The sequence below is a fragment of the Streptomyces cavernae genome (genome assembly GCF_004023625.1).
Classification (GTDB): domain Bacteria; phylum Actinomycetota; class Actinomycetes; order Streptomycetales; family Streptomycetaceae; genus Streptomyces; species Streptomyces cavernae.
In genome coordinates, this window is record NZ_RPDJ01000023.1 from 170,225 (window position 1) to 226,388 (window position 56,164).

Here is a 56,164-nt window from a genome sequence, read left to right on the forward strand (position 1 = left end):
GTACCCGGTGGTCCGCGCCCTGCTGCGCCCCGTCGCGCACATGCTCCCCCACCGGGCCCTCGCGGCGGGCAGCGTCCTGGGGCTGCTGCTCGCTGCCGTCCCGCGGCTGTACGAGCGGCCCGACGCCGAACTCGGTGTCGGTCTGCTGCGGGCCGCCGCGCTCGCCTTCGCGCTCGGCGCGGCGTTCCTCCTCGACGACCCGGCCAGGCACATCACGGCCGCCGTGCCGACCGGCCGGGCGGTGCGCGTCGGCCTGCGCATGGCCCTCGTCGCCCCGCTCGCAGTGCTGTGGTGGACGGCTGCGCTGCTCCTCGTACCGGAGGCGGCACGGCCCCCGGTGGGCGCCATGACCCTGGAGGCCGCCGCCACCCTCGCGCTCGCCCTCGCCGCGGCGACCGCGGCGGTGCGGTTCTCGGGCCAGAGCGAGCCGGGCCTCGGCGCGGCCGGGGGACTGCTGGCCGCCGCGGTCGCCGCGACGCTGCTGCCCGTACCGCTGGGGCTGCTCGTGCCGGTGGCGGACCCCGGCTGGGACAGTGCCCATCAGCGGTGGGCGGCCGTCCTCGCGGGGGCCGTGCTGGTCTGCGCCTACTGCATGCGGGAGGCGGTCCGTCCGAACGCCTCGCGTGCCGCGCTCACGTCTCCGTCCGGTACATCAGGTCCGCCTCGAAGGTGACGAACCCCAGCCGCTCGTAGACGGCCACGGCCGCCTTGTTGTCGGCGTCCACGTAGAGCATCGCCGTGGGCAGTCCCTGGGCGGCGAGATGGCGCAGCCCGATGGTGGTGAGTGATCTGCCCAGGCCGCCACCCTGCTCCCCGGGCCGTACGCCCAGCACGTACACCTCCCCGAGCTGCTCCTCGGCGTGCACCTTCGTCCAGTGGAAGCCGATGAGCCGGCCCTCGCGCTCGGCGAGGAAGAAGCCGGCCGGGTCGAACCACGGCTGTGCCTTGCGGTCGTCGAGGTCACGCTGGGTGAGGGAGCCCTGCTCGGGGTGGTGGGCGAACGCCTCGGCGTTCACCTCGAGCCACGCCGCGTCGTCCTCACCGGGGACGAAGGTACGTACGGTGACGCCCTCGGGCAGTGTGGGCTCGGGCAGCTCCAGGTCGGCCAACGACCGCCGCATCTGGCGCAGTTCACGGAACAGGGTCAGCCCGAGCACCTGGGCGAGGTGCCGGGCGGCCGAGTGCCCGCCGTGCGCCCAGACCCGCAGCCGCTTACCGGACTCGGCGAGCAACGCGGCGCCCAGCGCCCGTCCGTGGCCCTGGCCGCGGTGCTCCGGACGGACGACCAGCTCGGCCGCCGGGGCCTCGACCGGGTCGGTGTCCTCCAACTGGGCGTACCCCACCAGCTGCCCGTCCACATGGAGCAGCAGATGCCGTACGCCTGCCCGGGCCCCGCCCCGCAGTTGCAGCCGCCCCTGCTCGGACACGGCGGGCTGCCCGTCGTCACGCGCCGCCTCTTCGATCAGCCCCATGACGGCCGCGGCCTGCTCGGCACTGAGCACGTCGAGGGTCTCGATGGTCCGGGTCCGCGGGGTGGGGTCGCTGCTCATGGTTATGAGGGTACGGGGACCCACCGGTCTGTGACCGGCAATGCTCTCCCCTGGACGCCTTCTTCGCACAGGCTCATTCACGTTCCGAGCCCGACTCATAGCGCCAGAACGGTCGCACCAGGACCGCGGTTGCCATAACCAGGACCAAGCACACGAAGGCGCTGCCCGACCAGGCCATGCCCAAGCCCATGGTGGCCGCCATCGCTCCCGCGCGCAGATCACCCAGCCGGGGCCCGCCCGCCACGACGACAGTGAAGACGCCTTGCAGGCGTCCCCGCATGGAGTCGGGAGCGTAGGTCTGCAGAATGCTCTCCCTGTAGACCGCGCTGACAAGATCGGCGGCGCCTGCGCAGGCCAGCAGGGCGACAGTGCCCCACAGCGAGGACGTGGCTCCCGCGAGGCCGACCGCTGCGGCCCAGCCCGCCACCGCCACCGCCAGAGCGATGCCCTGACGGCGTACCTTTGCGATCCACCCGCTGAACAGCCCGGCCGCGAGAGAACCGATGGCGATCGAGGCGTAGAGCAGGCCCACACCGCCGTGGAAGCGGGAGTCGGCCACCTCCGGGAACAGCGCTGTCGGCATGGCCAGCACCATGGCCGCGATGTCGAGCACGAACGACATCCACAGCACAGGGTTGGCGCCGATAAAGCGCAGTCCATCCCACACCGAGCGCAATCCGCCCCGTGACGAGTGCGTGTCGATCGGCTGTACAGGGGGCAGGCGATACGCCGAGTACAGCAGCAAGGTGAACAGGACGGCGTCGACGCCATAGGCCCAAGCGAACCCGCCTGGCAGCGCGATCAGGATTCCTGCGAAGAGCGGGCCGACCACCTGGCCCAGGTTCCCGACGGTGAAGTACAGGGTGTTGGCCGCAGGGATCATGCCCGAGGGAACGATACGGGGAATGATCGCGCCGCGTGCGGCGGACGATATGGCGAATGCCGCCGCCTGGCCGGACACCAGCACGATGATGAACGGCACCGAGCGGAGATCTGCCAGCGCCTGTGCCAGCAGGGCGAGAGTGATCAACCACGTGGCGGCGGACGCGGACAGATAGAGCAGACGGCGGTCGACGCGGTCGGCGATGGCCCCGCCGTACAGGCCGAAAACCACGATCGGAAGCAGTCCGGCCAGCCCGGTGAGACCGACGTACAAAGAGGAGTGCGACAGCGCATAGACCTGTACCGGCACGGTGACACCGGTGACCATCGTCCCCACGTAGGCGGCTGCCTGTGCGAGCAGGAGGCGCCGAAAGGCCGCCACGGTCAGGGGACGAGGGTCCAGGGTCGCCGCGCGTAACCTCCGCGCCAGACGCACGGACAACCCACCCTCGTGTTGCCCGCGATGGCCCGGCGAAGACGATCGTGCAGTGCTCATGGCCTCACGCTCGCAGGCAGACATGATGCCGCGCTTCCGATAATCTGCCGATCAATGTCGGAGAACAGCCAGGCAGTTACGAGCCCGACGATCACGAGGCACGAACACATCGCTGGTCAGGTCATCGGCCGCCACCGCCATGCGTTCCACCAACTCATCTACGTCAGCACCGGTGTTCTCGCTGTCCAGACGGGAGAAGCGTCCTGGGTCGCCTCCAACGCCCAGGCGATGTGGATTCCGGCGGATACCTGGCACCAGCACCGGGTCTACGGCCCCAGCCGAGTGCACACCATCGGATTCGCTCCGGATGACGCCCCACTACCGCCCGCAGCGCCTAATGTTGTCTCCGTCGAGCCGCTGCTGCGCGAGCTCCTCATAGCCCGCAGCGATCCTGACCTGCCGACGCCGGAGGCGGATCGCCTGCAGGCGGTCATGCGCGACAGGCTGCAGCGCTCTCACGTCCAACCGCTCACCCTGCCCACACCCCGGGGCCCCAGGCTGGTGCGTGCCTGCGAGCTGGCCGCCGGAAATCTGGCACAGCTGCGCACCGTGACCTGGCTGGCCCGGCAGACCGGTGTGGGCGAACGCACCCTGTCACGGCTGTTCCGGGCGGAGTTCGGCATGACGTACCCGCAGTGGAGAACCATCACCCGGGTGTTCCACGCCATGATCCAGCTCGCTGAAGGTGCAACCGTCACCGAGACCGGCCGTCGCTGCGGATGGGCGACGACGAGCGCCTTCATCGATACCTTCACCCGCACCATCGGCCAGACGCCCGGGGGCTACCGAGCCGCGGCGTGCGGGATCGCGCGCCACTCCCGGACACCTGAGAAGAAACTCGCAACAGGATGATCTGCAAACGCTGACGGGCCGCCGACGACGTACGTCCCTCCCTCGCCGAGGCCGCCACGCGAGCGGCCGGTCAAAGACGTGTTGCTACGCGGATCAGGTCGGCGACTGCGCGAAGTCGGCTCTGCGACGGCCAAGCGATCACCGTTGTCACGGGCGGAGCATCCAGGACCGGCACGGCGGCGAGATCTCGGCGCAGGTCGGTGCCGGCGGACTCGGGGACGATCACGGTGGTACGGCCGAGCGCGATCAGCTGGAAGAGCTGTGTGAGGTTGCGTACCTCTGCTCCTGGTCCCTTCGGGTAGCTGCCGTCATCGTCGGGCCAGCGGGCCATCGGGAGTTCCGGCAATGCGGTGACCTCGGCCACCCGAATCCGTGAGCGGCCGGCCAGTGGGTGAGAGATGGGCAGGATCGCCACCTGTCCCTCGGTGTCCAGAATTTCGGTGTCGAGTCCGGCCGTCGAATCGAACGGCAAATGCAGCAGAGCCACATCGGCTTGCCCGTTCCGCAGCAATTTCTGTTGCTGATGCGCCTCACAGAGCAACAGATCGACGGTGGCCGCACCGGGCTCCGCGCGGTAGGCGTCGAGCAGTTTGGCCAGCAACTCGCCGACGGTGCCGGATTTGACGGCGAGGACGATGCGGGGGCGCCGTTGCGCAGCCTGCTGGGTACGCCGCTCGGCTGCGGCTACCGCCGCGAGGATCGCGCGCCCCTCGGACAGCAGCACGGCCCCCGCGTCGGTGAGGGTGACCTTGCGGCTGGTGCGCTCCAGCAGTGTGACCCCGAGCTGTCGTTCGAGCCGGGCAATGGCGCGGGACAGGGGCGGCTGGGCTATCTTCAGACGCTGGGCGGCCTTGCCGAAGTGCAGTTCCTCGGCGATGGCGACGAAGTACCGCAGCTCGCGTATCTCCATGGGTGCACGGTAACTTCGGCGGACGGTCAATTGATGTCGCTCGGGTATTGCTGCGTTGCCGAGATGGTGTTGGTGCCTGGTCGCAGCGCAGCCATGCTCGCTGTCATGAGTGAGAAGACGATTGCGCTGGTCACCGGTGCGAACAAGGGCATCGGATACGAGATCGCGGCCGGGCTGAGCGCATTGGGCTGGAGCGTCGGTGTCGGTGCTCGAGACCGGCAGCGCAGGTCGGACGCCGTGGCGAAACTGCGCGCGGCAGGTGCCGACGCCTTCGGCGTGCCCTTGGACGTGACCGACGACGAGAGCGTGAACGCCGCGGCGCAGCTGATCGAGGAGCGGGCGGGACGCCTTGACGTGCTGATCAACAACGCCGGCGTCGCGGGTGGCTGGCCGGAGGAGCCGACGACCATCGACCTGGAGACCGTGCGGCGGTTGGTGGAGACCAACGTCTTCGGCGTCATCCGGATCACCAACGCGATGCTGCCGCTGCTGCGCCGGTCGACGCACCCGAGGATTGTCAACCAGTCCAGTCATGTCGGCTCGCTGGCCCTGCAGACCAGGCCCGGTGTCGACCTCGGAGGGATCAGCGGGGCTTACTCGCCGACGAAGACCTACCTCAACGCCGTCACCATCCAGTACGCCAAGGAGCTGAGCGACACCAACATTTTGATCAACAACGCCTGCCCCGGCTACGTGGCCACCGACCTCAATGGGTTCAGCGGAACTCAGACCCCTGAGCAGGGCGCCGCGATCGCCATCCGGCTGGCGACCCTGCCCGACGATGGCCCCACCGGTCAGCTCTTCGACGACAACGGAGTCGTGCCCTGGTGATGTTCTGAGCCTGAGTCACCCGGGCCGGACGGCACGTCAGGACCGGCAAGAGCCCGTGAGGCACCCTGAATTGGGGATCGGTTCGCACACCAGATGCAAAAGAGTTAACAAGCACCCCCTGTTGCGCTACGCGCGTTGAATCTAGGCTGCGCGCCAGGCCCCAGCCGCCTCGTGACTCTCACGACATGACTCTCACGACTCCCCAGGGGGGATCCATGGCGTCAACGCCTCGGTCCAGACGGACCCATCGCCTGCTCGCCGGCGCCGCCGGAATCGCCACCGTGGGGGCGCTGGCCGCAGCGGTGCCCGCCAGCGCCGGCCATGACAGGGCGACGCCCAAGCACCACCAGGGCAGCCCGCGCTACCAGGACGTCCAGCTGCTGTCCTTCAACGACCTGCACGGCAACCTGGAGCCGCCGACCGGCTCTTCGGGCCGGGTGACGGAGCACCAGGAGGACGGCACCAGCAAGACGATCGACGCGGGTGGTGTCGAGTACCTCGCCACGCATCTGCGCCAGGCCCGCAAGACCAACAAGTACTCGATCACGGCCGCCGCCGGTGACATGGTCGGCGCCTCGCCGCTGATCTCCGGGCTCTTCCACGACGAGCCGACCATCGAGGCCCTGAACAAGCTCGACCTCGACGTGACGAGCGTCGGCAACCACGAGTTCGACGAGGGAGCCAAGGAGCTGGCCCGCCTGCAGAACGGCGGCTGCCACCCCAAGGAGGGCTGCTACGACGACAGCGAGAAGTTCGGCGGCGCGAACTTCCCCTACCTCGCGGCCAATGTGACGAAGGAGAAGACCGGCAAGCCGATCCTCAAGCCCTACTGGGTGTGGAAGAAGAACGGCGTCAAGGTCGGCTTCATCGGCGTGACCCTCGAGGGCACCCCGAACATCGTCTCCGCCGAGGGCGTCAAGGGCCTGAAGTTCCGCGACGAGGTCGAGACGATCAACAAGTACGCCAAGGTGCTGCAGCGGCAGGGCGTGAAGTCGATCGTCGCGCTGATCCACGAGGGTGGCGCGCCCGCCTCCACGGCGTACAACTACGACTGCGACAGCCCCGGCCCGGGCGACGGCATCTCCGGCCCGATCGTCGACATCGCCAAGAACATCACCCCGTCCGTCGACGCCCTGGTCACCGGCCACACCCACCAGGCGTACGCGTGCACCATCAACGACCCGGCGGGCAAGCCCCGCATGGTCACCTCGGCCGCCTCCTTCGGCCGGCTCTACACGGACACCACGCTGACGTACGACCGCTGGACCGGTGATATCGCCCGTACGGCGGTGAAGTCGGCGAACCACGTGGTCACCCGTACGGTGCCCAAGGCGTCCGACATGACCGCGCTGATCGCCAAGTGGAAGACGCTCTCCGCGCCCATCGCCTCGCGCCCCATCGGCTACATCGCGGGTGAGATCCCCAACACGGGCACGGAGTCCCCGCTCGGCGACATGATCGCCGACGCCCAGCTCGCCTACGCCAAGTCCCTCGACCCCGAGGCCGACCTGGCGCTGATGAACCCGGGCGGCATCCGCGCCGGACTCACCTACGCCTCCGGCAACGGTGAGGGCGACGGAGTGGTGACCTACGGTGAGGCGTTCACGGTCCAGCCGTTCGCCAATACCGTCAACCTGGTGAATCTCACCGGCGCCCAGCTGATCACCGCGCTGCAGCAGCAGGTGAGCGGCGCAAACGAGGCCGCGCCGAAGATCCTGCAGATCTCCAAGGGGCTGACGTACACCCTGGACCTCACCAAGACGGGGGCCGCGCGTGTGGTCGCCGACTCGGTCAAGCTCAACGGTGCGGCGATCGACCCGGCCGCCACCTACCGCGTCGCGATGAACTCCTTCCTCGCCGGCGGCGGCGACGGCTTCGCCGAGCTCGGCAAGGGCGCGGACGTCCTGGTCGGCGGTGACGACCTGGCGGCGTTCGAGGCGTACCTCACGGCCAACTCCTCGGCGGCGGCGCCCTATCCGGTGCCGGCGGCGGACCGCATCACGATCGTGAAGTAGGTCGCACAAGGCGGGTTGCGGTTGCGGACAGGGGTGGTACGCATGTTCGGATGGAGTGATGCGTACCCCCCACCGCATGACCGCTCAGGCCCCTGTACATCCCCCCGCACAGCCTTATGAGGAACTCGGCCGGCTCGACGAACTCGGCGCGAGCGGACCGCTGGAGGAATTCCTCCGAGGCGGCACGGCGAACGATGCGACCGCGAACGACGGCCGCGTGTACGACGGTTCCGGATACCTCGGCCCGGCGTACGACGGCTTCGCGTACGACGGCTCCGCGTACGACAGCTCCGCGTACGACGGCTCCGTACACGGCGCGACGGCGACCGACGATCCCGCCGACGGCGGCACGGCTACCGACGATCCCGCGAACGACGAGCCTGCGAACGGCAGGAGCGCGGGTCGGCGGCGCGGGCGCCGCAAGAAGCGCTTCGCAGGTCTCCCGTTCGCCCTGAAAGCCGTCGTGGCCCTCCTCGTCCTCGGCGCGTTCCTCACCCTCGGCGACCGCTGGGCCGTGCTCTACGCCGAGCACGAGGCGGCCGGCCGGCTGAAGGACTCCCTGAAACTGAGCGCGGCGCCCGAGGTGGAGATCGGCGGCTTCCCGTTCGTCACCCAGTTCCTCGACGGGCGGCTCGACACCGTGCAGGTCACCGTCCCGGACGTCGCCGCCGCCCGGGTCTCCCTGGCGAAGGTGTCGGCGACCGCGAAGAACATCCGTATCGACGGCGCTCCCACGGCCGTGCGCGGCGCCCGGATCCCCGAGGTGAACGGCGAGGTGCTGCTCTCCTTCGAGGACCTGAACCGCGAACTGGGCGCCTCCCAGGTCACGTTCAGCGGTGAAGGCCGGGACCGGGTGCTGGCCCGCGGCACCCTGCCGGTGGCCGGGCACGACCTCAAGATCCGGGCCGACGCCCGCATCCGGCGCGACGGCGAGCGCGGCATCTCCACCCAGATCGGCGGAATGCGCCTGGACATCGGAGACCTGGCGACCTACCGGCCGGGCAGCCGCCCCTCGGAGGGCCTGCACCTGTCGCGTGCGTCGGCCGAGCGCCTGGCGAAGGAGACCCGGAAGGCGAAGGCGCTGCTGGCGGTGCCGTCGGTGGTGCGACGGCTCGGCGTGCCGGACACGGTGGTCCGGCAGGCGCTGCGCGACGACACCGAACTCGCCCGGCTCACCGGCTCGCCCCGCTTCGTGCGCCAGGCCATGGACCTGAACCTCGTGGACGTCGCGGCCGACAACCCGAAGCTGCTCGAGCGCTTCGGCCTGGACCCGGCGCTCCTCGACAGTCTGACCCGCCTGACCCGCCCCGCCCTCGCCGACCAGCTCTCCCTCGGCTTCCGGCTGCCCGAGCCGGCCGAGGGGGACGTACGGCTGCGGGACGTGCGCGTCGAGGAGGAGGGGATCCGGGTGCAGGTCACGGGGTCGGGGCTGGCGTTCGGGCGGTAGACCGCGTGCTCACGCGGGCCGGTGCGGAGGGTTGTCCGGCGGTCCGGCGCTTGAGGCCGAGGCCGTTCCGACCGTACGTGGGTCTTGGGCGGGGCCCCGGGACGGGACGGTACGGGACGGGCAGGTTCGGAGGGGGCGAGGAACTCCCGGCCCGCCACCCGCAGCCAACACCCTCACCCACCACAATGTGATCGGGGTCACGGGAACTCGGCGGGGGTGAGCCGCCAGCTAGTGAGGGTGAGCACTCATATGCGTACCCGGGTACGGGCCGGGGATCCGAGCGCGTTCGCCGAGCTCTACGACAGCTACGCGCGCGCGGTCTACAACCATGCCTTCCGACTCACCGCGGACTGGTCCGCGGCCGAGGACGTGATGGCGGAGACCTTCATGGAGGCCTGGCGGCTCCGTGACCGGGTCGACGCCGAGGGAGGCTCCCTGCGGCCCTGGCTGCTGGGCGTCGCGACCAACGTCGCGCGCGGCCACTACCGCAGCATCCGTCGCTACCGGGCGGCGGCCATCGCCGCAGCGGAGGCCGAGACGACGCTCCCCGACCACGCCGACGAAGTGGCGGGGCGGCTCGACGACCGGCGGCGCATCGCCGCGGCACTGCGCGCCCTCGCCACACTGCGCAGGCCGGAGCGCGAGGTCCTGACGCTGTGTCTGTGGGAGGGCCTGGAGTACACGGCGGCGGCCGAGGCGCTGGGGATCGCCGTCGGCACGGTCCGCTCCCGGCTCTCCCGGGCCCGCACCAAGCTGCGCAAGCTCACCGAGGCCCAACTGCTCGCGACCCCGCCCGCGGAGCCCGTCCGCCCCGCTGGACCCGGCGGAAAACTCGTGAGGGAAAACCGGGAACCCGGCCGACCGGATCGCCAGATAAGAAGCGAACGTATCCACGCGATCCGGCCCGTATCGGAAGGAAACCGATGAAAGCGACCCAGTCCCGGCAGCGCCCGGCCGAGTGGGAAGAGAGCGCACCGCTCCTGCCCCAGACTGCGCGCGAACTCCCGGCGGGCCGTCACCAGTTCCACAAGGAGCGTCTGATGGCCCACATCCAGCAGGACATGCAGCAGGACACGCGGCAGGGCGTCCAGGGGGAGGCGCACACGGCGACGGCGGCCCCCGCCCGTCCGAAGACCGGCCGATTCCGGCTGCCGCGCCCGGCGATCACCCTGCCCGCGATGGCCCTGGCCCTGGCGGGCGCGGTCGTCGCGGGGACGGTGATGAACAGCGGGCAAGGCGTACGGGACACCGGTGTCGCCACCGGGCCGGCCCTGACCACCCAGGTCGGCGCCGCCACCAGCAAGGGCGTGCCGCAACTGCTCGACCGGATCTCGCTCGCGGCGGCCGACGCGTCCCACCCCACCGTCAAGCCGGGCCAGTTCGTCTACATCGAGTCCAAGACGGCCGACACGTTCGTGAAGACGGTCGAGGACAAGAGCAGCCTGGCCAGTCATGAACTGCACCGGCGTCAGATCTGGCAGTCCGCCGACGGCAAGGAGGGGTGGCTGATCGACCCGGCGGTGAACGAGAGTGCGGAGGGGGAGACGCTGAGCCTGCCCAACGAGCAGGGCGGGTACGAGGAGGGCAGCATCAACAACCCCACGTACGACTTCCTGGCCAAGGTGACCACCGACCCCGACAAGCTGCTGGAGATGATCTACAAGGAGACCGAGGGGCAGGGCAACACCCCTGACCAGCAGGCGTTCACCACGATCGGCGACCTGCTCACCGAGAGCTACCCGCCCGCGGAGCTCTACTCGGCCCTGTTCAAGGCCGCCGCGAAGATCCCCGGAGTCGTCGTGGTGAACGACGCGCAGGACGCGATCGGCCGGTCCGGTGTGGCGGTGGCCCGGCTGGACGAGACGGGCGGCTACCGCGAGGAGTGGATCTTCGACAAGAAGACCCATGCCTTCCTGGGCGAGCGCAACGTCCAGGTGAGGAAGGTCTCCCAGGACGGGGTCGTCATCAATCCCGGCACCGTCATGTTCACCAGCGCCATCACCGACCGCGCGATCGTGGACGGCATGAAGGAGGTCCCCGGGCGGACCGGCCCCGCGCGGAACGGCTGACGCCCGGGCTCGCGAACGGCTCACGCCCGGGCTCGCCGGTGGCCCGATCGCCCGGTGGCGCCGGCGTCCGACGGCCCCTGTACCCGCCTCGAAGGGGGTACAGGGGCCGCGGCGCGCAGAGCTTCCCCAAGCCCCCACACCGTGTGGATCAGCCGCGGCCCCCCGACGCCCCCGGGCCCTGGGCCGAGGGGATCCGCTGTGGATCCGTCAGAACAACAGGTTGTACTGGTTGTAGCCGGCGCCCAGGCTGATCCGTGTGCCGAAGAGGGACGAGGACGCCTTGCCCGTGCCGGGGTACAGCCACAGCTTGCCCCCGGAGTCGCGAGCCATGAGGTCGGCCTTGCCGTCGCCGGTCACGTCGCCGCTCGCCACGTACGCGGTGAACTTCCAGCCGGTGCGTGCCGTGATACGGGTGGCGAACGGCTTCGAGGTCACGCCGGTGCCGCGGTACAGGTAGACGGTGCCGGAGCTGTTGCGGACCAGCAGGTCGGCCTTGCCGTCGCCGGTGAGGTCGCCGTGGCCGATGAGCTTGACGCCCTTCCACGCCTTGTTGACGATCCGCACCTTGGCGTTGAACTGGCCGTTGCCCTTGCCCGGGTACAGGAACACCGAGCCGTAGGCGTCGAGCGCGACCAGGTCGGGGCGGGCGTCACCGGTGAGGTCGCCTGGTATGGCGTACGACTTGTAGCCGCCCCAGACCGTACTCACGATCTGGTCCTTCCACTCCTCCTGTGCCGCGTTCCAGTACATGCGGTGGATCTTGCCGTCGCTCTTGTCGCGGTGGATGAGGTCCTGGTCCCAGTTGCGGTCCAGATCCGCCTGCAGCATCCAGTTCGCGCTCTGCCAGCCGTTGCCCGCGTACTTCCGCTTGGCGAGCGACTTGCCCTTGCTGTTCTGCTGGTAGAGGTTTCCGGAGGGGGTTCGGGCCATCAGGTCGGCACGGCCGTCGAACGACAGGTTGGTGTCGTCGATGCGCGGCTGCGCGACCCCGGTGAAGGCGGACACCTTGGTGAAGACCGGGTAGGCGCCCTTCCCGGTGCAGCCCTCGACTCCCCAGGAGACGACGCCGACGACCTTGCCGGCGACGACGAGCGGACCGCCGGAGTCGCCGTTGCAGGGGCTCTTGGTGCCCTCGTCGGTGCCGGTGGCGGGGGTGCCCGCGCAGATCATCGAGCCCTCGGCGAAGATGTCCTTGCCGAGCACGGTCCGCATCGCGCTGTTGCAGGTCGAGTCGGCGACCAGAGGCAGGTTCACCTTGCGCAGCTTTGCGGAGAGTTCGGCGCCCGCGCCGCCGGACGTCAGGCCCCATCCGTAGACGGTGGCGGTGGTGCCGGGCTTGTAGAGCGCGCTGTCGTTCGACGCGGCCAGCCGCAGCCACTGCTGCTTCAGGGGCTGGTTCAGGGTGAGGACGGCGATGTCGTTGCGGACGGTGCTCGGGTTGTAGCCGGGGTGGACCCACTGCTGCCAGACGCCCACCGTGGTTCCGCCGGCACCGAGGTCGGCGCTGCCGGCCTGCACGGTACCGTTCTCGACCCAGTCCAGGCCCGCGACGCAGTGCGCCGCGGTGAGGACCTTGTTGGGGGCCACCAGGGTGCCGCCGCAGAAGTAGCCCTCGTCGGTGGCGCTGTCGTAGTAACCGAGTTGGACCATCCACGGCGAGGACGAGACGGCCGTCACGCTGCCGCCGACGATGAACGGAGACACCTTCTGGGACCCGGCGGTGGCGGACCCCTCGGTGGCCGCCTGCTGCTTCTGGTCCTTGTTCTCGGCCGCCTGCTTCTCGGCGGCGTTCAGCAGCCGCCCGCGTAACTCCTTGGCGGAGTCGGTCGGCCCGGGAGCGGCCGGAGCCGCGAGACCCGGGTCGCCCGACGCCCCGTCGACGCCGGTCGCGATCGCGGTGTTCGCCACGACGGCACCGGCGCCGCCCAGCGCGAGTGCGATGGCGGCCGCGGAAAGCGCCGTGCGGGGGCGTCGCCAACGGCTGGGCAGAGCGTGCTTCACTCAGGGCTCCTGGTGTGAGTCGAGTACGTCGACCTGGGCTCGTGGAACACGGGACCCAGGAGAGTGCAGATGGGTGCGCGGGCCCGAGGAAGGCGTTCGACGCACCGGCCCGACGTGTGTTCGAGCGAAACCGCGGAGCCCCCCTCCGGCGAAGAGAGATCGTACGTTGTCACCGGGCCCGAGTCCCACGCAATAACGGGAATCGCAAGAGTTTTTGCGGCGCCGGTGAGTGTCATGGCCGCCCGGGCCGTCCCCGGTTCACGGCCCGGGCGGCTTTGTCCAGGCGGCTTTATATCGGGCATACAGCCTTCTGTCGGGCTTCTCAGGGAGCCCTCAGGGAGCTCTCATAAGAGCGCGCCAAGCTCTGAGACATGACCGAGAGCTTCCGCAGCGGCGAGTATCCGCAGGGCGACCCCCAGCAGTCTGGTTACCCCCAGCAGTCCGCGTACCCTCAGCGGTCGGCGGACCCCCAGCAGCACTCCTCCACTCCCGTGCACCCCGACTGGCCCGCACCGCCGGCCTACCCCGCCCCGGCCCCCGGTCCGGCGGCCGCCCCGGCGACGGGCGCGCAGACCGCGGTCGGCGGCGGCGACGGCAGCGGCACCGGTCACACCGCGGTCCTGAACGCCGACGCCGCCGCGGCTCCCGCGAACGCGCTCACGCCCACCCCCACGCCCACCCCGAAGAAGCGCGCCCGGGGCCCTCTCGCCCTGCTGGCCGCCGTGGCGATCGCCGCCGCGGCCGTCGGCGGCGGCACCGCGTACGGCATCCAGCAGCTGACCGGCGGCGACAACACGGTGGCCAGCAGCAGCACCACCACCAGCGTGGTGGCCGCCAGCCAGAAGGGCACGATCGCCGGAGTGGCCGCCGCGGTCAGCCCGAGCACCGTGGAGATCAGCGCGGCCTCGAACTCCGGCGAGTCCACCGGCTCCGGCGTGATCATCACCAGCGACGGCGAGATCATCACCAACAACCACGTCATCTCCGGCGCCTCCTCGATCAAGGTGGCCACCAGCGACGGCAAGACGTACACGGCGCGGGTCGTCGGCACCGACAGCAAGAAGGACCTCGCGCTGATCAAGCTGGAGAACGCCTCCGGCCTGAAGGCGGCCACCCTGGGCGACTCCGACGGCGTCAAGGTCGGCGACCAGGTCGTGGCGATCGGTTCCCCCGAGGGCCTCACCGGCACCGTCACCAGCGGCATTGTCTCCGCGCTCGCCCGTGACGTCACCGTGTCCACCGACGAGAACCAGGGCCGGCAGCCCGGACAGGACGACGGATGGCCGTTCGAGTTCGGCGGACAGCAGTTCAACGGCGACACCGGCTCGTCCACGACCACCTACAAGGCGCTCCAGACGGACGCCTCGCTCAACCCCGGCAACTCCGGCGGCGCGCTGATCGACATGAACGGCAACATCATCGGCATCAACTCGGCCATGTACTCGGCCGCCGAAAGCTCCGCCGGCGCGGGCAGCGTCGGCCTCGGCTTCGCCATCCCCGTCAACACGGTCAAGGCCGACCTGGCGAGCCTGCGCAGCGGCTCGCGGAACTGACGAGTAACCCCATCGGAGGTCCCTCATGATCACCGTCGTCCAGCACACCACGCTCCCCGCGCCGGCCTCCGACGCGGCCGGCCTCACCCTGGCCCTGGCGGTCGCCCGCGAGCTGCACACCCCGGCGCCCCGCGCGCCGGAGGTGGCGGCCACCCCGGCCGCACGCACTCCGGCCACCCCGGCCGCACGCACTCCGGCCGCCCGCGGCACGAGCACGGCCCGCCGCACCCGCGCGGCCCGCCGCCGCCCGGTCCGAGGCTGAGTCCCCGCCGCCGCCCGCCACGGGGCTGAGCCCTCGCCGCCCGGTCCGAGCTGAGCCCCTCCGCGAGAGGCCGCGAGCCCTGCGACGCCGCGTACCCTGCGAGGCTGAAGGCCTCCCCGTCCACATCACCCGAGGAAGACCGATGAGCCCCGCCGAAGGCGACCGTGACATCCAGCGCATCCTGATCGTCGACGACGAGCCCGCCGTGCGGGAGGCGCTCCAGCGCAGCCTCGCCTTCGAGGGGTACGAAACCGAGGTGGCCGTGGACGGCGCGGACGCGCTGGACAAGGCCCTCGTCTACCAGCCGGACCTGGTCGTCCTCGACATCCAGATGCCGCGCATGGACGGACTGACCGCGGCCCGCAGGATGCGCGGCGCGGGCACCACCACGCCGATCCTCATGCTGACGGCCCGCGACACCGTCGGCGACCGCGTCACCGGCCTCGACGCGGGCGCCGACGACTACCTGGTCAAGCCCTTCGAACTCGACGAGCTCTTCGCCCGCATCCGCGCGCTGCTGCGCCGCAGCTCCTACGCCGCCCAGACGGTCGGCGCCCCCGAGGACGAGGCACTCACCTTCGCCGACCTGCGCATGGACCTCGCCACCCGCGAGGTCACGCGCGGCGGCCGGCCGGTGGAGCTGACCCGTACCGAGTTCACCCTGCTCGAGATGTTCATGGCCCACCCGCGCCAGGTGCTGACCCGCGAGCAGATCCTGAAGGCGGTGTGGGGCTTCGACTTCGAGCCCAGCTCCAACTCACTGGACGTCTACGTCATGTACCTGCGCCGCAAGACCGAGGCGGGCGGCGAGCCGCGCCTGGTGCACACGGTGCGGGGCGTGGGGTATGTGCTGCGGTCGGGCGGCGCGGAGTGATGAAGCGGTTCCGCTCCCTGCCCCTGCGCTCCCGACTGGCCTTGCTGGTCGCGGCGGCGGTGGCGTTCGCGGTGGCGGCGGTGTCGGTGACGTGCTGGTTCATCGTGCAGGGGAAGTTGTACGACGAGCTCGACAACGACCTGCGCGCGGCGAACAGGACTCTGCCGATCGAGAAGATCACCGAGATCATCAGCGACTGCTCCCCGACCCCGTCGAGCATCGGGGACGGCTTTCACGTGCGGTCCTCGGCGTATGTCCAACTGATCAAGTCGGACGGCTCCTACTGCGTCTTCGACTATTCCGCGGGTGTTTTGAAAGTCACCGACAGCGACAAGAAGGTGACCGAGAACGGAGACCCGACCAAGGGGATCCGGCGCAACGGTTCCGACTCCGACGGCAACGCGGTGCGCGTGCTGACCATGCCCCTGACCGCGGACTACGGACCCGGCGACAAGCGGCTGATCGACGGCGCGGGCATCATGATCGCCGTCTCGCTCAGGGGGACGCAGTCCACCCTGAACGAACTGTCCCTGATCCTGCTTCTCGTCTCCGGCATCGGAGTCATCGGCGCAGGCGCCGCCGGCCTCACAGTCGCCCGAGCCGGCCTCCGCCCCGTCGACAAGCTCACCGAGGCCGTCGAGCACGTCGCCCGCACCGAGGACCTGACCATCCGCATCCCGGTCGACGACGCCAGCGACGACGAGATCGCCCGGCTCTCCCGTTCCTTCAACTCGATGACGGGCGCCCTCGCCAGCTCCCGCGACCTCCAGCAACAACTCATCGCCGACGCCGGCCACGAGCTGCGCACCCCGCTTACCTCCCTCCGCACCAACATCGAACTCCTCAGCCGCAGCGAGGAGACCGGCCGGGCCATCCCCCCGGAGGACCGCAAAGCCCTGCTCGCCTCCGTCAAGGCGCAGATGACCGAGTTGGCCTCGCTCATAGGCGACCTGCAGGAGCTCTCGCGCTCGGACTCGGGCCAGCACGGCAAGGGCATGCAGATCGTCGACTTCCAGGACACCGTGGAGAACGCCCTGCGCCGCGCCCGGCTGCGCGGTCCGGAGCTGACCATCACCGCGGACCTCCAGCCGTGGTACGTCCGGGGTGAGCCGGCCGCACTGGAGCGTGCGGTGGTCAACATCCTCGACAACGCGGTGAAGTTCAGCCCGCAGGGCGGCGTTGTCGAAGTGGTACTGGTGAAGGGCCAGTTGACGGTACGGGACCACGGCCCGGGCATCCCGACGGACGAACTCCCGCACGTCTTCGACCGCTTCTGGCGCTCTCCGTCGGCACGCGCCCTGCCCGGCTCCGGCCTGGGCCTGTCGATCGTGGCTCGTACGGTCCAGCAGGCAGGCGGTGAGGTGTCCCTGCGCCCGGCACACGGCGGCGGGACGGTGGCGATGGTACGACTGCCCGGAGCCGCGACACCGCCACCGGAGACGCCGGAGACGCTTTAGCTCTCCCGCTCAGCCCCTGGGCTCAGCCCCCGCTCAGCCCCTGGGCTCAGCCCTCCCGCTCAGCCCCTGGGCTCAGCCCCCGCTCAGCCCTCGGGCTCAGCCCCCGCTCGGCCCTCCCGATCAGCCCTGCCGCCAGCCCCCGGCTCAGCCCTCGGGCTCGGCCCCCGCTCGGCCCTCCCGATCAGCCCTGCCGCCAGCCCCCGGCTCAGCCCTCGGGCTCGGCCCCCGGTCGGCCCTCCCGGGCAGCCCTGCCGCCAGCCCCCGGCTCAGCCCTCGGGCTCGGCCCCCGGTCGGCCCTCCCGATCAGCCCTGCCGCCAGCCCCCACTCAGCCTCCCGCTCAGCTCCTGCTCGGCCCTGCCGCCAGCCCCCACTCAGCCCCCACTCAGCCTCCCGCTCAGCTCCTGCTCGGCCCTGCCGCCAGCCCCCACTCAGCCCCCACTCAGCCTCCCGCTCAGCTCTCCCCGACCGGTGTCCGTTCCACCGGGATCCACAGTTCCGCGTCCGCCTGTGCCGCGTCCTCGGACAGCCGGGTCCGCAGGATCTCGGGACCCGGCCGGCTCCGGTACGGGTTGGACGGGAACCACTGTGTGAACACGTCCCGCCACAGGTACTGGAGCGTTTGCGGGAACGGCCCCGAGCTCTCGAAGACGGCCCACGTCCCAGCCGGGACGGTGAGCTCGTCCATGCCCTCGGGCACGGCGGCGCGGGTCACCACTCCGTGGTAATAGTCGAGTTCGGTCCCCTCGGCTCGGCTTTCGTCGAGGTTGTCGCTCACCGAGACGACCCCCTCCGGCTCCTGGTCGGACAGGCTTTGCAGGTGTTGCAGCGTCTCCTGGCCGATGCTCCGGATGAACGCGGCGATGGCCGGGTTCACCCCCTCGTGCACGAGGGGGACGCGCGCCTTCCTGCCGACCACCCGGAACTCCTCCTTCTCCACGACCCGGTACCGCATGCTGGTGCTCCCTTCGACGATGAGGCGGAAGGACATACGTGGCTGGGACTGCAGACTCGAACCAAGCCGCCTGACCTCGCCGGGACCGACGCCGTGCATCGCGCGGAACGCCCGCGCGAACGCCTCCCCGGAGGAGTAGCCGTACCGCACGGCGATCTCCAGCAGCGTGCGCTCCCCCGCGAGGACCTCGGCACCCGCGACGGTGAGCCGCCTGCGCCGGACGTACTCCGACAGCGGAATGCCCGCCAACGCGGAGAACAGCCGTCGGAAGTGGTACTCCGACGTCATCGCGATCCGTGCCAGGTCGGCCACCTCGATGCCCTGATCGAGGTTGGCTTCGATGTGTTCCATGGCCTGGTTCAGCCGCTCCAGCACCCCGGCCCCCTTCCCTTTCGATCACTCACGTTACGAAGGACCCACCCCACCGGACCCGACATCCTGTGCCCGGCCCGGTCGGGTGCGACAGCCACCTCCCGGAACCGTCGAGCCGTCAGCCGGAGCAGCAGCCACCTTTCCGCCGCCTGCTGCGACTGACCAGCGATTCGTAGCCCCCACACGGCGACCGAGCAGAACGTCCTTCTTTCTCGGCCGCAACCGGCACCCGGGCGGAGATACGACCGTCGACCTGCAGACCACCGTCCGCAACAGCACGCTGAGCGCCGCGATCAAGTCCACACCGTGGTCGGACATGGGCGGCTTCTCGTGGAGGGACGACCGGTTCGCCGAGTACAGGAACTCCGGGCCGGGGTCGGGCGCGGCAAGCTCCGACCGCCCTCAGCTCAAGGACGCCCAGGCGGCGAACCAGGAGGTCGCGGACTGGCTGGGCGACTGGACGCCGGCGGTCGGCTGAGCCGTACGGATGGCATGAAGGCGTACGCGGTGTGCGGGGGTCAGCCCCCGCACCCACAAGATCGCCGCACCACCAGCCGCGACGGGAACAGCTTGACGCGTTCGCGGCGCGCGCCCCCGGCGCGGATGCCGTCGTCGAGGACCAGGTCCACGGCCGCCCGGGCCATCGCCGGGCGGTCGGAGGCGACCGTCGTCAGCGGCGGGTCGGTGAGGGCGGCTTCCTTGACGTCGTCGAAGCCGGCCACGGCCAGTTCTCCGGGTACGTCGATGCGCAGTTCGCGGGCGGCCCGCAGCACACCGATCGCCTGGTCGTCGGTGGAGCAGAAGATCGCCGGCGGGCGGTCCGGCCCGGAAAGCAGGCGCAGGGCCGCCTCGTAGGCGTCGTAGCGGTTGTAGAGCGCCTCGAACAGGCGGCCCTCGGTGGAGATCCCGGCTTCCCCCATCGCGCGCCGCCAGCCCTCGACGTGGTCGGAGACCGGGTCGCCGACGACCGGCGTCTCCGCGACACCGCCGAGGCAGGCGACATAGGGGTGGCCGTGCTCCAGCAGATGGCGGGTGGCGAGCTGGGCGCCGCCCACGTCGTCCGTGACGACGGCGACGTCGTCGATGACCTCGGGGCGCTCGTGCAGCAGCACCACCCGGGCGTCCCAGGCCTCGATCTCCGCGGCGGCGTTGTCGTTGAGCGCGTGGCTGACCAGGATCAGACCGGAGACCCGCATGCCGAGGAAGGCACGCAGATAGTGGACCTCGCGTTCGGCGACGTAGTCGGTGTTGCCGACGAGGACCATCTTCCCGCGCTCGGCCGCGGCCTGTTCGACCGCGTGCACCATCTCGCCGAAGAACGGCTGGCGCGCGTCCGGCACGATCATGCCTATGAGGTCGGTCCGCCGGGACGCCATCGCCTGCGCGACCCGGTCGGGCCGGTACCCCAGTTCCTTGATCGCGGCGAGCACACGCTCCCGCGTGGCCGGGGCGACCGGCCTCGGTCCGTTGTTGATGACATAGCTGACGACGGCGGTGGAAGTACCCGCCAGCCTCGCCACATCGTCCCGCGTCACCTTGGCCACGCGCGGAGTCTACGCGGATGGACCGGCCCTGGGCAGGGCTTACGCCCTTCTATGCCCCGGCTGTGACCTCGTCCGTGCCCCGGCCGTGACCTCGGCTATGCCTCGGCCGTGACCTCGACGTCGGCCGATTCGGTCGCTCCGTCCGGATTCTCCGCGTTTGTCCCGGTCGGGACGCCACCGGACTTCAGCTTGGCGTCCTCGCCGGCGGCCTGGCCCTTCTCCGGTGTAACGAATCGATAACCGACGTTGCGGACGGTCCCGATCAGGGATTCGTGCTCCGGGCCGAGCTTGGCGCGCAGTCGCCGGACGTGCACGTCGACGGTGCGCGTACCGCCGAAGTAGTCGTAGCCCCACACCTCCTGCAGCAGCTGGGCGCGAGTGAAGACCCGGCCCGGGTGCTGGGCGAGGTACTTCAGCAGCTCGAACTCCTTGAAGGTCAGGTCCAGGACCCGGCCCTTGAGCTTGGCGCTGTACGTCGCCTCGTCCACCGACAGGTCGCCGTTGCGGATCTCCATGGGCGAGTCGTCGTTGACGATCTGCTGGCGGCCCATCGCCAGCCGCAGCCGTGCCTCGACCTCGGCGGGGCCGGCCGTGTCCAGCAGCACGTCGTCGATGCCCCAGTCGGCGGTGACGGCCGCGAGGCCGCCCTCCGTCACCACGAGGATCAGCGGGCAGCCGGGGCCGGTGGAGCGCAGCAGCTGGCACAGGCTGCGCACCTGCGGAAGGTCGCGGCGCCCGTCGATCAGGATGACGTCGGCACCCGGGGTGTCGACGAGGGCGGGGCCTTCCGCCGGAGCCACTCGCACGCTGTGCAGGAGCAGGCCGAGAGCCGGAAGTACCTCCGTCGACGGCTGGAGGGCGTTGGTCAGGAGCAGAAGAGAGCTCATCGCGCCTCACCCGCCCGGGTCGTCGTCGTCCGTTCGTGCATGGTTCGCTCGCCCATAACGTCTGGTTCCTCCTCGGTCCCTGCGAGGACGTTTGCGGCACTGCTTGCGGCACTGCTCGTTGCTGCGGCGCGGCTCCCTGTCCCTGGGATCCGCTCCGTTTTCCCCGCACTGGCCCTGAAGGGAGCCCTTACGAGAGTCGTATACGGGGTTCGTATACAACGCTTCAGAAAGCGCAAAAGGACCCGGGGGCCACGCTGCCCGAGTCCTCTGCCCAGCAGAATAACCCACAAGAGCCCAGGTGCGGCAGGTGATGTGATGCGATCGTCCCGGGACAGGGCGGCCGAAGTGCAACCGCGTACAGCGGTGCGCACCGTTTTGCGCACGGCCGACGGAGTGTCGATCGAGGCCGCGTACACGCCCGCTTCCGATCCCGTTTCGGACTGCGCGATCGTGGTCGCGCACGGCTTCACGGGACATCTCGACCGCCCCCACGTGCGCCGCGTCGCGAGCGTCCTCTCGCGTTACGGGGGCGTGATCACCTTCTCCTTCCGCGGCCACGGCCGCTCCGGCGGCCACTCCACGGTCGGTGACCGTGAGGTGCTCGACCTGGCGGCGGCCGTGCGGTGGGCACGCCGCCTCGGACACGCGCGCGTGGTGACGGTGGGCTTCTCCATGGGCGGTTCCGTCGTGCTGCGGCACGGGGCGCTGCATGCCCTGGACGCCTCCGGTGGGTCCGCGCAGGACGGGGGAACCGGGGCGGAGCCGGCGCACGCCGACGCCGTGGTCTCGGTCAGCGCGCCCGCCCGATGGTTCTACCGGGGCACCGCCCCCATGCGGAAGGTGCACTGGGTGATCACCCGCCGGACGGGCCGGATGGTGGGCCGCTGGTATCTGCGCACCCGGATCCACGGTCGCTGGTGGGACCCGATCCCGCTCTCCCCGGTCGAGGCAGTCCCGCTGATCGCGCCGACCCCGCTGCTGATCGTGCACGGCGACCGCGACGGCTACTTCCCCGTCGACCATCCGTTGATGCTGGCCGCCGCCTCCGGCGGGCACGCCGGACTGTGGCTGGAAGCGGGCATGGGCCACGCCGAGAACGCGGCCGACGACGAGCTGCTGGCGAGGATCGGGGCGTGGGCGGTCTCCGCAGCGGGCTAGCCTGACGGTGTTGATTGACCGTCACCGTTGATCGTTCGATTGAGGAAGCAGATGGCAAAGGGCACGGTGCGCTACTGGGCGGCCGCCAAGGCCGCCGCGGGTGCGGCCGAGGAGCCGTACGACGCGGAGACGCTGGCCGAGGCGCTCGACGCGGTCCGTGACCGGCACCCCGGTGAACTGGTCCGGGTGCTGCTGCGCTGCTCGTTCCTCGTCGACGGCGATCCCGTGGGCACGCGCGGGCACGAGACGGTACGGCTGGCCGAGGGCGGCACGGTCGAGGTGCTCCCGCCGTTCGCAGGAGGATGACGGACAACCCCATGAGCAACCAGCCGTACCAGCCGTACGAGCCCTACGAGGGGCACCAGCAGCCCGCCTGGGGCGATCAGCCGCCCCAGGAGGACGACCAGCAGCACACGCAGCAGTGGCAGGGGCAGACCTGGGACACCCAGGTGCACCCCACCCAGACCCCGGGGCAAACTCCGGGGCAGAGCCCGGGGCAGGCTCAGTGGAACCAGGGCCCGCCCCACCCAGGCGGTGCGCCGGATGCGCCCCACTCCCCGGGAGCGGGGTCCGATCCCTCCGCGGTGGCCGCGCAGGCCTCGGCGTACGGACAGGGCGCGGGGTACGGGCAGGGGGCGGGGTACGGCCAAGACGCGGGGTACGGACAGGCTGCCGCTTACGGCCAGGCTGCCGCTTACGGCCAGGCTCCGGCGTACGGCCAGGCTCCGGGGCACGGCCAGGCTCCGGCGTACGGCCAGGCTCCGGGGCACGGGCAGGCCCCGGAGTACGGGCAGGCCTCCACGTACGGCCGGCCGGCCACGGCCGGTGCGGGTGTGGCGCCACACGCTCCCGGTCAGGCAGCCGCCCCGCACGCGGCGTCCGCCTCGCACAGCGCCGGGGCGGCGGCCGGTGCCGCTCCCACGGGGATCCCGGCCGGGGCGACGGGTGCTCCCACAGGTACCGCTCCTACGGGTGCGGCTCCCGCGGGTGCCGCACCCGCCGAGGGCGCCGCGCAGGCCCCCGCCTACGGGCCCCCGACCCTCTCCGGCAACGCCCGTATCACCGACGCCCAGCGGGCCCGGCTGGAGGGGCGTTCGCCGATCATCGAGCCGGGCGGGCAGCCCGCCGCGCTCACCGCGCTGCTCGGGATACTGCTGTCCGGGACCGCCGTCGTCGGCGAGTTCGCGCTGCTCGTGCCGCTCGTCCTGCTCCAGGCCGTGACCGCCGCCGGATGGTTCCGGCTGAACGGCATGTGGCCTGCCCGGCAGGGCATCGCGCTCGCCTTCGCGGGCGGCCTCACCGCCGACGCCGTGCTGCTCGCCGCCGGCCGGGAGCACGCGCCCGCCGCGATCCTCGGCACCCTCGGCGTGTGGGTGCTGCTCGTCCTCGTCCTGCAACTGCGCAGCCACGCCGAACCGGACGAACGCATGTACGGGCTGATGGCGACGGTGGCCTCGGCGGCGCTGACGATCGTCGCGGCGGGCCACCTCGGCGCCGAACCGGACGCGGTCACGGTCGGTGCGGCGGCGGTCGCGGTTGCGATCCTGGTCCGTGTCTTCCCGCTGCCCACCATCGCCTCGGTGGCCGCCTCCGTGCTGGCCGCGGCCGGGGCGGGGCTGCTCATCGGCGGGTTCACGGACCTCGGTACCAGCGGCGCGGTACTGGGTGCGGCCGCCGCCGTGTGCGCCCTGATCGGTCACCGCGTGGCGAGCTACGACTACCCGTCCCGGTTCGTCCACATGACGGCGGGCGTCGCCCTGCCGCTGACGGCGGCGGCGCCGGTCGTCTACGTACTGGGCCGCGCCTTCGTCTGAGCGGCCGGTGCCCGCCGAACGGGCGCCGGGTCGGGTTAGGCTCGCGAGACGGCCACTGAAGCCCGAGACGACCACGAGGGCTGAGCCGGCCGATGAGAGTGAGATGGCCACTGAGTGCTGACACGGCACCAAGGGCCGACTCGGAACCAAGGGCCTACACGGCACCGCGGGACGAGACAGCACTGAGGGCCGAGACGGCACCAAGGGCGCCGAAGAGAGGTGGGGGAAACACCGAGCATGCGCGCACTGCGAATACTTCTGATCCTCGCCGTGATCCTGGGCGGGCTCTTCGTGATCGCCGACCGGGTCGCCGTCGGTTTCGCGGAGGACGAGGCGGCGGACCGGCTGCGCATCAGCGAGGGCCTCAGCAGCACGCCGTCGGTGTCGATCAACGGTTTCCCGTTCCTCACTCAGGTCGCGAGCGGTGAGCTGGACGAGGTGAAGGTCGGCATCAAGGACTACGAGGCCTCCACCGCCGGTACGAGCGCTGCGTCGACCGGGGTCAAGAAGATCCGTATCGACGACCTCAACGCCGAGATGCATGGCGTCGTCTTCTCCGGCGGCTACAGCTCCGCCACCGCGAACTCCGCCACGGGCACGGCCACGATCGCCTACGCCGAGCTGCTCAAGGCCGCGAAGGGCGAGCCGGTGGACGTGACGACCGGTGTCACCGCGAAGGTGACCGGTCTGTCCGACGGCGGCAACGGGAAGATCAAGGTGTCGGTCGAGGCCGATGTGCTCGGCAACAACGTGCCGCTGTCGGTGCTCAGTTCGGTGGCCGTCGAGGGCGACACGGTCAAGGTGCGCGCCGACTCGCTGCCCAGCCTGGGCATCCAGCTCGCCGAGGACAGGGTCCGCCGGATCACCGACTTCGAGCAGAAGATCGACGGCCTGCCCGGCGGGATCAAGCTGGACAAGGTCGAGGCCGCGAAGAACGGCGTTGATATCTCGGTGAAGGGTTCGTACGTCAAGCTGGTCGGGTAGGACTCCCGACTGCGGTCCCTGCCCCTCGTGGGTCCGGACCTATGTCCGATGGGCGAGACGGTCGCGTCCGTACATCAGATGTCCTCCGGGTAAAGGGTCCGGGAGGCCCGGGCGGGAGCGGCTCCGCGGTTGATCGTTCCCAAATGCCGGACGATCCCGTCTCGTCATTTGACACGCCGGTGACATGTCCGGTCACCGGTCCCTACGATCGACGGCATGAAGCAGCAGGCGGATTTCACGAAGCGGCGGGCAGTCGACCTGTGCCGCGTCGCCGCCATGCTCTGTCGCGGCTTCTGAGCGGAAGCCGCGCCTTCCGAGAAGCCGACGCCTTCCGCGTTCCCCGGTGCCCTCCTTGTCAGGGCCCCCGTGTGCCGTGCCGCCCGCAGCGGGCCGGATCGAGCACCCTCTCTCATACGCATCGCCCCGCCGCAACTGCCCCGGAGGAGAAGAAGCATGAGCCGCAGCGACGTCCTGGTCGACGCCGACTGGGTCCAGGAACACCTGGACGACCCGAGCATCGCCGTCGTCGAGGTGGACGAGGACACGTCCGCTTACGAGAAGAACCACATCAGGAACGCCATCCGGATCGACTGGACCAAGGACCTCCAGGACCCGGTCCGCCGTGACTTCATCGACCAGGAGGGCTTCGAGAAGCTCCTGTCGTCGAAGGGCATCGCGAACGACACGCTGGTGATCCTCTACGGCGGCAACAACAACTGGTTCGCCTCGTACGCGTACTGGTACTTCAAGCTCTACGGCCACGAGAACGTCAAGCTCCTCGACGGTGGCCGCAAGAAGTGGGAACTGGACGCCCGCGAGCTGGTCGAGGAGGTGCCCGAGCGCCCCACGACCGACTACAAGGCCAAGCCGCAGGACACCTCGATCCGCGCCTTCCGCGACGACGTGGTCGCCGCGATCGGCGCGCAGAACCTGGTCGACGTCCGTTCCCCCGACGAGTTCTCGGGCAAGCTGCTCGCACCGGCGCACCTGCCGCAGGAGCAGTCGCAGCGTCCGGGCCACGTTCCGACCGCCCGCAACATCCCGTGGTCGAAGAACGCCAACGACGACGGCACCTTCAAGTCGGACGACGAGCTCAAGGAGCTCTACGCCGAGGAGAACGTGGACCTGTCCAAGGACACCATCGCCTACTGCCGTATCGGTGAGCGCTCCGCGCTGACCTGGTTCGTGCTGCACGAGCTGCTCGGCGTCCAGAACGTCAAGAACTACGACGGCTCCTGGACCGAGTACGGCTCGCTGGTCGGCGTTCCGATCGAGCTCGGCGCCAACAAGTAACCCCCAAGACGGCCTGAAGGACGGTAATCAAACATGTGTGGAGCGAAGGCCGGCGGCCCCGACGCCTCGACGATCAAGCCCGGTGAGACCACGATCCAGGGTCAGGTGACCCGCAACGGCGAGCCGGTGGTCGGCTACGTCCGTCTCCTGGACTCGACCGGCGAGTTCACCGCCGAGGTCCCGACCTCGGCGACCGGACAGTTCCGCTTCTACGCGGCCGAGGGCACCTGGACGGTCCGGGCGCTGGTGCCGGGCGCGACGGCGGACCGTACGGTCGTCGCCCAGACGGGCGGCCTCGCGGAGGTCGCGATCGCCGTCTGACGGCTGCTCGCAGGATTCGCAGGAACGCTTCGTAGCTCGCGGGAAGCTTCGTAGTTCGCAGGAAGCTTCGTAGGAAGAACGGCCGAAGGGCCGCACCCCGATGGTGGACGCTCACCGGACGGGGTGCGGCCCTCAGGCTTTCGGTATCCGGGCGGCCGACCCGCTCTTGCCTGGGGGCCGACCCGATTTCGGCTGCCGGCGCCGACGTGCTTTCGGGGTCGCGGGGGCGGCGCCCAGGAACCGTTCGCGGCATACGCTGGAGCCATGTACGCGCGAAGGCGCCACGTCTACTTCGCCATGATGGGCACGTGCATCGGCCTGTTCGTGCTGGCCTGGGGAGTCGTCCGGCTCTGGTCGATCCCCGCCGCCGTGGCGATGTGCGTGGTGGCGATGGTGATCCCACCGCTGGCCGCCATGGTGGCCAACCGCCGCGGCCCCGACGACCGGTGGTGGGACGACCCCTCCGGGGACCCGGTGTCCGACGAATGGTGGGACGAACTGGACGGGAAGAAGAGACGGCAGTAGTAAGGCGCCCATGTCGCGAGCGAGATTGTCCTCCGTGGTCCTCGACGCCCCCGACGCGCACGAGCTGGCCGGGTTCTATCTGCGGCTGCTCGGTTACGAGGTGCGCGACGACGAACCGGACTGGGTGGTGATCCAGTCTCCGGGCGGAGACGGCACCGCGCTCTCCTTCCAGACGGAGCGGTCGTACGTCCGGCCCGAGTGGCCCGCCGGACCCGGCGACCAGCGCATGATGCTCCACCTCGACATCGAGGTGGACGACCTGACCGCCGAGACTGAGCGTGCCCTCGCCGAAGGGGCCGAACTGGCGGACTACCAGCCGCAGGACGACGTACGGGTCATGCTGGACCCGGCGGGGCACCCGTTCTGCCTGTGGGTGCGCACGGAAAACGGCTGAGCACTCAGGCCACTAGGGCCTGTCTGGGGCTGTGCTCTGGGCTCGCGGGGCGTGGCACGCACTCCCCACATCGGCTTCGCTCGAACAGGGGGACCCCCATGCCGCGTTGCCGAAACGCCCTAGTAGCTCCTCCCCCACTCTCGACTTCGCTCGAGCGGGGGCACCCCCACCGAGGGCGTCCCGGCGCCTTGCGATCGCACGCACCACACCCCGCTCCCTGATCCAGATCACAGCCCCAGACAGGCCCTAGTAGACGAGCGCCTGCGTCTCGTCCCCCAGTGCCTCCTGCACGAACACCTGCGCACCCGCGATGCGCACACCCTCGATGACGTCCTTCTCCGAGATGTCGCGGCGGGCGGCGCACTGGGTGCACAGGGTGAGCCGGCCCCCGGCCAGAATGGAGTCGATCAGCTCGGGCAGCGGGGCCGCGTGGGGCAACTCGAACTCCGCTGCCCGGCCCGGGAGGGCGAACCAGGCGGACTCACCGGTCAGCCAGAGCGACACGTCGACACCGCTGGCCACGGCCACCGCGGCCACCGTGAACGCCTGCGAGCAGCGTTCGGGGGCGTCGGCCCCCGCCGTCACCTTGATCACGAGCTTCTTCGCCATGCCGGAATCGTAGTCATCCCCCGTGCGCGGGGACGACCGGAGGTGTGGATCATGAGTCTTCGACGCGTCCGGATACGTAATCCCAGCGACGAGATCCGGGCCGAGTCGATGCGAGGTGTTCGGGGGAGTGGTGAACGTGCCGGAGACGTCCGGGCACGCGGTGGGCCCGGAGGGGACCGTGCCGCGGGTGCCGGATCCGGAGGTGCCCGCTCCGGAGGTTGCGGTTCCGGAGGTGCCCGCTCCCGAGGTGGTGGTTCCGGAGGTGGTCGTTCCGGAGGTTGCGGTTCCGGAGGTGGTGGTGCCCTTGGTGCCGGACCCGGAGGTTGTTCCTGAGGGAGCGGTGGCCGAAGGGGTTGAGGTGGCTGTGGGGGCCGCGGTCTCCCACGGGGCGGGACTCCCCGCGGATGACGACAGCCCCGGCGCGCGGTCCGGGTCGCGCACTCGGCTCGCCCCGCTCATCGGCGCCGCCGCCGCCCTCGGCGTGCTCGTCGGCACCTGCGCCGGATACCTGGTGCAGGTCCAACGCGCACCCACCCCCCTGCCCCCGCTCTCGCAGCCGTACCTGACGCAGGCGAAGGGCGCCGGCCCCGAGCGGTTGCCCGCCGCGCAGGACCGCGAGGTCAAGACCGAAGGTGACCTGCGCAAGCTGCTCGTGCCCCGGCCGAGCGGAGCCCAGGATCCACTGTTCAACGCGGGCGCCGACGGCTGGCTGTCGCTCCCGGAGTACGCCGGGCTCTTCAAAAAGCCCGCCCAGGCCTTCAGCGGCCTCATCGCGGACGGGTTCCGCCGTGCGGCCGTCGCCGACTGGCGCGAAGGCAAGTACAACGTGGAGATCCGGCTGGTGCAGTACCGGCAGGAGGAGCGCCTCGCGGCCAAGGAGGCCGTGGAGAACGCCAAGTACTGGTCCGAGGTGGACCCGGGCACCACCAGCCGGCCGGTCCCGGGCACCGGCGACGGCCGGGTCTACGTCCACAGCGAGCCCGCCCGGGAATCGGGCGCCGTCCCGCTGTACACCGCGGAGGCGTTCGCGTGGCGCGGGGACATCGCGATGGAGATCTGGGCGTACGACAGCGAGCCGGTCCCCATGAAGAAGATCATGGGCTTGGCCGAGCGGCAGATGGGGCGTTTGTGAGCAGCGCGGAGAAGGACACGGACGCGGGTGAGGCCGCGGCCGGGGCACCCGAGGCCGCTGCCCCGGAGGCCGGAGCGCCGGAGGCCGGGGCGATCGACGCACGTCGTCGTCGGACGGGCCTCCTCGTCGGCTGTGCCCTGCTGATCACGGCCGTGCTCGGTGGGGCCGGATACACCGTCGTGGCCGTCAGCGGCGCCGACCGGGATCCGGGAGCCCCCGTCTGGCGCTTCCCGCAGCAGGCGGACACCAAGAACGACTCACAGGACTCGAAGGACTCCAAGGACTCCAAGGACGCGAAGGACGCGAAGGACGCGAAGGGCACCACGGCCCAGGGTCTGAGCGACTTGCTGCTGCCGTACGGGACCGACGGCTACACCCGCGGTCCGGACCTGAACGAGTTCGGCTCCGACACGGAGCTCAGCGGACGCAGGGCCGCCGCCGTGCGCAAGGAGGCACTGCGCGGACTGCCCCGTATCCCACGCCGGGAGCTGGAGAAGCGGATCGACGAGCAGCACATCGAGGGCGTGGCGATGCGCAGCTACCTCAGCACGGCCGCCGCCGGCGACTCGACGCTGTATGCGGACAAGTCCTTCGCCATCGGTGTCGAGCTGACCCGGATGGAGAGCCGGGACTCGGTGCGCGAGGCGGCCACCGCCCAGGTCTCCTTCCTCCGGAGCCTCGACGTCTTCCGCGAGGGCCCCCGGATCGAGGGCCACGGCAACGCCAGGTGCTTCCTGCCGCCCGACGAGGAGGACGAGAAGCTCGACATGATGATCTGCTCCGCGTACGAGGGCGACATCCTCCTCGGCGCCACGGTGTACGGCATCAAACCGCTGGACAGCGACGGCGTGGCCCGCTTCCTGCGGGAGCAACTGGACCGCATCGGGGAGCCGGGGCAGGCGGTATGAGCGACCGACTCGACGTGAGCGGCCGACTCGACGTGAGCGGCCGCCGCGACACGAGCGGCCAGCCGGACACAGCCACACGGCCCGACGCCCCGCCGCTGCCGTCCACCCCACCCCCGTCCGCACCGCATCCCACGCCGTCCACCCCACCCCCGTCCGCACCGCATCCCGCGCCGTCCACCCCACTGCCGTCCGCGTCGGCCGCCCCGCCGCTGTCCGCCCCACCGCCGTTCGCGCCGTCCGTATCGTCCGCCCCGCCGCATCCCGCACCGCGGGTCGTCCCGCCACCGTCCGCACCGCATCCCGAGCCGTCCCCGCCGGTCGTCCCGCCACCGCCCGCACCGCATCCGGCGCCGCAGGCCGCCCCACCGCCGTTCGCGCCGGGCATTCCCGCCCAGCAGCCGGGTCGGGATCGGCGGCGGCTGCGCGCATCCCTGCGGTGGGGGGCCGTGGTCGGGGTCTTCGCTGTCGTCGGTGCCTGTGTGGCGTACGGACTGGCGAGTGTGGATCGCGCCGACCTCCCGGGGCTCGCCACCGCCTCCGACGGGCGCTGGGTCTACCCGGAGCTGACCAGGCCCCCGCTGCCGGAGGGCAGCCCCGGGCCGCTCGACCCCGCGAACAAGGCCGGTGCCCACCACGCCGACCTGCGCGCCCTGCTGCTGCCCCCGCCGGACGGCGCCGAGCCCGACAGGACCCTACCCGGCGCCGGCGGATGGCTGGCCACGAGGAAGTTCATCGCCCAGTACGCCTCGCGGGAGGACCGCGAGGCCCTCGACCGGCTGTTCACCGACCACGGGCTCCGGCGCATCGCCGCCCGCGGCTGGACCGCCCAGGACGGCACGCACACCCGGGTGTACCTGCTCCAGTTCGCCACGGCGGCCGTTGTCGACGCCATCGACGAGCAACAGGTGTTCACGGGCTACGACGCCCCGCGGTACGCCCTGCGCGGGGCCTCCGAGGTGCACGCCGACGAGAGCTTCCCGGTGGAGGCGGAGGTGGCGGGCGTACGGCACCACGTGTACGCGGAGCCCGAGCCCTACGGTGCCGAACAGGTGCGCGAGGCGTACCTCACCGCCGGGGACACGCTCGCCCTGATCGTGCAGTCCCGCAAGGACGGCGCCGCCGCGATCCCGTTCCAGCAGACAGTGGTACTCCAGAGCCGGCTGCTGGGCTGACACCGGAGTCGGCTGCTGGGCTGATGCCGGAGCCGGCCGCCGGGCCGACGACGGCCCGACGGTGGTCCCTGCCGCGAGGGCCCGGGCCGCGGCCGACTAAGCTGGGCCCGACGCGCGGGGTCCGGCCCCGTACTACCACGCTCATCCGAGGAGCACCCTGTGCTTGAGATCTTCTTCGAAGCTCTGCTGGTCCTGGTCTGCGTCGGCGTGCTCGCCTTCGCCGGACTGGCCGTGAAGAAGCTGTACCAGGGCCAGCGCTGACCCTCACCCCAGGACCCCCATCACCGACGTGCGAGACTTCTGAGCCATTCATGATCGAAATCCCGTCCGACCTGCACAAGGACCTCGTCCCGCTGGCGTTCCTGCTCGGCAGCTGGGCCGGCGCCGGCGTCCACGACTTCCCCGGAGCCGAGAAGTGCAACTTCGGCCAGGAGGTCACCTTCACCCATGACGGCCGGGACTTCCTGGAGTACCGCTCCCACACGTGGGTGCTGGACACCGAGGGCAACAAGGTCCGGCCGCTGGAGAGCGAGACCGGCTTCTGGCGCATCGACAAGGACCGCAAGGTCGAGATCGTGATGGTGCGCGACGACGGCGTGGTCGAGGTCTGGTATGGCGAACTGGCCAACCAGAAGCCGCAGATCGACCTCGCGACGGACGCGGTCGCCCGGACGGCCGCCTCGGGCCCGTACAGCGGCGGCAAGCGCCTCTACGGCTACGTCAAGGGCGACCTGATGTGGGTCGGCGAGAAGCAGACCCCCGAGATCCCGCTGCGCCCCTACATGTCGGCTCAGCTGAAGAAGGCCGTCACCCCCGAAGACGTCGAACGCTGGGCCAAGGCCCTCCCGGACGACCTGCCCGACGACGGGATCGCCTTCTTCAAGTAGGCCGGTGGTCCTGGGTGAGTCGGCCTAGACTCTCTGGTGTGGTGAGCACCGACTGGAAGAGCGATCTGCGGCAGCGCGGCTACCGGCTGACCCCGCAGCGGCAACTCGTGCTCGAAGCCGTGGACACCCTGGAGCACGCGACCCCCGACGACATTCTGGGAGAGGTGCGGAAGACAGCGTCGGGGATCAACATCTCCACCGTCTACCGCACCCTGGAGCTCCTGGAGGAGCTCGGGCTGGTCAGCCACGCCCACCTCGGGCACGGCGCCCCCACCTACCACCTGGCCGACCGCCACCACCACATCCACCTCGTCTGCCGTGACTGCACCAACGTCATCGAGGCGGACATCGACGTGGCCGCCGAGTTCACCGCCAAGCTGCATGACACCTTCGGCTTCGACACCGACATGAAGCACTTCGCGATCTTCGGCCGGTGCCGGGACTGCGCGGCGAAGGCGAAGGCGAAGTCGGTCGGCGCGGCCGTCGACGACCAGCCGGTGCACCGGTCGGCCGCGGAGAAATAAGAACGGCAAGTAGTCGGTCGTAGGCTATGTGGATATGAAAAGCCCTCTGCTGTCCCTGCCAGGCGCCGTCCCCGCCGAGGGCGTGGACGAAGGCGTAGCCGCTCACTACGGCGACCTCTTCCGCGAACAGCGCGCCCTCGCCGACGGCACCGGCTTCGTGGACCTGTCGCATCGCGGTGTGGTCACCGTCACCGGGGCGGACCGGCTCAGCTGGCTGCACCTCCTGCTCACCCAGCACGTCAGCGACCTCCCCGCCCACCAGGCCACCGAGGCGCTGGTCCTCTCCGCGAACGGCCACATCGAGCACGCGCTGTATCTCGTGGACGACGGTGAGACGGTCTGGGCCCACGTCGAGCCCGGTACACAGGACGCACTGATCGCGTACCTGGAGTCGATGAAGTTCTTCTACCGCGTCGAAGTCGCCGACCGCACGGACGAGTTCGCCGTCGTCCACCTGCCCGCCGGCTCGATCGCCGAGGTCCCCGAGGGCGTCGCCGTACGCGAGACCCCCTACGGACGGGACCTCTTCCTCCCGCGCGCGGACCTGGAGTCGTACGCGGAGAAGTCCGGACCGGCCGCCGGGCTGCTGGCGTACGAGGCCCTGCGCGTCGAGGCCCACCGCCCGCGCCTCGGCTTCGAGACCGACCACCGCACGATCCCGCACGAACTGGGCTGGATCGGCAGCGCCGTGCACCTCCAGAAGGGCTGCTACCGCGGGCAGGAGACGGTCGCCCGCGTCCAGAACCTCGGCAAGCCGCCGCGCCGGCTGGTCTTCCTGCACCTCGACGGCAGCGAGGTCCACCTCCCGCCGCACGGCACGGAGATCCGCCTCGCGGACGACGGCCCCGACGGTCGCAAGATCGGCTTCGTGACGACGTCCGTACGCCACCACGAACTGGGGCCGATCGCGTTGGCTCTGGTCAAGCGGAACGTGCCGACGGAGGCCCGGCTGCTCGCGGACACGACGGCCGCGGCACAGGAGGTCGTGGTCGAGCCGTAGCGGCCCGGCGCCTGTCCGGGCCTGTGTCCCATCCGGTCGGCGCCTGTCCGGGCCTGTGTCCCACTCGGTCGGTGCCCGTCCGGGCCTGTGTCCCACTCGGTCGGTGCCCGTCCGGGCCTGTGTCCCACTCGGTCGGTGCCCGTCCGGGCCTGTGTCCCACTCGGTCGGTGCCCGTCCGGGCCCGTGTCCCACTCGGTCGGTGCCCGTCCGAGCCTGTGTCCCACTCGGTCGGTGCCCGTCCGAGCCTGTGTCCCATCCGGTCGGTGCCCGTCCGGGCCTGTGTGCCATCCGGCGGGCGCCTTTGCGGTCCCACCAGGCTGGCGCCTGTCCGGCCGGGCGCCTGTCCGCCCGGGCGCCTGTCCGGCCGGGCGCTTGGCCGGGCGGCCGACGCCCACCCGGCCCCGCGCCTACATCTCGAGCAGTACCGTGAACGGCCCGTCGTTGGTCAGGGAAACCCGCATCCGCGCGCCGAAGCGGCCCGTGGCCACCGTCGCCCCCAGGGCCCGGAGCTGTGCCACGACCTCGTCCACGAGGGGTTCGGCGATCTCCGAGGGCGCGGCGGCGTTCCAGGTGGGCCGCCGGCCCTTACGGGCGTCCCCGTACAGCGTGAACTGACTGATGACGAGCAGCGGGGCACCGATGTCGCTGCACGACTTCTCGTCGCCGAGCATCCGGATCGACCACAGCTTCCGGGCCAGCTGCGCGGCCTTCTCCTTGGTGTCCTCGTGGGTGACTCCCACGAGGACACACAGGCCCTCACCGTCGATCTCGCCGACCGTCTCGCCGTCCACGACGACGCTCGCTCCGTCCACCCTCTGCACCACCGCACGCATGGGCCCATCATGCCGTGTGCCGCCTCCTCATGATTTCGGGGGCACCGATACCCCCCATCCGGGGTTGATAAGGGGCACTTCGGTCACATGGCGACGGGTCGGGGTGGCACGATGCCGGATACCGCGGCGCACTCACGTGGGGACCGCGCCGGTCGAGGGGACGGTAGGCAAGATGAGCACACCACGTACCGGGCAGCCGCCGGTATCAGCGTCCACGATCAACAGGACGGGCCCGCACGCGCACACGACGCGCCCGCCACTGCAGCGCACGGACAGCCCGGACGCGCCGGGTGGTTCTCCCGCGCAGCAGGATCCGGCCCGGCTGGTGCTGCCCGAACTGCGGGCCATGCGGCGGGACGCGCAGCGCAACGAGGCCGATCTCAGCTATGTGCGGCGGCTGTTGCAGGGGCGGATCGACATTCTGCGGGCGGAGTTGGCACGGCGTGATCCGTCCGGGCGGGGGAACCGGACCGGCGCGACCGTCCCGACCAGTTCCTCCGGCTCGATCGGTTCGCCTGGCATGCCCGACGCGGCCGGCACGCCCGGCTCGTCCGGCCCGGTCGGCTCGTCAGGCCGGACCGATGTGTCCACGTCCGTCGTGGAGCGGCTGTCGGAGATCCTCAAGGACCAGCCCGCCAGGCGTCGTTCCTCGGCCCGCCATGTGACGGTGGGGACTCCGCGGGGTGAGGAGTACCGGCGGTTGGCGGCCGAGATGCTCGGGGAGGTCGAGCTCTCGGACCTCGCGGCGCGCACCGACCAGGAGCTGCGCGCGGCGATGGGTCGCCTCGTCCGCTACGAACAGCAGGTCTCGAGCCGCCGACGGCAGCTCCAGCGGACCGCCGACGACTGCGGAGCCGAGATCGCGCGCAGGTACCGGGAGGGGGAGGCGCAGGTGGACGACCTGCTCGCGTGAGCGGGCGCAGCCCGGGAGCGGGTGGGCCGGGTGGGTGTGACGGTGCAGGTGGATGCGATCCTGCCCTGCGAGGGGTGGGCGCGACCCGACCCGCCCGGCTCACCCGAGGCCCCGCACCGGAAGGCAACCGCCGATGTCCGCCGACACCACCTCCCGCCCCGCGCCCGCCATACCCCCGGTCCTCGCCGAGGTCGTACGATCCGGCTTCGTCGAGGGCCGCCATCGGGGCAGTCTCGTACTGCTGGGAGCGGACGGCGCCGTGGAACTGGCGCTGGGGGACGTGACCTCACCGGTCTTCCCGCGTTCCACGAACAAGCCGATGCAGGCCGCCGGTGTGCTGCGCGCCGGTCTCCAACTCACCGGGGAGCGCCTGGCGATCGCGGCGGCGAGCCACTCCGGAGAGGCCTTCCACCGTGACCTCGTGCAGAAGATGCTGACGGAACACGGGCTGACCGCGGCGCTGCTGCGGTGTCCGGAGGACCTGCCGCTGGACCCCGTGGAGGCGGAGACGTACCTCGCGGCGGGGGCGGTACGCGACCGGGTCGCCATGAACTGCTCGGGCAAGCACACGGCGATGCTCGCCGCCAGCGCGCTGCGGGACTGGCCGCTGGAGTCGTACCTGGACCCCTCGCACCCCCTCCAGCAGCTGATCCGGGCGGTGGTGGAGGAAACGTCGGGAGAACCGGTGGCCGCGACCGGCACCGACGGCTGCGGAGCCCCGCTGCTCGCGATCTCCGTGACCGGTCTCGCCCGCGCCTACCGCGCCTTCGTCCTCGCAGCGCCCGGCACCGCGGAACGCCGCGTCGCGGACGCGATGCGCGCCCACCCCGAGTACGTCGCGGGCACCCGCCGGCACGACACCTGGCTGATGCGCGAACTCCCGGGCGCCCTGTCGAAGATGGGCGCGGAAGCGGTCCAGGCCGTGGCCTTCCCGGACGGCCGCGCCTTGGCCTTCAAGATCGACGACGGCGGCGGGCGGGCTCTGCGGCCGGTCCTGGCACGAGCGTTGACGCTGGCAGGAGTGGACGCGCCCGTGGTGTCCCGGATCGGCGACGTGCCGCTGCTGGGTGGGGACGAAGCAGTGGGGGAGATCCGCGCGGTGTTCTGAGAGGTGCTTGCCGGGGGCGGCAGTCGGGACCGGTGAGACGCTGGGCCTGACGGGACGGCCTGGGCTCGCCGGGGCTGTCGGGGCCGCCAGGGCGGTAGTTGGCCCGCGGGATGCCGGACGGCCGGTCGGACGCCCGGGGTGGGGTCACAGTCCGCGAGGCGCTGCGCGAGCCGAGCCGAGGGCTGGTGACCTCGGCGCGGACGTGACCACGCCGGGACTGTGCTCCCGGCGTCGGCGCGTGCCCCGAAAAGCTCGCGACACACCCCGCCCCGGCCACCTAGCGTGCAGTCATGAGCCGTCGCGACGACATCGATGTACGCCCCGTCACCGAAGCCGACATCCCCGACTGGATCCGCGCCCTGAACACCGGTTTCCTGCGCACCCCGGCTGTCCGGGACACGGAGATCGCCGACCGCAGAAGCTACATGATCCCCGAGCGGACCCTCGGCGCGTTCGACGAGGGCGGGCGCTGTGTCGCGACCTTCCGCTCCTTCTCACAGCAACTCACGGCGGTGGGCGGCGGGTTCGTCCCCGCCGACGCCGTCTCCAACGTCACCGTCACCGCGACCCATCGCCGCCGGGGCCTGCTCACCCGCATGATGACGAAGGACCTCACCGCCGCGAAGGAGCGTGGTGACGTCGTCGCGACCCTGATCGCCGCCGAGTACCCGATCTACGGCCGCTTCGGCTTCGGCCCGGCCACCCACACCGCCGAGTGGACCGTCGACGTGCCGCGCACCGGTCTCGACCCCCGTCGGCCCGGACCGGACGAGGGCCGCATAGACCTCGTGGACGGCGCGGACGTCCGCAAACTCGGCCCCGAGCTCCACGAGCGCTACCGCCGCCTCCAGCCGGGCGCGATCAACAGGGACGAGCGCTGGTGGCAGGTCGAGACCGGCGTCGTCCAACTGGACCGCAGGCCTTGGACCGAGCCCTTCCACGCCGTGTACCGAGGAGCCGACGGCGAGGTCGCGGGCCTGCTCAGGTACAAGGTCGACGACCACTGGGGCGACGCCAAGCAGCCCCTGAACACCGCGACGGTGCTGGACCTGGTGGCGGTGACCCCGGCCGCCGAGCGTGCCCTGTGGCACTACCTCTGCTCGGTCGACTGGGTGGTCACGGTCAAGTCCGGCATGCGCCCGGCGGACGACCTGCTGCCGCACCTGCTGCCCGACCCGCGCGCCGCCCGGATCACCACGGTCGCGGACTGGTTGTGGGTGCGGATCCTGGACGTCGTGGAGGCGCTGCAGGCTCGTACGTACGACACGGACGGCACCCTCGTCCTGGAGGTCATCGACCGCTTGGGACTGTCCGCGGGCCGCTACCGGCTGGAGGCCGGACCGGACGGGGCGTCCTGCGCACCGACCCGTGAGGACGCGGAACTCACGCTGGACGTGGGTGAGTTGTCGGCGCTGTGGCTGGGGGACGCGTCGGCGGTGCGGCTGGCCGCGCTGGGCCGGGTGCGGGAGGAACGGCCCGGTGCCGTGGCGGTGGCGGAGAGGCTGCTGCGGACGGCGCGACGCCCGTTCTGCCCGGACGGGTTCTGAGCGAACCTTCGCGTTCTGCCCGGACGGTTCTGGGCGAACCGTCGCCCGGGTTCTGAGCGAACCGTCGCACTGACCCGGGTATCGGACGTCGGACCGGGGTGGGCGGACTGACCGAGCTCCCGGCTCCCCTCCCGGAAGGGAGCCCGGTCAGCCGGACTTGGGGCAGAAATGTGGTGGCCGGCCGGGCGTGGGATGGGAGATCGGCCGGCCACCAGCTCTGCGGGCAGTCCGGTTCGGCCGGACTGCGGGGGAGTCCGGCCTAGCCGGACTGGGCGAGCAGCATCACGAGGATCACGGCCCCGATACCGCTCATCATGTTGTTCTTGGCCTTGATGCCGATGGACAGCGCGACGAAGGCCATGATGCCCATGGCACCGAACTTCACCTGGATGAGCTGCTCGAGTCCGATGATGAGGGCGGCGATGGCGAGGGCGATGAGCGGCATGACGGTCCCTCCTTCGGTTCGGGGGGAGCGGGCCCCCGGAGTGCGGCTGATGGTGACCAACCGCTTGGTAAGTTGGACCATGTTGAGCAAGTTGGTGACCAACTCAAGGTGAGTTATCTCCGCGATTGGCCGACTCATAACCACCTTCTCTGTAACTCCCAAAAGATGGCGAGAAGTTGTAGGGTTTGGTCGTGGACCCGGAACATGCCCCCGTCAATGGGCGGAAGAGGTCACAGCGGCCACGGAGGTCACACCGAGAGGTCGCCGACGAGCTGCGCAGCCGGATCAGGTCCGGCCAGCTGCGGCCGGGACAGCGCATGCCCACGCAGGCCAAGTTGGCCGACGAGTTCGGCGTGGAGCGTGGAGCGGTGCGTCAGGCGCTGCGCATCCTGCAGTCGGAGAAGCTGCTCTCCAACGTGTCCAAAGGGAGTCCGGCGACTGTCGCCCAGAACGTCACCAGGGCCCTGACCGGCCCGGAAGCCGCGCCGCAGCCCACCACGGTGGCCCTCGCCGCGCGGATAGCGGCCGCATTCGAGGCCCCTCATGTGGAGATCGACGCGCTCTGCCTGACCTCGGTCTCCCTCACACTCGCCATGGGCGAACCACTCCGGCTGATACACGCCGGACGTATAAAACCGGCCAAGGTCGACGTCCGCGTACTGCTGCCGTCGCGCGACATCGACCTCGCCTTCCCGGCCCCGCTCGACGCCGCGGCCGAGGATCCCGTACGGCGTTACTGGCTGGCCCAACGCAACGCCCAGGGTCAGGTGTTAAGCCACAACCTGCTCGCCCTGCGCAGCTCGCACGGTATCGAGGTGAACGTCTCCTTCCGCGCACTGCCGTTCACGCCGCCGGTGAAGTTGTACCTGCTCAACGGGGTGGAGGCGCTCTTCGCGTACTACACCCTGAGCAGGATCCAGGGGGAGATCGACCACAAGCCGCTGGAGTTGTACGACGCCCGGGGCACGCAGTCGGTGCTCTTCCCCTTCGCTCAGGGGACCGGCCACCGGGACACGACGTTCGTGGAGCAGTCCCATCTGTGGTTCAACGCACTGTGGGAGACCATCAGCTCGGAGCTGCTGCTCACGAGCTGACGGCCTCCCGGCCGTGCGGTGAACGACTTCGTTCCCGCGCTTGGTCCCGTGGACTCGTCGGCTGTCCGCGCAGGTCACAGAGCAGGGCCGGCGACCAGCAGGGCGAGCATGACGGCGCCGATCGAGCTGCAGGTCGGGTTCTTCGCCTTGAGACCGATGGTGAGCAGCAGGAGCCCGACGATGCCGGCGGGACCGTAGTTCCACTTGACGAGCTGCTCGAAGCCGACGACGAACACGCTGGACAGGAGTGCTATGGCGGGCATGGGTGGTTCCTCCTTCGGGCTGGAGGAGCGCGGGACCGGCTGGGAGGCGCGCGGGACGCTCGGTGGCAGGGGCGGGGCTGCGCTGTATGCAGTGGACTGCATGGAATGTGGAGCGTTCGAGCCGGGAGTTGGGGCTAGGTCCCGACAGGAGTGGCAGTACTTCCACCATCTTGGCCAAGTTGGTGACCAACTCTAAGTAGGTTGTCCCCAGTTGGTAGCCGCTCATAAACAACTTCCAAACAACTCCACATAGATGGATCGAAGTTGTAGCGTTTGGTCGTGACTCAGGAGAACGTCGCCATGAACGGCACCAGAAGGCTTTCGCCCCAGGAGATCGCCGACGCCCTGAGGGACCGGATCCGAGCCGGTGACCTCAAGGCGGGCGACCGCCTGCCCACCCAGGCCGAGTTGGCGGAGGAGTTCGGCGTGGAACGCGGCGCCGTCCGCCAGGCGTTGCGCGCCCTGCGGGAGGACGGGCTGCTCAGCAACGTCAGCAAGGGCAGTCCACCGCGGATCGCGCCCGCGGCCGCGACACCGGACGAGCCACAGCCGACGATGGTGGGCCTCGCACCGCGCCTGACCGAGGCCTTCAAGGCGTCCCACGTGCGCATAGACGCCGCGTGTCTCACCGCCGAGACCCTGATGCTCGCACTCGGCGAATCGGTCCGCCTGATCCACGAGGGCACCCTGCGCCCCGAAGCGATCGACGTCCGCATCCTGCTTCCCTCGCGGGACATCAATCTGGCGTTCCCGATCTCGGTGGACCACACCGATGACGACAACGACCCGGTCCACAAGCGCTGGCTGGAGCAGCGCAACGCCCAGGGCCACGTTCTGCGCCACAACCTCGAGTCCCTGCGCTCCTCGCACGGCATCGACGTCCGAGTACGGTTCCGCGCCCTGCCGTTCACGCCGCCGGTGAAGTTGTACCTGCTCAACGGGGTGGAGGCGCTGCTCGCCTACTACATGCTCACCAAGCGGGAGGTGCCGATCGAGACCGGGACGGTGGACGCGTACGACGCCGTGGGCTTCGACTCCCTGCTCTTCTCCTTCGAGAAGCGGGCGGGGCAGCGGGACGCGGCGTTCGTCGACGAATCCCAGAAGTGGTTCGACGCCCTCTGGGAAACCATCACCACGGACCTGACACTCTCCTAGTGAGCTCTGATACGACGCAGACTGAACTGGTGACACAAGAGACAACGCACCTGCGGGACTTGGTCCTGGGCGCCCGGCACATCCTGTTCGACTTCGACGGGCCCATCTGCCGGCTCTTCGCGGGCCACAAGGCGGAGCGGGTCGCGGGCGAACTCGTGGAATGGCTCGAAGGGCAGGGCCTGCAAGGCCTGTTGACGGCCGAGGAACGGGTCCACCCCGATCCCATGGAGGTCCTCTACGCGGTGGACAGACGTCACCCGCGCAGCGACCTCGTGGTCGAACTGGAAGAAAGACTCACCCAGGAGGAACTGAAGGCGGTGCCCTCCGCCTGGCCCACCGCCCACGTCGACCCGCTCATCCGCACCTGGGCGGCGCTGGGTGCGCGGCTGGCGATCGCGACGAACAACTCGCCACAGGCGGTGCGCAAGTACCTGGACAGCCGCGCCCTGTCCGCGTGCTTCGCCCCCCACATATACGGCCGTACCGAGAACCTCCACCTCCTCAAACCCGACCCCCACTGCCTGAACCGCGCCCTCAACGCCCTGGGCGCCGCCCCCCACACGGCCCTGATGATCGGCGACGCCCCCACGGACCACACAGCCGCAAAGGAGGCCGGCGTCCCGTTCCTCGGCTACGCCCGCAACGAACGCAAGGAGGGGCTGCTTCGGGAGGCCGGGGTGGGGTGTGTGGTGCGGTCGTTGGATGTGGTGTTGGGGGTACTCAGGGGGGTGGGCTGAGCGCTTTCGGAGCGTGGCAGGCCAGTCCTTGGGCAAAGCCCGCGCGGTACCTTACGAGAGTGGGGAGCGAGGAGTCTGCCAAGGACGGCGGCCAGAAGGTCCATGAGGTACTGCGCACCCTTCACACGCGCATGACGGAGGGGATGTACCCCGTGGGGAGCCCGCTGCCTCCGCAGCGAGAACTGGCCCAGGATTTGAAGGTTTCGCGGGACACCGTGCAGAAAGCTCTCAGGCAGCTCGTCCACGAGGGCTGGATCGAGTCGCGGCAGGGCAGCGGCTCGAAGGTGCTGAAGACCCGGACGGTCCAGTCGAGCGCACGCGCTGCGGTCAGCGCGGAGCCCGTCAGGCTGGGCTCCTTGATCGGGGCCGCCTTCGAGGAGCCCGAGGTCGCCATCGACGTCTTCACGCTGACATCGGAGTCCCTTGACGCGCACGTGCGTATTCAGGACGAACGCATACGTGCGGGTGTGATCAAGCCGCAGAGCATCCTGATCCGCATGCTGCTCCCGTCGGACGGTGCGCAGCTGCCGTACCCGTACAACAAACGGCAGCCCGCCGACCCCAGGCCACAGAAGAGGCTCAGGCGGATCAAGAGGCATCACACGGAGTCAATGCAAGGCGTTCTGAAGCGACTCGACCGGGATATGGCTGATCTGACGGCACACGTGGAAATCCGCCACGTACCGCTCGTTCCCTACTCCAAGATCTACTTGCTCAATGGCCGGGAGGCATTGCAAGGCCCGTACACACCAGTCGAGCAGCAGATGGAACTGGAGGACGGCGAGACCGTCACCGCCGTCGACGTCATCGGCGTCGGCTCGACGCTCACCCACTCCGTTAAGAGCGACGACCCCACCTCTCAGGAGGCGGTCATAGTGGACAGTCTGCAGGCCTGGTTCGACGCCTGCTGGGAGCTCCTCGCCGAGTGAAGTCGGTTGCGTGGAGCCGGCGTTGTGCGATCCCTGCTCAGGCCTGCGCCATGAGCAGGAAGAAGGCCACGGCTCCCACCGTCAGCCAAGTGCCCTGGTGTGCGGGTTCTTTCTTGGTCTCCAGGCACAAGTAAGCGATCGTGCCCAGGCAGAGCAACACCCAGAGCTGGTTGGTCGATTGCTGTATCTCGTGCAGGACGAGACTCAGCAAGGTCAACAGCGCTTCCTTGGAGATCACGAGCACCCACCCCATTTCTGTGAAGCAACCAACTTCCCGTCCAATTGGACCGATTGCCGTGCAATGGTTGTCCCCTTGACTGGTGATCCCTTAACTACCGAGTTTCTGCGGACTGCTTGCATGCCGGAAAACCGGTTTGCTTGTAGGCCGATGGCGGTACCGTCAGTCATGTGAGCGCAGATCGGACCGGCGACGGCGGCGGCAAAGAGTTCGAGAGGGTCTCGGACGCACTGCGCGCACGCATGGCTGACGGGACCTACCCGCTGGGGAGTCACCTGCCGCCCCAGCGGAAGCTCGCCCTGGAGTTCCAGGTGTCCCGGGATACCGTTCAGCGGGTGATCAGGGAACTGGCCAATGAAGGGTGGATCAAGTCCAGGCAGGGCAGTGGATCAAAGGTCGTCAGTGTGATCAAGACGCAGCTGATCCAGTCGCCGACGGCCGCAGAGGCCCGCCCGGGACGTACGGTGACGCTCGGCCCTCTGATCAGCAAGGCTTTCGAGCAGCCCGAGGTCACGCTGGACGTCTACACGCTGACCTCCGAAACCCTGGACGCGCACATCCGGCTCCAAGCGGAGCGCATCCGGGCCAAGGAGATAGCACCGGAGCGGATCGCGCTGCGCATGCTGTTGCCGTCCGAGGAACTGGACCTCCCCTATCCGCGGAGCAAGGAGGATGTGGACGACCCGCGCATGCGCGGCCGACTTCTGGCCATCACCCGCCGTCACACGGCTTCCCTGCGCAACGTACTGCGTGAACTTGAGACCGAGAACTTGGTGTCGTCCGTAGAGGTGGAAATTCGCCACGCGCCGTTGACGCCGGCCTTCAAGCTCTACCTCTTCAACGAGGGTGAAGTGCTGCATGGCATGTACGAGGTGATCGAGCGGCCCATCGTGCTGGACGACGGCCGGGAGGTTCTGGCTCTCGATGTGCTGGGCCTCGGGGCCACGCTCACCCACTTCGTCAGGGATGATGACGTGAGCTCTCAGGGATCAGTCTTCGTCGACAGCATGCAGTCCTGGTTCGACTCGGTTTGGCACCATCTGACCGGGTGACTGTCAGGCCGCTGGAATTAGAAGAGCATGCCCGCCGCCGAGCAGTCATATGCCTCGTGTGGCCTATTCGATACCTCCGAATAACCTTGTCCGGTCGCGCTGATCTATGCAGAACCCTTACGCTTGCCCAAATCTAAAGCCTCAGAGGTATCGATACTCCCAGGAGTGGCCAGTGGGCGTACTTCCTGCGCCCGGGCCAGTTCCCAGGGAGCAATCGGCCGATAGCGCCTATGCCAGGTTTGTGCGGCTGGCTGAAACTGATGGTGCGACAAGCGGGGGCCACCACAACCGGAACTATGTTCGGCCTCTCACTGAGGCCATGGCACGGCATGTGCGCTGCGAGCCCGGCACGACCGTGACCGTGCGGGTGCGCAAGCCCGACGCGCTCTCGGTGGTGATCAGAACGTGGGAGAACGAGTCGGAGATCCTGGACGCCATCCAGGGGACCCTGCCTCACGTGCCGCGGTGTCTCGCACGGCGTGAGGGCTCGGCGGTGCACAGCTATGTGGAGGGCGTCCCGCTGTCGACGATCTGTCCGGACGACAAGCCGGTCGACAGCCTGCGGATCAAGGCGTTGGCCGGGCTTCTCGCGCAGATGTCCCAGGTACGCAGGGAAGCGCTGCCTCCGCTGCCCAGTGCCTGGCCCCGCAACGAGAAGGACGGCCAGGGTTTCCTGCGCACGCTGGCCTACCTCGCGGACCGGCAGATCCGTCAGTCCAATTGGGCTACCTATGGTGGTCTCTTTGCGGCTCTGGGAATTCCTCATGACGCGTTGACCCGACTGGCCGAGAGGGTCCCTCCCATGGCCAGACGTCCGTACAGCCTGCTCCACGCGGACCTCCATCGCGACAACGTGATCGTCAGTTACCGCGGCACGCCCCCGCTGATCTGCGTCGACTGGGAACTGGCGACGTACGGAGACCCCCTGCACGACCTCGCCACCCATTTGGTCCGCATGCGCTATCCGGAATTCCAGTGGGACGAGGTGACCGAGGCCTGGGCGGCGGCCATGCAGCAGACCAGGCCCGCGGCGGTCAACGGCCTCCGGAAGGACCTGCGCCACTACCTCGCCTTCGAACGGGCGCAGTCCGTCTTTCCGGACGTGATGCGGGCGGCTCAGACGCTGGAGACCGCGGCCGACCAGAAGAGCCTGGACGAGGCAACTGCGACCGTACGCCGTGCTCTCCAGGCGGCAGCCGAGCCGCTGCGGCTGGGCAATGTGCCGAACGAGACCGAGATCGAGCGGGTGCTCTACAGGTGGCAGGCATCGCGGCACAAACGGGCTCAGGTGGTCATCGGCTGGACTCCGGACAAGAGGATCCTGAATCATCCCGACTTTTCCGATGCCGCCGTACTGGATGCCCTGATCGCGGAGGGCTCGGCACCGGCAGGCAGCGTGTTCAAGGGCACCGCGCACCTGAACTCGGTGGTGCGTGTGCCGAGGTACCCCTCGCCGGTCGTCGTGCGGCGCAAGCTGGCCTCCGTCTGCCGTCGGGAGCCGAGTTTCCTCAGCGAGCACGCGGTGCTCCAGGCCATCGAACGGTCGCCGGCCAAGGTGGCGGCACCGAAGGTGCTTGCGTTGGGGGAGAGTTATCAGAACGAGCCGTTCGCCATCCACACCTACGCCGGGCCGACGGACCCGGACCTGCCCCCCGCCCATCCCGTGCACGGCCTCACGCCGCGCGAGGCGAGCGGGCTCGTGGACCAGTTGGTGGAGCTGACGCTGGTTGACTACAGAGGACTGGACCCGATGGCCGGGTCGGGAAACTTCTTCGGCTGGCTGAGCAGTGAACTGGTGCGTCTCGTAGACCAGTTGCCGAAAAAGTCTCAGCAACTGGCCCGAGTCCTGGGCCTGCCCGGCGCAAGCAGGCTCAGCGAGATCCTGGCACGCTACAAGGTCACCGAACGCTCTCCGGCACTGCTCCACGGCGACTTGAATCCCTGGAACCTCGTGCGCCGGAACGACGAGCTGGCCTTCACCATCATCGACTGGGAAATGGCGTTGGTCGGCGATCCCTTGTACGACCTGGTCCGTCACATGCATCTCACCCCGACCCGACCTGAGATCCGTGCCCGCATGTTCCGGCGCTGGGCCAAGGCACTTCCCATGACCCACACCAAGAACTGGGAACAGGACTGGCACGTCTACCGCTGGATGGAAAACGTCCGCTCCGCCTACATCGACCTCGACAGGCTGGTCACCGGAGCGAGCCTGGATGCGCCCAACGTCCGCCGTGCAGTGGACTCGTACGCGATGACCCTGCGCGCAGCCACGGCATCACTGGGGTTGCCCAGCCGCCAGCTGCCGAACCCCTATCTTGCCCCCGCCCTTCCGCGCGGCGACCATGGCATGAACAAGCACGCCGGACTGCCCGTGGGCATGTGAGCATGCCGCCGCCGAGCTCGGTTCGGGGGAGGGCTGCGCATGTCCACGACAGGCAGTGGGTGCTGCACGGCCTCTACAACCTGGCCGCGCGCCTGCGTCTGAGCCATGAGGACCAGGAGTACTACGACCCCAAGGGCTACAGCACCGACCTCAACCTCTGGTCCCGGGAAGGGGCCGCAGCCGCCGAGGCGACAGCCGTGGCCACCTGGAACAAACACTTCGACGACCTGTGGAGCCTTGCACAGGTGCCCCACTGGCGCCGATCGACCGCCGGGGCCTGAACGCATCGGTCATCGGAATGGGTCCGTCTGTCGAGCCGTTGCGTCAGGCCGTCGGGCCGTCAAGTCTTCAACACCACCTTCCCCACCAACCCCCGCCCCTCAATAGCCGCATGGGCCTCCCCGGCCGCCTCCAAGAGGAACACCTCTCCGATCACCGGCTCCAGCCGTACCGCCGCGGCCTCCGCGAAGGCGTGGGCCGTCAGGCGGAGCAGGTCGGCGGGGGAGAACCGCACGTCGCCGATGCCGAAGAGTTTGATTCCGCGGGCGTCGGCGTCCCGGGGGTCCAGGGCGGCGAAGCCGCCCGTCGGGGCGCCGTGGGCCGAGAAGCGGGCATTGTCCGCGGCCAACGGCAGGGCCTTCGCGCCGAGTTCACCGCCGACCCCGTCCAGGACCACCGTGGCGCCGTCGGGCCCCAGGGCCCGGCGGGCCAGGGCCGGCCAGTCGGGGTTCGTCGGGTCGATCGCCGTGTCCGCCCCCAATCGCCGTACCAGATCGAGCTTCGCCACACCCCGCGCCAGTGCCACCACCGACGCACCCGCCGCTCGCGCCAGTTGGACCAGCAGGGTGCCCATCCCTCCTGACGCCCCCAGGATCAGGACCCGGTCGTCGGCACTGATCGCCGTCAGTTCCATTAGGCCCGCCGCCGTGACCCCGTCGTGCACGAGCGCCGCCGCCGAAAGCAGGTCCAGGTCGTCGGGGACGGGGGTCACGGTGGTCACCGGGGCCGTGGCGAGGGAGGCGTAGCCGCCGTTCACCAGAGCCGTCACCCTGCGGCCCAGCCAGGAGCGGGGGACCTCGGGACCGAGAGCCGTGACCGTTCCGGCGACCCCGCCCCCGGGGACGTAGGGCGGTTCCACCGGGAAGTACTCAAGACCCCAGCCCGACCGCAACTGCGTCTCCAGGAAGATCGTGTCCGCGTGCGTCACCTCGATCAGGACCTCGCCGGAGGCCGGCACCGGGTCCGGGAGTTCCGCCGGGACCAGGACCTCGGGTCCGCCGAACCTCGTCACTTGTACCGCGCGCATCGTCCGTCTCAACTCCCATGAGTTCGCGTGTCCTTGGTTCACCCATGGGGGAGTCTTTGACCTCGAGCGGACTTGAGGTCAAGGACTTCTCGGTCCGGCGCCCCGTACGCTCGCATCATGACCGAATTGGGCCTGCGCGAGCGCAAGAAGCAGCGGATGTACCAAGCCGTCTCCGACACCGCCATCGCGCTGTTCCTCGAGAAGGGCTTCGAGAACGTGTCCGTCGCGGAGGTCGCCGCCGCCGCCGAGATCTCCAAGCCGACCCTCTTCCGGTACTTCCCGACCAAGGAGGACCTGGTCCTGCACCGGTTCGCCGACCATGAGCGGGAGGCCGCGCGGGTCGTCGTCGCGCGCCGGCCCGGTACCTCCCCGCTCGACGCCCTCTGCGCGCACTTCCTCGCCGGACTCGACCGGCGTGACCCCGTCACGGGCCTCAACGACCATCCGCAGGTGCTCGCCTTCCACCGGCTGCTCTACGGCACCCCGTCCCTGGTGGCGCGGCTCTACGGCTATCTGGAACGCTCCGAGACGGCGCTCGCCGAGGCTCTCGGCGGAGGTCTGGGCGGGCGTCTGGCCGCCGGGCAGATCGTCGCCGTGCAGCGCATCCTCGCCCTGGAGAACTGGCGGCGGATGGCGGAGGGCGAGAGCGCCGAGGCCGTCCACGGGGAGGCCGTGGCCGCGGCCCAGCGGGCGTTCGCCCAGGTGCGGGACGGCATCACCCAGGCGAGGGCCACACAGTAGGGAGGGGCGCGGCACCCCGGGTTACTGCAGCCGGCGACCGAGATTCCGGCAGCCCGCGATTCCCGCAGCCCGCGATTGCCGCAACTCGGGATCCCCGGACTCCGGCCCCGGATTCGCGATTGCCGCAACTCAGGATCCCCAGGACTCGGGATGTTCCCGGGCTCGGGATCCGTCCAACTCCGGATCCCTGCAACTCGAACACGTCTGAAACTCGGTAAAGGTCGTTACCGAGTAACGTTATCCTTCATGGAATGACGTCACCCACCCACGCTCTCACCCAGGAACGCGCCTACCACGACACCTGTCGCGCCGCCCTCGCCGCGATGGTCCGCGGTGCCGAGGAACACGTCGTCACCGGCGAGGACGTCTCCGCCTCCGGCGCCGACGCCGAGGTGCTCGGCCGCCGGCTGCGCACCAAGGCGAGGGAACTCCGCGAACTCCCCGAAGGGCCGCTGTTCTTCGGCCGACTCGACTTCGGGAACGCCGGGCCGCACGCCGGGCAGGCGTACCACATCGGCCGCCTCCGCATCACCGAAGACCCCGCCGCACCCCCGCTCGTGGTCGACTGGCGTGCCCCCGTCTCGCGTGCCTTCTATCAGGCGAGCGCCGCCGATCCCCAGGGCGTCGCCGTACGACGCCGCTTCGGCTGGGCCCGGGGCGGCCACGGCGACCGGGACGAACTCACCGGTCTGGAGGACGAGTTCCTCGCCCCGAAGGAGGAACTCTTCGCTCCGAAAGGTGAACTCCTCACCTCGAAGGGCCAGTTCCGCGGTGATGGGGACGACGCGACGGGGGCGCTCGATACCGACGGCGTCACCCCGGCCCGCAGCCGGATCCTCGCCCGGGAGATCGAACGCCCTCGCGTGGGCCCGATGCGGGACATCGCCGCCACCATCCAGCCCGAACAGGACGATCTCGTACGAGCGGACCTCACCGCCTCCGTCTGCGTCCAGGGCGCACCGGGCACCGGGAAGACCGCCGTCGGACTGCACCGGGCCGCCTACCTCCTCTACACCCACCCCCAACGCATCAAGCGCGGCGGCCTGTTGATCCTCGGTCCCAACCGCACCTTCCTGAGCTATATCGCCGAAGTCCTGCCCGCCCTCGGCGAGACCGGTGTCCGGCAGTCCATCCTCCTCGACGAGATCGCCCGCCATCCCGCGACGGCCGTCGACGACGAGAGCGCGGCTGTCGTCAAACACGACCCGCGCATGGCGGAGGTCCTGCGTCGCGCCCTCTACGCCCGAGTTTCCGAGGAGAGCGTCAACTCCCTCGCCATCCCCGACGGTTCGTACCGCTGGCGGGTCCCCGACGACGAACTCGCCCGTATCGTCCGGCAAGTGCGCGAGGAGGAGCCGCCGTACGCCGTCGGACGAGAGCGAGTACGCAGCCGCGCCGTACGGCACATCCGGCAGCAGGCCGAGCGGCGCGCCGGTCCCGTCTCCGCCGCCTGGGTGCAGCGGATCGGGCGGTCCCGGGCGATGAGCGCCTACGTCGACGCCGTCTGGCCCAAGGTGCGGCCCGAGGAGGTCGTGGCCGAACTCCTCACCGACCCGGCCGTCCTCGCGGCGGCGAGCGAGGGGTTCCTCGACGCCGACGAGCAGAAGGCGATCCGCTGGAACCGTCCGCCGCGCTCGTACCGGTCGGCCCGCTGGTCGGCCGCTGACCTCGTGCTCCTCGACGAGGTCGCGGGGCTCGTCGAACACCCGGAGGGCTACGGGCACATCGTCGTCGACGAGGCCCAGGACCTCTCCCCGATGGAGTGCCGGGCCATCGCCCGCCGCGCGTCCTACGGCTCGCTGACGGTCCTCGGTGACCTGGCGCAGGGAACCACCCCGTGGGCGGCCGCCGACTGGGGCGAACTCCTCGGCCACCTCGGCGAACCGGAGGCGACCGTGGTCCCGCTGACCGTCGGCTTCCGCGTTCCGGCAGCGATCGTGGAGTTCGCCAACCGGCTGCTGAGGACGCTGGACGTGCGGGTGCCCCCCGCCCGGTCGCTGCGGCAGGACGGTTTGCTGCGGGTCAGGCAGGTGCCGGACGCCGTCGCCGCGGCCGTCGACACGGTACGGGAGGCGCTCGCGGGGGACAGGGCCTGGACCGTCCCGGGCACGGGGGACGCGCCAGGCACGGCGGATCCGGCGGACGCTTCAGGCGCGGCGGACGCGGCGGGCCCGGCGGGCGAGCGGGGCACGGGGGACGAGGTGGGCACGGGGGAAGCCGCGGGCACGGAGGACCCTGCGGGCGCGGGCTCGATCGGTGTCGTCGTCGCGGACCGGGACGTCGATCGCGTCCGAGCGGCGCTCGAGGCCGCCGGCGTCGACTGCGCCGGGCCCGACCGTCTCGGCGCGCGCGTGACGGTGCTGGGGGCGGCCCTCGCCAAGGGCCTGGAGTACGACCACGTGATCGTGGTCGAGCCGGCGGCCATCGCGGAGGCGGAGCCCCGGGGCCTGCGCAGGCTCTACGTGGTGCTGACCCGCGCGGTCTCCCGCCTCGACGTCGTGCACGAGCGGCCATTGCCCTTCGCATAGCGGGCGCTTACCGGAAGACGACCAAGTCATGACTGCGACCACACCGTACGGATCTTTCCCGCGACTACGCTGAATCCGCTGCCGCCGCCGGTGCCCGCGTACGCGGCCCGTACGCCCTCCCGTGCGGTTCCGTGCGGGGTAGGGCCTCGACCGAGGAGGCGTCCCGTGCCGCGGGTCGGCCGGTCGGCGGCGGTGAGGACCCGTGGCATGCGGCACGGGTAATCAGTGAGCCGGCCCGCCGCTTCCGCCTGGGGGAGGCGGCGGGCCGTTCGACGTCACCCGGTGGACACGGCCGTCCCGTCGAGCGGCGGGATCAACTGCGCCTCCTCGTAGGCGAGATGGGCCTCGAGCCGGTCGGTCAGCCGCTCCACCTCGGACAGCAGGCGTCGCGGATCTCCGTCGGCGACGACCGTCCTCAACTCCTCGATCAGCCGGGCCACTTGCTGGTGCTCATCGGCCAGTCGCGCCATTACGGGGGCGAGTTCGGGGTGGCGTCCGGCGAGGTACGGGAAGATTCCCATGTCCTCGCCGGTGTGGTGGTTGTGCAGACCCTGGCACAGGGTCAGACAGTTCACGCGCAGCTGGGCGCCGAGTCCGGCACCCGCCGTCGTGATGTCCTTGCGGATCAGGGCGAGTTCACGGCGTATGCCGTCGTGGATCACCTTGAGGGCGGCACCCGGCGACGACGCCGCGACGTTGGGCGGGCCCTGCCGGATCTCGTACAGGGCGACCACGGGGATCACCCGGTCCGTCTTCGCCTGGTACTCGGCCCAGCCGGGGTCTGCCTCCACCGCTCGGGCGAACAGCCGGTCGCGCTCGTCGCCTTCGAGTACGACGGCATCGGCCTCGTAGGTGAAGACCCCGTCCTCGACGGTGACGCGCGGGTTGGCGAGCAGGTTGTGGAACCAGGCCGGATGCCTGGGGGAGCCGCCGGCCGAGGCGATGACGAGAACGCGCTCACCGCCGTCCGCGAGGTAGCCGACGGGGGTGGTGTGCGGCTTCCCGGACCGGGCTCCGGTGGTGGTCAGCAGGAGCAGCCGGGCTCCTTCGAAGTAACCGCCGACCCGGCCGTTGTTGGCGCGGAACTCCTCGATGACGTGCTGATTGAAGTCGTGGGGCATTCTCTGCTTTCGGTGATCTCGACGTGAGTGGTCCGGGCAGGGCGAACCGTCCGGCGGGCGAAACGCCCCCGGCCTGGTTCGTCCGGCACGCCTGGCGCTGTAGTGCGCGAGCAGTACCGACCGCTGTGTGCGCATGCGTCGCTCGTTGCGGCGAGGACGGTTGCCACGTACGGGCCCGTACGGTCCGTGTTTGTGTGCGCGCGCTGCGCGTGCGCTTGCATGCTCGTGTGCGCTTGCGTGCTCGTGTGCGTGCGCCACTCGACATGTGCGCGATGCGGCTCGGTCGGCGTGCGTGCGTCGTTCGGTGTGCGAACGGACGGAAAGGCGGGCCTCTGGCCCGCCTTGCGCTCACGACAGAGCCGGGTACCCCACTCGCTCTTGGCCATTGGCCGACCCGGCAGTCACGGAGTAGACCGTAAACCGCCCGGTCCGCCGGGACAATCGCTTTTCGGCTTCGTGTTCTCGCCGGTTCTCGTTGGTTCTCAGCTGGTTGTCGCCGCTTCTCAGCCAGTCGCAACCCGGTGGTCAGCGCGTCGATGTGGGCGAAGCCCGTCGGCAGCCCAGTCGTCTTCCCGTGCCCCTCATGTGGGCGTCGAGGGTGTCATGTCCTGCGTGCCGATGACGGAGAGCAGGCTCAGCTGGGCCGCGCCCTCGGTGCCGGGCGGGGCACTGAACCACAGCAGGCGCTGGCGTCCGTCCTCGCTGAACATGCTGTGGCAGTCCAGCTCGATGACGCCCAGGGCGGGATGGACGATGCGTTTGTGGTCGGCTCGCCGTAGGGCGACATCGTGAGTGTCCCAGAGGGTGGCGAACTCCTCGCTGCGCTCGCGCAGTACGGCCACCATCCGGCTCACCTCCCTGTCGCTGCCGCGCCGGGCGGCGACTGCCTGGAGGTCGGCGACGAAGACCCGGGCGTGGTGGGCGTGATCCTCGGGCGGATACAGGCTCCGTGCCTCGGGGTCGGTGAACCAGCGGTAGACGAAGCTCGCCTCAGGACCGCGCAGCGCCGGGGGCCGGCCGACGAGGGCGGCGGCCAGCGGGTTCTGGACAAGGGTTTCGTGCAGGTCGGTGATGACCTGGGCAGGGGTGTTGGTGAGCTGGTCCAGCAGGCCGAGCAGACCGGGCTGGACATGGGCGGTCGGGCCGTGCGCCGCCGGGGGGACGGGCCGGTCGGCGAGGTGGAAGAGATGGTCGCGTTCGTCGCCGTTCAGCCGCAGGGCCCGGGCCAGCGCGGCCAGGACCTGGGCCGAGGGCTGGGCGCCGCGTCCGCGTTCCAGCTCGGTGTAGTAGTCCGCGGAGAGTCCGGCCAGGTGGGCGACCTCCTCGCGCCGCAGACCGGGCACCCGGCGCCGCGGCCCGGTGGGCAGGCCGACGTCCGACGGGCGGATCCGGTCGCGCCGGGACTTGAGGAAAGCGGCGAGTGCGGAATGGTTCACGTCTCCCATCGTCGCGCGCACCGGTGGACGCGAGCCAGGGGATGACAACCCCTGGGTGGCCACAGCCCTGGCTGGGGCGGGCACGCCGAACCACGCTGGAGCCACGAGCGGGGCACCGCACCGGCGCCCCCTGGCCACGGTCCATCCGCCGTGGCAACCCCTTCCGACCCCTCCCGCAGGAGTGTTCATGTCTGCACAGGAAACCGCGGACCCCAACGCCGTGTCCGAACCCCCCGCCGACCGGCCCCGCGTCGCCATCGTCACGGGCGGCTCCCGCGGGATCGGCCGCGAGACGGTGCGCCGGCTCGCGGCCGACCACTTCGCCGTCCTGGTCGGCTACGCCGGCAATCGCGAACTGGCCGAGGCCGCCGTCAAGGACGTCACCGCCGCCGGCGGCAGGGCGATCGCCGTCCAGGCGGACGTCGCCGACGAGCAGCAGATCTCCGAGCTGTTCGCCACCGCGGAGGCCGAGTTCGGCGGCGTCGACGTCGTCGTCCACGCCGCCGGCCGGCTGCACCTGGCGCCCATCGCCGAACTGGACCTGGCGGAGCTGGACGCGCTCCACCGCACCAACATCCGCGGGACCTTCGTCGTCGCCCAGCAGGCCGCGCGGAAGATCCGCAGCGGGGGCGCGTTCGTCACCTTCTCCACGTCCGTGGTGGGCCTGGCCCTCCCCGGCTACGGCGCCTACAGCGCCGGCAAGGGCGCCGTCGAAGCACTCACGCTGATCCTCGCGCGGGAGCTGCGCGGCCGGGACATCACCGTCAACGCCGTGGCCCCCGGCCCCACAGCCACCGATCTGTTCCTCGAGGGCAAGGACGAACAGACCATTGCCCGACTGGCCGCCCAGCCCCCACTGGAACGCCTCGGATCCCCCACCGACATCGCCGAGGTCGTCGCCTTCCTAGCCTCCCCGGCCGGCCACTGGGTCAACGGCCAGGTCATCCGCGCCAACGGCGGCATCATCTGACGGCTGCGGCTGCGGCTGCGGCTGCGGCCCGTCGCCCGTCGCCCGTCGCCCGGCGCCCGGCGCCGACGACCTGCTCACCGCAGACAGCTTCCCGCAACCACACATCGCTTCCCGTAATCACATATCGAAGGAGAACCACCATGCCGTTCGCGAACTTCAAGGTCCCTGCCGGAAGCCTCGACGAGAAGCAGAAGGAGACGATCGTCACCCGGACCACCGAGCTGTACGTCGAGATCTACGGCGAACGCGCCCGGGCCAACACCATGGTCCTGGTGGAGGAGGTCACCGACGGCGGTTGGGGCATCGGCGGCAACGTCCTGACCCTGGCCATGCTCGAGCAGCCCACCGAGGAGTGACCTGCGCTTGACCAGAGGGCTGACCTGCGTGACCGGTGACCCGTCTCGCAGGTCTGGCGCGGATCCGGCTATGCACCGTTTGGATGCCGACGGTCGTTCCAGAGTCGTCTGAGGGCTTCGAGTTCGGTACGGGGGAAGTGTTCGCCCCACTTGCCGCGGTAGCCGCTCTCGCCGTAGGTGCGCGCGACGTCGTCGAAGCAGCGGATCACGGCGCGGGCCAGCTCGTCGATGGTGCATTGGCTCGACCAGATTTCGGTGCCCTTGTTGTCGTGGTCGCTTCCGTCGCGGAGCTCGAGGATCCGGACCCAGACGCGCTCGTCTTCCCGATGGAAGACCCATCGATAGGCGGTCGGCTCGGCCTCGAACTGCGCTCGCGTTTCCTTCTCGCCGGCGATCAGCCGGGCCAGCGCGGTCAGGAGTTCTTCCGGCGCGCTCGTGATGTAGGAGGCGGTGAGCACGATGACCGCCTGGCCGTCTGTGACCGTGCAGTCAGCCCAGCCGTGTCCGTCGAGGCCCCAGGCAAGGCGCAGGCCGATCGTCACGACGGATCCCCTTGCAGGACATGCCGGATGCCCGATGCCGCGGCAGCGAGGTGTTCGCCGGCCCCGAGTCGGCTGGTGACCCACGCGCTCCAACTCCCGGTCCAGGTCAGCCCGATGTGCCCGCCTGAGCGGAACACGACCGACAGGGCCAGGTCCTTGTCGATGGTCTGCATGCGGGTCAAGCTAGGCCAAGGCCAAGACTGCCGTCACCACGATGGTGCAGAAGCGGTGGGTCTGTTCGTAGCACGCGTTGAGGGAGGCCAGACCAGATGACTCAGATGGACCGAGACTGGCCCACCTTCGGCGTGACAGATCAGTGAGCGGGGTCCGGCTCGCACGTCACGAGTGGTGTGGCGCACTATTGCAAGCAGCCGCTTGCAATAGTTAGCGGGGGTGTGGCACCGTAAAGGCATGGCATCGCTCAACGTCGGCAATCTCGGTGAGTACCTCCGCGAACAGCGGCGCAACGCGCAGCTGTCCCTGCGGCAGCTCGCCGACGCCGCCGGGGTGTCCAATCCGTATCTGAGCCAGATCGAACGCGGGCTGCGCAAGCCGAGCGCGGAGGTGCTCCAACAGGTCGCCAAGGCACTGCGGATCTCCGCGGAGACGCTCTACGTGCGGGCCGGCATCCTCGACGCCGAACGGGACCGGGACGAGGTGGAGACGCGTGCAGTCCTCCTCGCCGATCCCTCGCTCAACGAGCGGCAGAAGCAGGTGCTGCTCCAGATCTACGACTCCTTCCGCAGGGAGAACGGATTCGAGAGCGGGCCGGGCGACGGCGCCCAGGA

57 protein-coding genes and 2 pseudogenes (2 of these 59 cut by a window edge) are annotated in these 56,164 nt (G+C 70.2%); 41 read left to right on the top strand and 18 right to left on the bottom strand.

All coding sequences use genetic code 11. The annotated features are described in order from the left end of the window. Positions 1-673, top strand: the 3' portion of a protein-coding gene (locus EF387_RS30380; protein WP_238431789.1) for an ABC transporter. It extends 56 nt beyond the left edge of the window; 673 of the gene's 729 nt are visible here — the last part of the coding sequence; its start codon lies off the left edge, out of view; it ends in the stop codon at positions 671-673. Here EF387_RS30380 and mshD read toward each other — a convergent pair. Further along, positions 633-1,550, bottom strand: a complete 918-nt coding sequence (mshD, locus tag EF387_RS30385) for a mycothiol synthase (RefSeq protein WP_128379834.1) — start codon at positions 1,548-1,550, stop codon at positions 633-635. The genes EF387_RS30380 and mshD overlap by 41 nt on opposite strands. A gap of 73 nt (positions 1,551-1,623) precedes the next feature. After that, a complete protein-coding gene (locus EF387_RS30390; protein WP_238431790.1) occupies positions 1,624-2,868 on the bottom strand; it encodes an MFS transporter in 1,245 nt (414 codons plus the stop codon). A gap of 114 nt (positions 2,869-2,982) precedes the next feature. Here EF387_RS30390 and EF387_RS30395 point away from each other — a divergent pair, with 114 nt between their 5' ends. Continuing rightward, entirely contained in the window at positions 2,983-3,780 is a 798-nt protein-coding gene (locus EF387_RS30395) for an AraC family transcriptional regulator (protein ID WP_128379835.1), read from the top strand. 70 nt (positions 3,781-3,850) lie between these two features. Here the strand turns inward: EF387_RS30395 and EF387_RS30400 are convergent, their stop codons facing one another. Further along, positions 3,851-4,690 (bottom strand): LysR family transcriptional regulator, encoded by an 840-nt coding sequence (locus tag EF387_RS30400; protein ID WP_128379836.1) that lies wholly within the window; start codon positions 4,688-4,690, stop codon positions 3,851-3,853. Between the two features lie 93 nt (positions 4,691-4,783). Here EF387_RS30400 and EF387_RS30405 point away from each other — a divergent pair, with 93 nt between their 5' ends. From EF387_RS30405 to EF387_RS30425, 5 genes are all read left to right on the top strand, one after another. Then, the gene (locus EF387_RS30405; protein WP_128379837.1) at positions 4,784-5,521 is read left to right on the top strand and encodes an SDR family oxidoreductase; all 738 of its coding nucleotides are present in this window, start codon (positions 4,784-4,786) and stop codon (positions 5,519-5,521) included. A 215-nt stretch (positions 5,522-5,736) separates the two neighbouring features. Next, positions 5,737-7,536, top strand: a complete 1,800-nt coding sequence (locus tag EF387_RS30410; RefSeq protein ID WP_128379838.1) for a bifunctional metallophosphatase/5'-nucleotidase — start codon at positions 5,737-5,739, stop codon at positions 7,534-7,536. A 58-nt stretch (positions 7,537-7,594) separates the two neighbouring features. After that, positions 7,595-8,983: an LmeA family phospholipid-binding protein gene (locus tag EF387_RS30415; protein WP_420802643.1), complete on the top strand. Its 1,389-nt coding sequence runs from the start codon at positions 7,595-7,597 to the stop codon at positions 8,981-8,983. Between the two features lie 249 nt (positions 8,984-9,232). After that, complete coding sequence (locus tag EF387_RS30420; protein WP_128379839.1) at positions 9,233-9,910, top strand: RNA polymerase sigma factor; 678 nt, start codon at positions 9,233-9,235, stop codon at positions 9,908-9,910. Further along, positions 9,907-11,052, top strand: a complete 1,146-nt coding sequence (locus EF387_RS30425; RefSeq protein WP_128379840.1) for a CU044_5270 family protein — start codon at positions 9,907-9,909, stop codon at positions 11,050-11,052. Before EF387_RS30420 ends, EF387_RS30425 begins: the two co-directional genes overlap by 4 nt. A 207-nt stretch (positions 11,053-11,259) precedes the next feature. Here EF387_RS30425 and EF387_RS30430 read toward each other — a convergent pair whose 3' ends face one another. Further along, positions 11,260-13,053: a trypsin-like serine protease gene (locus EF387_RS30430; RefSeq protein ID WP_128379841.1), complete on the bottom strand. Its 1,794-nt coding sequence runs from the start codon at positions 13,051-13,053 to the stop codon at positions 11,260-11,262. Positions 13,054-13,424: 371 nt separating this feature from the next. On the opposite strand from EF387_RS30430, the gene EF387_RS30435 reads away from it, so the two are divergent. The 4 genes from EF387_RS30435 to EF387_RS30450 all read left to right on the top strand — a co-directional run bounded on the left by EF387_RS30435 (position 13,425) and on the right by EF387_RS30450 (position 17,199). Further along, positions 13,425-14,606 carry a S1C family serine protease gene (locus EF387_RS30435; RefSeq protein WP_128379842.1) on the top strand — a complete coding sequence of 394 codons (1,182 nt, stop codon included), beginning with the start codon at positions 13,425-13,427 and terminating at the stop codon, positions 14,604-14,606. A 25-nt stretch (positions 14,607-14,631) separates the two neighbouring features. Then, positions 14,632-14,868, top strand: a complete 237-nt coding sequence (locus tag EF387_RS30440) for a hypothetical protein (RefSeq protein ID WP_128379843.1) — start codon at positions 14,632-14,634, stop codon at positions 14,866-14,868. Positions 14,869-15,010: 142 nt separating this feature from the next. Beyond that, complete coding sequence (locus EF387_RS30445; RefSeq protein ID WP_128379844.1) at positions 15,011-15,742, top strand: response regulator transcription factor; 732 nt, start codon at positions 15,011-15,013, stop codon at positions 15,740-15,742. Beyond that, positions 15,742-17,199, top strand: a complete 1,458-nt coding sequence (locus EF387_RS30450) for a sensor histidine kinase (protein ID WP_128379845.1) — start codon at positions 15,742-15,744, stop codon at positions 17,197-17,199. Before EF387_RS30445 ends, EF387_RS30450 begins: the two co-directional genes overlap by 1 nt. 452 nt (positions 17,200-17,651) lie before the next feature. Here EF387_RS30450 and EF387_RS30455 read toward each other — a convergent pair whose 3' ends face one another. Beyond that, positions 17,652-18,527 (bottom strand): AraC family transcriptional regulator, encoded by an 876-nt coding sequence (locus tag EF387_RS30455; protein ID WP_128379846.1) that lies wholly within the window; start codon positions 18,525-18,527, stop codon positions 17,652-17,654. A 190-nt stretch (positions 18,528-18,717) separates the two neighbouring features. Here EF387_RS30455 and EF387_RS30460 point away from each other — a divergent pair. Further along, a pseudogene (locus tag EF387_RS30460) lies at positions 18,718-19,002 on the top strand (pectinesterase family protein); the annotation flags it as partial. Positions 19,003-19,042: 40 nt separating this feature from the next. Here EF387_RS30460 and EF387_RS30465 read toward each other — a convergent pair. Both EF387_RS30465 and EF387_RS30470 read right to left on the bottom strand, forming a co-directional pair. Beyond that, on the bottom strand, positions 19,043-20,068 hold the full coding sequence (locus EF387_RS30465; protein WP_128379847.1) for a LacI family DNA-binding transcriptional regulator: 1,026 nt from the start codon (positions 20,066-20,068) through the stop codon (positions 19,043-19,045). A 95-nt stretch (positions 20,069-20,163) separates the two neighbouring features. Beyond that, a complete protein-coding gene (locus tag EF387_RS30470) occupies positions 20,164-20,955 on the bottom strand; it encodes a response regulator transcription factor (RefSeq protein ID WP_128379848.1) in 792 nt (263 codons plus the stop codon). A gap of 315 nt (positions 20,956-21,270) precedes the next feature. On the opposite strand from EF387_RS30470, the gene EF387_RS30475 reads away from it, so the two are divergent. The 8 genes from EF387_RS30475 to EF387_RS30515 all read left to right on the top strand — a co-directional run bounded on the left by EF387_RS30475 (position 21,271) and on the right by EF387_RS30515 (position 27,444). Continuing rightward, positions 21,271-22,113, top strand: coding sequence for an alpha/beta hydrolase (locus EF387_RS30475; RefSeq protein ID WP_128379849.1), 843 nt, complete (start codon positions 21,271-21,273; stop codon positions 22,111-22,113). A 51-nt stretch (positions 22,114-22,164) separates the two neighbouring features. Then, complete coding sequence (locus EF387_RS30480; RefSeq protein ID WP_128379850.1) at positions 22,165-22,419, top strand: MoaD/ThiS family protein; 255 nt, start codon at positions 22,165-22,167, stop codon at positions 22,417-22,419. A gap of 11 nt (positions 22,420-22,430) precedes the next feature. Continuing rightward, positions 22,431-23,927: a hypothetical protein gene (locus EF387_RS30485; protein WP_128379851.1), complete on the top strand. Its 1,497-nt coding sequence runs from the start codon at positions 22,431-22,433 to the stop codon at positions 23,925-23,927. 237 nt (positions 23,928-24,164) lie between these two features. Beyond that, positions 24,165-24,911 (top strand): LmeA family phospholipid-binding protein, encoded by a 747-nt coding sequence (locus EF387_RS30490; protein WP_128379852.1) that lies wholly within the window; start codon positions 24,165-24,167, stop codon positions 24,909-24,911. Between the two features lie 453 nt (positions 24,912-25,364). Then, positions 25,365-26,204: a sulfurtransferase gene (locus EF387_RS30500; protein WP_128379853.1), complete on the top strand. Its 840-nt coding sequence runs from the start codon at positions 25,365-25,367 to the stop codon at positions 26,202-26,204. Between the two features lie 33 nt (positions 26,205-26,237). Beyond that, positions 26,238-26,525 (top strand): DUF1416 domain-containing protein, encoded by a 288-nt coding sequence (locus tag EF387_RS30505; protein WP_128379854.1) that lies wholly within the window; start codon positions 26,238-26,240, stop codon positions 26,523-26,525. Positions 26,526-26,789: 264 nt separating this feature from the next. Further along, positions 26,790-27,050 (top strand): DUF3099 domain-containing protein, encoded by a 261-nt coding sequence (locus tag EF387_RS30510; RefSeq protein ID WP_128379855.1) that lies wholly within the window; start codon positions 26,790-26,792, stop codon positions 27,048-27,050. 10 nt (positions 27,051-27,060) lie between these two features. Continuing rightward, positions 27,061-27,444, top strand: coding sequence for a VOC family protein (locus EF387_RS30515; protein WP_128379856.1), 384 nt, complete (start codon positions 27,061-27,063; stop codon positions 27,442-27,444). 246 nt (positions 27,445-27,690) lie between these two features. On the opposite strand, the gene EF387_RS30520 is transcribed toward EF387_RS30515, so the two are convergent. Beyond that, positions 27,691-28,053 carry a DsrE family protein gene (locus tag EF387_RS30520; RefSeq protein WP_128379857.1) on the bottom strand — a complete coding sequence of 121 codons (363 nt, stop codon included), beginning with the start codon at positions 28,051-28,053 and terminating at the stop codon, positions 27,691-27,693. Positions 28,054-28,189: 136 nt separating this feature from the next. Between EF387_RS30520 and EF387_RS30525 the strand changes: the two genes are divergently transcribed. The 6 genes from EF387_RS30525 (at position 28,190) to ygfZ (ending at position 33,676) form a co-directional block, all read left to right on the top strand. Further along, positions 28,190-29,185: a hypothetical protein gene (locus EF387_RS30525; RefSeq protein WP_238431791.1), complete on the top strand. Its 996-nt coding sequence runs from the start codon at positions 28,190-28,192 to the stop codon at positions 29,183-29,185. After that, a complete protein-coding gene (locus EF387_RS30530) occupies positions 29,182-30,093 on the top strand; it encodes a hypothetical protein (RefSeq protein ID WP_238431792.1) in 912 nt (303 codons plus the stop codon). The genes EF387_RS30525 and EF387_RS30530 overlap by 4 nt, the downstream gene beginning before the upstream one ends. Next, positions 30,090-31,265 carry a hypothetical protein gene (locus tag EF387_RS30535; RefSeq protein WP_202918412.1) on the top strand — a complete coding sequence of 392 codons (1,176 nt, stop codon included), beginning with the start codon at positions 30,090-30,092 and terminating at the stop codon, positions 31,263-31,265. The genes EF387_RS30530 and EF387_RS30535 overlap by 4 nt, the downstream gene beginning before the upstream one ends. Before the next feature lie 311 nt (positions 31,266-31,576). Then, the gene (locus tag EF387_RS30545; protein WP_128379859.1) at positions 31,577-32,152 is read left to right on the top strand and encodes a heme-binding beta-barrel domain-containing protein; all 576 of its coding nucleotides are present in this window, start codon (positions 31,577-31,579) and stop codon (positions 32,150-32,152) included. Positions 32,153-32,190: 38 nt separating this feature from the next. After that, positions 32,191-32,676: a Fur family transcriptional regulator gene (locus tag EF387_RS30550; protein ID WP_128379860.1), complete on the top strand. Its 486-nt coding sequence runs from the start codon at positions 32,191-32,193 to the stop codon at positions 32,674-32,676. Between the two features lie 34 nt (positions 32,677-32,710). After that, entirely contained in the window at positions 32,711-33,676 is a 966-nt protein-coding gene (gene ygfZ, locus EF387_RS30555) for a CAF17-like 4Fe-4S cluster assembly/insertion protein YgfZ (protein ID WP_128379861.1), read from the top strand. Between the two features lie 407 nt (positions 33,677-34,083). On the opposite strand, the gene dtd is transcribed toward ygfZ, so the two are convergent. Then, a complete protein-coding gene (gene dtd / locus EF387_RS30560) occupies positions 34,084-34,509 on the bottom strand; it encodes a D-aminoacyl-tRNA deacylase (protein ID WP_128379862.1) in 426 nt (141 codons plus the stop codon). Between the two features lie 172 nt (positions 34,510-34,681). Between dtd and EF387_RS30565 the strand changes: the two genes are divergently transcribed. The 3 genes from EF387_RS30565 (at position 34,682) to EF387_RS30575 (ending at position 38,077) form a co-directional block, all read left to right on the top strand. Continuing rightward, entirely contained in the window at positions 34,682-35,422 is a 741-nt protein-coding gene (locus EF387_RS30565) for an RsiG family protein (protein WP_128379863.1), read from the top strand. A 133-nt stretch (positions 35,423-35,555) separates the two neighbouring features. Further along, positions 35,556-36,530, top strand: coding sequence for an asparaginase (locus EF387_RS30570; RefSeq protein ID WP_128379864.1), 975 nt, complete (start codon positions 35,556-35,558; stop codon positions 36,528-36,530). A 290-nt stretch (positions 36,531-36,820) separates the two neighbouring features. After that, entirely contained in the window at positions 36,821-38,077 is a 1,257-nt protein-coding gene (locus EF387_RS30575; protein ID WP_128379865.1) for a GNAT family N-acetyltransferase, read from the top strand. A 259-nt stretch (positions 38,078-38,336) separates the two neighbouring features. On the opposite strand, the gene EF387_RS30580 is transcribed toward EF387_RS30575, so the two are convergent. Next, positions 38,337-38,522 carry a hypothetical protein gene (locus tag EF387_RS30580; RefSeq protein ID WP_128379866.1) on the bottom strand — a complete coding sequence of 62 codons (186 nt, stop codon included), beginning with the start codon at positions 38,520-38,522 and terminating at the stop codon, positions 38,337-38,339. A gap of 185 nt (positions 38,523-38,707) precedes the next feature. On the opposite strand from EF387_RS30580, the gene EF387_RS30585 reads away from it, so the two are divergent. Beyond that, positions 38,708-39,616 carry a winged helix-turn-helix domain-containing protein gene (locus EF387_RS30585; protein WP_128379867.1) on the top strand — a complete coding sequence of 303 codons (909 nt, stop codon included), beginning with the start codon at positions 38,708-38,710 and terminating at the stop codon, positions 39,614-39,616. Between the two features lie 74 nt (positions 39,617-39,690). Here EF387_RS30585 and EF387_RS30590 read toward each other — a convergent pair whose 3' ends face one another. Beyond that, entirely contained in the window at positions 39,691-39,879 is a 189-nt protein-coding gene (locus tag EF387_RS30590) for a hypothetical protein (protein ID WP_128379868.1), read from the bottom strand. 300 nt (positions 39,880-40,179) lie between these two features. On the opposite strand from EF387_RS30590, the gene EF387_RS30595 reads away from it, so the two are divergent. From EF387_RS30595 to EF387_RS30605, 3 genes are read left to right on the top strand one after another with little or no spacing between them, the layout of a single operon-like run. After that, positions 40,180-41,034 (top strand): winged helix-turn-helix domain-containing protein, encoded by an 855-nt coding sequence (locus EF387_RS30595; protein WP_202918416.1) that lies wholly within the window; start codon positions 40,180-40,182, stop codon positions 41,032-41,034. Next, positions 40,983-41,771, top strand: a complete 789-nt coding sequence (locus EF387_RS30600; RefSeq protein ID WP_128379870.1) for an HAD family hydrolase — start codon at positions 40,983-40,985, stop codon at positions 41,769-41,771. Before EF387_RS30595 ends, EF387_RS30600 begins: the two co-directional genes overlap by 52 nt. A gap of 59 nt (positions 41,772-41,830) precedes the next feature. Continuing rightward, on the top strand, positions 41,831-42,700 hold the full coding sequence (locus EF387_RS30605; protein WP_238431793.1) for a winged helix-turn-helix domain-containing protein: 870 nt from the start codon (positions 41,831-41,833) through the stop codon (positions 42,698-42,700). Between the two features lie 37 nt (positions 42,701-42,737). Here the strand turns inward: EF387_RS30605 and EF387_RS30610 are convergent, their stop codons facing one another. Continuing rightward, entirely contained in the window at positions 42,738-42,917 is a 180-nt protein-coding gene (locus tag EF387_RS30610) for a hypothetical protein (protein WP_128379871.1), read from the bottom strand. Positions 42,918-43,108: 191 nt separating this feature from the next. Between EF387_RS30610 and EF387_RS30615 the strand changes: the two genes are divergently transcribed. The 3 genes from EF387_RS30615 (at position 43,109) to EF387_RS30625 (ending at position 46,657) form a co-directional block, all read left to right on the top strand. Continuing rightward, positions 43,109-43,990, top strand: a complete 882-nt coding sequence (locus EF387_RS30615) for a GntR family transcriptional regulator (protein ID WP_128379872.1) — start codon at positions 43,109-43,111, stop codon at positions 43,988-43,990. 319 nt (positions 43,991-44,309) lie between these two features. After that, entirely contained in the window at positions 44,310-46,376 is a 2,067-nt protein-coding gene (locus EF387_RS30620; protein WP_238431794.1) for a phosphotransferase, read from the top strand. Positions 46,377-46,435: 59 nt separating this feature from the next. Then, positions 46,436-46,657 carry a hypothetical protein gene (locus EF387_RS30625; protein ID WP_128379874.1) on the top strand — a complete coding sequence of 74 codons (222 nt, stop codon included), beginning with the start codon at positions 46,436-46,438 and terminating at the stop codon, positions 46,655-46,657. Between the two features lie 59 nt (positions 46,658-46,716). Here EF387_RS30625 and EF387_RS30630 read toward each other — a convergent pair whose 3' ends face one another. Further along, a complete protein-coding gene (locus tag EF387_RS30630; protein ID WP_128379875.1) occupies positions 46,717-47,682 on the bottom strand; it encodes a zinc-binding dehydrogenase in 966 nt (321 codons plus the stop codon). A gap of 117 nt (positions 47,683-47,799) precedes the next feature. On the opposite strand from EF387_RS30630, the gene EF387_RS30635 reads away from it, so the two are divergent. Then, complete coding sequence (locus EF387_RS30635; protein ID WP_128379876.1) at positions 47,800-48,423, top strand: TetR/AcrR family transcriptional regulator; 624 nt, start codon at positions 47,800-47,802, stop codon at positions 48,421-48,423. 251 nt (positions 48,424-48,674) lie between these two features. Further along, on the top strand, positions 48,675-50,951 hold the full coding sequence (locus tag EF387_RS30640) for a HelD family protein (protein WP_238431795.1): 2,277 nt from the start codon (positions 48,675-48,677) through the stop codon (positions 50,949-50,951). Between the two features lie 26 nt (positions 50,952-50,977). Here the strand turns inward: EF387_RS30640 and EF387_RS30645 are convergent, their stop codons facing one another. The 3 genes from EF387_RS30645 to EF387_RS30655 form a co-directional block, all read right to left on the bottom strand. Then, positions 50,978-51,160, bottom strand: coding sequence for a hypothetical protein (locus EF387_RS30645; RefSeq protein ID WP_128379877.1), 183 nt, complete (start codon positions 51,158-51,160; stop codon positions 50,978-50,980). Positions 51,161-51,226: 66 nt separating this feature from the next. Continuing rightward, positions 51,227-52,072, bottom strand: a complete 846-nt coding sequence (locus EF387_RS30650; protein WP_128379878.1) for a nitroreductase/quinone reductase family protein — start codon at positions 52,070-52,072, stop codon at positions 51,227-51,229. A 581-nt stretch (positions 52,073-52,653) separates the two neighbouring features. Further along, a complete protein-coding gene (locus EF387_RS30655) occupies positions 52,654-53,517 on the bottom strand; it encodes a helix-turn-helix transcriptional regulator (RefSeq protein ID WP_128379879.1) in 864 nt (287 codons plus the stop codon). Between the two features lie 178 nt (positions 53,518-53,695). Here EF387_RS30655 and EF387_RS30660 point away from each other — a divergent pair, with 178 nt between their 5' ends. After that, a complete protein-coding gene (locus EF387_RS30660; RefSeq protein WP_128379880.1) occupies positions 53,696-54,478 on the top strand; it encodes an SDR family oxidoreductase in 783 nt (260 codons plus the stop codon). Between the two features lie 140 nt (positions 54,479-54,618). Beyond that, positions 54,619-54,834, top strand: a complete 216-nt coding sequence (locus EF387_RS30665; RefSeq protein WP_128379881.1) for a tautomerase family protein — start codon at positions 54,619-54,621, stop codon at positions 54,832-54,834. A gap of 68 nt (positions 54,835-54,902) precedes the next feature. Here EF387_RS30665 and EF387_RS30670 read toward each other — a convergent pair whose 3' ends face one another. Further along, a complete protein-coding gene (locus tag EF387_RS30670) occupies positions 54,903-55,376 on the bottom strand; it encodes a hypothetical protein (protein WP_202918413.1) in 474 nt (157 codons plus the stop codon). Then, positions 55,373-55,561, bottom strand: a pseudogene (locus tag EF387_RS46795) (DUF6228 family protein); the annotation flags it as partial. The gene EF387_RS30670 and the pseudogene EF387_RS46795, both read right to left, overlap by 4 nt. A 226-nt stretch (positions 55,562-55,787) precedes the next feature. On the opposite strand from EF387_RS46795, the gene EF387_RS48675 reads away from it, so the two are divergent. Then, positions 55,788-56,164, top strand: the 5' portion of a protein-coding gene (locus tag EF387_RS48675; RefSeq protein WP_238431796.1) for a helix-turn-helix domain-containing protein. Its footprint extends 181 nt past the window's final position; only the first 377 of its 558 coding nucleotides appear in the window; its start codon is at positions 55,788-55,790; its stop codon lies off the right edge, out of view.

Coding starts and splice junctions, on each gene's coding strand:
- EF387_RS30575 (WP_128379865.1), top strand. CDS start 36,821: ATGAGCCGTCGCGACGACATCGATGTACGCCCCGTCACCGAAGCCGAC.
- EF387_RS30650 (WP_128379878.1), bottom strand. CDS start 52,072: ATGCCCCACGACTTCAATCAGCACGTCATCGAGGAGTTCCGCGCCAAC.
- EF387_RS30485 (WP_128379851.1), top strand. CDS start 22,431: ATGAGCAACCAGCCGTACCAGCCGTACGAGCCCTACGAGGGGCACCAG.
- EF387_RS30535 (WP_202918412.1), top strand. CDS start 30,090: ATGAGCGACCGACTCGACGTGAGCGGCCGACTCGACGTGAGCGGCCGC.
- EF387_RS30450 (WP_128379845.1), top strand. CDS start 15,742: ATGAAGCGGTTCCGCTCCCTGCCCCTGCGCTCCCGACTGGCCTTGCTG.
- EF387_RS30505 (WP_128379854.1), top strand. CDS start 26,238: ATGTGTGGAGCGAAGGCCGGCGGCCCCGACGCCTCGACGATCAAGCCC.
- EF387_RS30410 (WP_128379838.1), top strand. CDS start 5,737: ATGGCGTCAACGCCTCGGTCCAGACGGACCCATCGCCTGCTCGCCGGC.
- EF387_RS30480 (WP_128379850.1), top strand. CDS start 22,165: ATGGCAAAGGGCACGGTGCGCTACTGGGCGGCCGCCAAGGCCGCCGCG.
- EF387_RS30645 (WP_128379877.1), bottom strand. CDS start 51,160: ATGCCACGGGTCCTCACCGCCGCCGACCGGCCGACCCGCGGCACGGGA.
- EF387_RS30640 (WP_238431795.1), top strand. CDS start 48,675: ATGACGTCACCCACCCACGCTCTCACCCAGGAACGCGCCTACCACGAC.
- EF387_RS30510 (WP_128379855.1), top strand. CDS start 26,790: ATGTACGCGCGAAGGCGCCACGTCTACTTCGCCATGATGGGCACGTGC.
- EF387_RS30500 (WP_128379853.1), top strand. CDS start 25,365: ATGAGCCGCAGCGACGTCCTGGTCGACGCCGACTGGGTCCAGGAACAC.
- EF387_RS30635 (WP_128379876.1), top strand. CDS start 47,800: ATGACCGAATTGGGCCTGCGCGAGCGCAAGAAGCAGCGGATGTACCAA.
- EF387_RS30470 (WP_128379848.1), bottom strand. CDS start 20,955: ATGAGCTCTCTTCTGCTCCTGACCAACGCCCTCCAGCCGTCGACGGAG.
- EF387_RS30545 (WP_128379859.1), top strand. CDS start 31,577: ATGATCGAAATCCCGTCCGACCTGCACAAGGACCTCGTCCCGCTGGCG.
- EF387_RS30405 (WP_128379837.1), top strand. CDS start 4,784: ATGCTCGCTGTCATGAGTGAGAAGACGATTGCGCTGGTCACCGGTGCG.
- EF387_RS30655 (WP_128379879.1), bottom strand. CDS start 53,517: ATGGGAGACGTGAACCATTCCGCACTCGCCGCTTTCCTCAAGTCCCGG.
- ygfZ (WP_128379861.1), top strand. CDS start 32,711: ATGAAAAGCCCTCTGCTGTCCCTGCCAGGCGCCGTCCCCGCCGAGGGC.
- EF387_RS30570 (WP_128379864.1), top strand. CDS start 35,556: ATGTCCGCCGACACCACCTCCCGCCCCGCGCCCGCCATACCCCCGGTC.
- EF387_RS30620 (WP_238431794.1), top strand. CDS start 44,310: ATGGCACGGCATGTGCGCTGCGAGCCCGGCACGACCGTGACCGTGCGG.
- EF387_RS30515 (WP_128379856.1), top strand. CDS start 27,061: ATGTCGCGAGCGAGATTGTCCTCCGTGGTCCTCGACGCCCCCGACGCG.
- EF387_RS30490 (WP_128379852.1), top strand. CDS start 24,165: ATGCGCGCACTGCGAATACTTCTGATCCTCGCCGTGATCCTGGGCGGG.
- EF387_RS30520 (WP_128379857.1), bottom strand. CDS start 28,053: ATGGCGAAGAAGCTCGTGATCAAGGTGACGGCGGGGGCCGACGCCCCC.
- EF387_RS30400 (WP_128379836.1), bottom strand. CDS start 4,690: ATGGAGATACGCGAGCTGCGGTACTTCGTCGCCATCGCCGAGGAACTG.
- EF387_RS30590 (WP_128379868.1), bottom strand. CDS start 39,879: ATGCCCGCCATAGCACTCCTGTCCAGCGTGTTCGTCGTCGGCTTCGAG.
- EF387_RS30420 (WP_128379839.1), top strand. CDS start 9,233: ATGCGTACCCGGGTACGGGCCGGGGATCCGAGCGCGTTCGCCGAGCTC.
- EF387_RS30630 (WP_128379875.1), bottom strand. CDS start 47,682: ATGCGCGCGGTACAAGTGACGAGGTTCGGCGGACCCGAGGTCCTGGTC.
- EF387_RS30580 (WP_128379866.1), bottom strand. CDS start 38,522: ATGCCGCTCATCGCCCTCGCCATCGCCGCCCTCATCATCGGACTCGAG.
- EF387_RS30475 (WP_128379849.1), top strand. CDS start 21,271: ATGCGATCGTCCCGGGACAGGGCGGCCGAAGTGCAACCGCGTACAGCG.
- EF387_RS30440 (WP_128379843.1), top strand. CDS start 14,632: ATGATCACCGTCGTCCAGCACACCACGCTCCCCGCGCCGGCCTCCGAC.
- EF387_RS30595 (WP_202918416.1), top strand. CDS start 40,180: ATGAACGGCACCAGAAGGCTTTCGCCCCAGGAGATCGCCGACGCCCTG.
- EF387_RS30665 (WP_128379881.1), top strand. CDS start 54,619: ATGCCGTTCGCGAACTTCAAGGTCCCTGCCGGAAGCCTCGACGAGAAG.
- EF387_RS30445 (WP_128379844.1), top strand. CDS start 15,011: ATGAGCCCCGCCGAAGGCGACCGTGACATCCAGCGCATCCTGATCGTC.
- mshD (WP_128379834.1), bottom strand. CDS start 1,550: ATGAGCAGCGACCCCACCCCGCGGACCCGGACCATCGAGACCCTCGAC.
- dtd (WP_128379862.1), bottom strand. CDS start 34,509: ATGCGTGCGGTGGTGCAGAGGGTGGACGGAGCGAGCGTCGTCGTGGAC.
- EF387_RS30425 (WP_128379840.1), top strand. CDS start 9,907: ATGAAAGCGACCCAGTCCCGGCAGCGCCCGGCCGAGTGGGAAGAGAGC.
- EF387_RS30395 (WP_128379835.1), top strand. CDS start 2,983: ATGTCGGAGAACAGCCAGGCAGTTACGAGCCCGACGATCACGAGGCAC.
- EF387_RS30415 (WP_420802643.1), top strand. CDS start 7,595: ATGCGTACCCCCCACCGCATGACCGCTCAGGCCCCTGTACATCCCCCC.
- EF387_RS30435 (WP_128379842.1), top strand. CDS start 13,425: ATGACCGAGAGCTTCCGCAGCGGCGAGTATCCGCAGGGCGACCCCCAG.
- EF387_RS30565 (WP_128379863.1), top strand. CDS start 34,682: ATGAGCACACCACGTACCGGGCAGCCGCCGGTATCAGCGTCCACGATC.
- EF387_RS30660 (WP_128379880.1), top strand. CDS start 53,696: ATGTCTGCACAGGAAACCGCGGACCCCAACGCCGTGTCCGAACCCCCC.